At 70.7% G+C, this 56128-nt stretch carries 55 protein-coding genes (1 of these 55 cut by a window edge); 17 read left to right on the top strand and 38 right to left on the bottom strand.

What is annotated here, in order from left to right:
• Positions 1 to 892, top strand: the 3' portion of a protein-coding gene (locus tag P3T29_RS26385) for an alpha/beta hydrolase (RefSeq protein ID WP_280719134.1). Its footprint begins 638 nt before the window's first position; 892 of the gene's 1530 nt are visible here — the last part of the coding sequence; its start codon lies beyond the left edge, outside the window; the stop codon is at positions 890 to 892.
• Positions 893 to 916: 24 nt separating this feature from the next.
• Here the strand turns inward: P3T29_RS26385 and P3T29_RS26380 are convergent, their stop codons facing one another.
• The 6 genes from P3T29_RS26380 to P3T29_RS26355 form a co-directional block, all read right to left on the bottom strand.
• Positions 917 to 1414 carry a DUF3180 domain-containing protein gene (locus P3T29_RS26380; RefSeq protein WP_280719133.1) on the bottom strand — a complete coding sequence of 166 codons (498 nt, stop codon included), beginning with the start codon at positions 1412 to 1414 and terminating at the stop codon, positions 917 to 919.
• A 197-nt stretch (positions 1415 to 1611) separates the two neighbouring features.
• A complete protein-coding gene (folK, locus tag P3T29_RS26375) occupies positions 1612 to 2211 on the bottom strand; it encodes a 2-amino-4-hydroxy-6-hydroxymethyldihydropteridine diphosphokinase (RefSeq protein WP_280719132.1) in 600 nt (199 codons plus the stop codon).
• 49 nt (positions 2212 to 2260) lie between these two features.
• Positions 2261 to 2620, bottom strand: a complete 360-nt coding sequence (folB, locus tag P3T29_RS26370) for a dihydroneopterin aldolase (protein ID WP_280719155.1) — start codon at positions 2618 to 2620, stop codon at positions 2261 to 2263.
• Between the two features lie 225 nt (positions 2621 to 2845).
• Positions 2846 to 3346 (bottom strand): nuclear transport factor 2 family protein, encoded by a 501-nt coding sequence (locus tag P3T29_RS26365; RefSeq protein WP_280719131.1) that lies wholly within the window; start codon positions 3344 to 3346, stop codon positions 2846 to 2848.
• 28 nt (positions 3347 to 3374) lie between these two features.
• Entirely contained in the window at positions 3375 to 4229 is an 855-nt protein-coding gene (gene folP / locus P3T29_RS26360) for a dihydropteroate synthase (protein WP_280719130.1), read from the bottom strand.
• Positions 4230 to 4374: 145 nt separating this feature from the next.
• Positions 4375 to 6237, bottom strand: coding sequence for a phosphatidylglycerol lysyltransferase domain-containing protein (locus tag P3T29_RS26355; protein WP_280719129.1), 1863 nt, complete (start codon positions 6235 to 6237; stop codon positions 4375 to 4377).
• A 458-nt stretch (positions 6238 to 6695) separates the two neighbouring features.
• Between P3T29_RS26355 and P3T29_RS26350 the strand changes: the two genes are divergently transcribed.
• Positions 6696 to 7877: an alpha/beta hydrolase-fold protein gene (locus tag P3T29_RS26350; RefSeq protein WP_280719128.1), complete on the top strand. Its 1182-nt coding sequence runs from the start codon at positions 6696 to 6698 to the stop codon at positions 7875 to 7877.
• Between the two features lie 142 nt (positions 7878 to 8019).
• On the opposite strand, the gene folE is transcribed toward P3T29_RS26350, so the two are convergent.
• The 6 genes from folE to dacB form a co-directional block, all read right to left on the bottom strand.
• The gene (folE, locus tag P3T29_RS26345) at positions 8020 to 8625 is read right to left on the bottom strand and encodes a GTP cyclohydrolase I FolE (protein WP_280719127.1); all 606 of its coding nucleotides are present in this window, start codon (positions 8623 to 8625) and stop codon (positions 8020 to 8022) included.
• Positions 8626 to 8748: 123 nt separating this feature from the next.
• Positions 8749 to 10803 carry an ATP-dependent zinc metalloprotease FtsH gene (gene ftsH / locus P3T29_RS26340; RefSeq protein ID WP_280719126.1) on the bottom strand — a complete coding sequence of 685 codons (2055 nt, stop codon included), beginning with the start codon at positions 10801 to 10803 and terminating at the stop codon, positions 8749 to 8751.
• Between the two features lie 233 nt (positions 10804 to 11036).
• On the bottom strand, positions 11037 to 11591 hold the full coding sequence (hpt, locus tag P3T29_RS26335; RefSeq protein WP_280719125.1) for a hypoxanthine phosphoribosyltransferase: 555 nt from the start codon (positions 11589 to 11591) through the stop codon (positions 11037 to 11039).
• 67 nt (positions 11592 to 11658) lie between these two features.
• Positions 11659 to 12813: a tRNA lysidine(34) synthetase TilS gene (gene tilS, locus P3T29_RS26330; protein WP_280719124.1), complete on the bottom strand. Its 1155-nt coding sequence runs from the start codon at positions 12811 to 12813 to the stop codon at positions 11659 to 11661.
• A gap of 265 nt (positions 12814 to 13078) precedes the next feature.
• Entirely contained in the window at positions 13079 to 14266 is a 1188-nt protein-coding gene (locus tag P3T29_RS26325) for a zinc-dependent metalloprotease (protein ID WP_280719123.1), read from the bottom strand.
• Positions 14267 to 14371: 105 nt separating this feature from the next.
• Positions 14372 to 15793, bottom strand: a complete 1422-nt coding sequence (dacB, locus tag P3T29_RS26320; protein WP_280719122.1) for a D-alanyl-D-alanine carboxypeptidase/D-alanyl-D-alanine-endopeptidase — start codon at positions 15791 to 15793, stop codon at positions 14372 to 14374.
• 120 nt (positions 15794 to 15913) lie between these two features.
• Between dacB and P3T29_RS26315 the strand changes: the two genes are divergently transcribed.
• Positions 15914 to 16402, top strand: a complete 489-nt coding sequence (locus P3T29_RS26315) for an inorganic diphosphatase (protein WP_280719121.1) — start codon at positions 15914 to 15916, stop codon at positions 16400 to 16402.
• Between the two features lie 131 nt (positions 16403 to 16533).
• Here the strand turns inward: P3T29_RS26315 and P3T29_RS26310 are convergent, their stop codons facing one another.
• From P3T29_RS26310 to P3T29_RS26300, 3 genes are all read right to left on the bottom strand, one after another.
• Positions 16534 to 16749 (bottom strand): dodecin, encoded by a 216-nt coding sequence (locus P3T29_RS26310; RefSeq protein ID WP_280719120.1) that lies wholly within the window; start codon positions 16747 to 16749, stop codon positions 16534 to 16536.
• A 158-nt stretch (positions 16750 to 16907) separates the two neighbouring features.
• Positions 16908 to 17867, bottom strand: coding sequence for an asparaginase (locus tag P3T29_RS26305; protein ID WP_280719119.1), 960 nt, complete (start codon positions 17865 to 17867; stop codon positions 16908 to 16910).
• 66 nt (positions 17868 to 17933) lie between these two features.
• Positions 17934 to 18512, bottom strand: coding sequence for an ABC transporter substrate-binding protein (locus tag P3T29_RS26300; protein ID WP_280719118.1), 579 nt, complete (start codon positions 18510 to 18512; stop codon positions 17934 to 17936).
• Positions 18513 to 18973: 461 nt separating this feature from the next.
• Between P3T29_RS26300 and dtd the strand changes: the two genes are divergently transcribed.
• Entirely contained in the window at positions 18974 to 19414 is a 441-nt protein-coding gene (dtd, locus tag P3T29_RS26295) for a D-aminoacyl-tRNA deacylase (protein ID WP_280719117.1), read from the top strand.
• A 112-nt stretch (positions 19415 to 19526) separates the two neighbouring features.
• Here dtd and P3T29_RS26290 read toward each other — a convergent pair whose 3' ends face one another.
• The 3 genes from P3T29_RS26290 to P3T29_RS26280 all read right to left on the bottom strand — a co-directional run bounded on the left by P3T29_RS26290 (position 19527) and on the right by P3T29_RS26280 (position 21744).
• On the bottom strand, positions 19527 to 20498 hold the full coding sequence (locus P3T29_RS26290; protein WP_280719116.1) for a folate-binding protein: 972 nt from the start codon (positions 20496 to 20498) through the stop codon (positions 19527 to 19529).
• A 61-nt stretch (positions 20499 to 20559) separates the two neighbouring features.
• Entirely contained in the window at positions 20560 to 21039 is a 480-nt protein-coding gene (locus P3T29_RS26285) for a transcriptional repressor (RefSeq protein WP_280719115.1), read from the bottom strand.
• Between the two features lie 120 nt (positions 21040 to 21159).
• A complete protein-coding gene (locus tag P3T29_RS26280; protein ID WP_280719114.1) occupies positions 21160 to 21744 on the bottom strand; it encodes an FABP family protein in 585 nt (194 codons plus the stop codon).
• Positions 21745 to 22083: 339 nt separating this feature from the next.
• Here P3T29_RS26280 and P3T29_RS26275 point away from each other — a divergent pair, with 339 nt between their 5' ends.
• Positions 22084 to 22446, top strand: coding sequence for a DsrE family protein (locus P3T29_RS26275; protein WP_280719113.1), 363 nt, complete (start codon positions 22084 to 22086; stop codon positions 22444 to 22446).
• 10 nt (positions 22447 to 22456) lie between these two features.
• Here the strand turns inward: P3T29_RS26275 and P3T29_RS26270 are convergent, their stop codons facing one another.
• From P3T29_RS26270 to P3T29_RS26245, 6 genes are all read right to left on the bottom strand, one after another.
• Positions 22457 to 22729: a DUF3099 domain-containing protein gene (locus tag P3T29_RS26270; protein WP_280719112.1), complete on the bottom strand. Its 273-nt coding sequence runs from the start codon at positions 22727 to 22729 to the stop codon at positions 22457 to 22459.
• 75 nt (positions 22730 to 22804) lie between these two features.
• Positions 22805 to 23098: a DUF1416 domain-containing protein gene (locus P3T29_RS26265; RefSeq protein WP_280719111.1), complete on the bottom strand. Its 294-nt coding sequence runs from the start codon at positions 23096 to 23098 to the stop codon at positions 22805 to 22807.
• Between the two features lie 43 nt (positions 23099 to 23141).
• A complete protein-coding gene (locus P3T29_RS26260; protein ID WP_280719110.1) occupies positions 23142 to 23975 on the bottom strand; it encodes a sulfurtransferase in 834 nt (277 codons plus the stop codon).
• A gap of 600 nt (positions 23976 to 24575) precedes the next feature.
• Positions 24576 to 25247 carry a DUF2993 domain-containing protein gene (locus P3T29_RS26255; RefSeq protein WP_280719109.1) on the bottom strand — a complete coding sequence of 224 codons (672 nt, stop codon included), beginning with the start codon at positions 25245 to 25247 and terminating at the stop codon, positions 24576 to 24578.
• A gap of 103 nt (positions 25248 to 25350) precedes the next feature.
• The gene (locus P3T29_RS26250; protein ID WP_280719108.1) at positions 25351 to 26193 is read right to left on the bottom strand and encodes a hypothetical protein; all 843 of its coding nucleotides are present in this window, start codon (positions 26191 to 26193) and stop codon (positions 25351 to 25353) included.
• Between the two features lies 1 nt (position 26194).
• Positions 26195 to 26452, bottom strand: a complete 258-nt coding sequence (locus P3T29_RS26245) for a MoaD/ThiS family protein (protein WP_280719154.1) — start codon at positions 26450 to 26452, stop codon at positions 26195 to 26197.
• A gap of 793 nt (positions 26453 to 27245) precedes the next feature.
• On the opposite strand from P3T29_RS26245, the gene P3T29_RS26240 reads away from it, so the two are divergent.
• From P3T29_RS26240 to P3T29_RS26215, 6 genes are all read left to right on the top strand, one after another.
• Positions 27246 to 27977 carry a response regulator transcription factor gene (locus P3T29_RS26240; RefSeq protein ID WP_280719107.1) on the top strand — a complete coding sequence of 244 codons (732 nt, stop codon included), beginning with the start codon at positions 27246 to 27248 and terminating at the stop codon, positions 27975 to 27977.
• A gap of 161 nt (positions 27978 to 28138) precedes the next feature.
• Positions 28139 to 29191, top strand: coding sequence for a LacI family DNA-binding transcriptional regulator (locus tag P3T29_RS26235; protein ID WP_280719106.1), 1053 nt, complete (start codon positions 28139 to 28141; stop codon positions 29189 to 29191).
• 110 nt (positions 29192 to 29301) lie between these two features.
• Complete coding sequence (locus P3T29_RS26230; RefSeq protein ID WP_280719105.1) at positions 29302 to 30453, top strand: trypsin-like peptidase domain-containing protein; 1152 nt, start codon at positions 29302 to 29304, stop codon at positions 30451 to 30453.
• 136 nt (positions 30454 to 30589) lie between these two features.
• Positions 30590 to 31360 (top strand): response regulator transcription factor, encoded by a 771-nt coding sequence (locus P3T29_RS26225; RefSeq protein WP_280719104.1) that lies wholly within the window; start codon positions 30590 to 30592, stop codon positions 31358 to 31360.
• 59 nt (positions 31361 to 31419) lie between these two features.
• Positions 31420 to 32850 carry a HAMP domain-containing sensor histidine kinase gene (locus P3T29_RS26220; RefSeq protein ID WP_280719103.1) on the top strand — a complete coding sequence of 477 codons (1431 nt, stop codon included), beginning with the start codon at positions 31420 to 31422 and terminating at the stop codon, positions 32848 to 32850.
• A 124-nt stretch (positions 32851 to 32974) separates the two neighbouring features.
• Complete coding sequence (locus tag P3T29_RS26215) at positions 32975 to 34039, top strand: PDDEXK nuclease domain-containing protein (RefSeq protein WP_280719102.1); 1065 nt, start codon at positions 32975 to 32977, stop codon at positions 34037 to 34039.
• Between the two features lie 121 nt (positions 34040 to 34160).
• Here the strand turns inward: P3T29_RS26215 and P3T29_RS26210 are convergent, their stop codons facing one another.
• From P3T29_RS26210 to P3T29_RS26190, 5 genes are all read right to left on the bottom strand, one after another.
• On the bottom strand, positions 34161 to 35510 hold the full coding sequence (locus P3T29_RS26210; RefSeq protein WP_280719101.1) for an ATP-binding protein: 1350 nt from the start codon (positions 35508 to 35510) through the stop codon (positions 34161 to 34163).
• 21 nt (positions 35511 to 35531) lie between these two features.
• On the bottom strand, positions 35532 to 37106 hold the full coding sequence (locus tag P3T29_RS26205) for an SCO6880 family protein (protein ID WP_280719100.1): 1575 nt from the start codon (positions 37104 to 37106) through the stop codon (positions 35532 to 35534).
• Positions 37107 to 37113: 7 nt separating this feature from the next.
• The gene (locus tag P3T29_RS26200; protein ID WP_280719099.1) at positions 37114 to 38349 is read right to left on the bottom strand and encodes a hypothetical protein; all 1236 of its coding nucleotides are present in this window, start codon (positions 38347 to 38349) and stop codon (positions 37114 to 37116) included.
• A 19-nt stretch (positions 38350 to 38368) separates the two neighbouring features.
• A complete protein-coding gene (locus P3T29_RS26195; RefSeq protein ID WP_280719098.1) occupies positions 38369 to 39199 on the bottom strand; it encodes a hypothetical protein in 831 nt (276 codons plus the stop codon).
• Between the two features lie 135 nt (positions 39200 to 39334).
• Positions 39335 to 39685, bottom strand: coding sequence for a hypothetical protein (locus tag P3T29_RS26190; protein WP_280719097.1), 351 nt, complete (start codon positions 39683 to 39685; stop codon positions 39335 to 39337).
• A 249-nt stretch (positions 39686 to 39934) separates the two neighbouring features.
• On the opposite strand from P3T29_RS26190, the gene P3T29_RS26185 reads away from it, so the two are divergent.
• Entirely contained in the window at positions 39935 to 40996 is a 1062-nt protein-coding gene (locus P3T29_RS26185; RefSeq protein WP_280719096.1) for a bifunctional lytic transglycosylase/C40 family peptidase, read from the top strand.
• 265 nt (positions 40997 to 41261) lie between these two features.
• Positions 41262 to 41984, top strand: a complete 723-nt coding sequence (locus tag P3T29_RS26180) for a phosphatase PAP2 family protein (RefSeq protein WP_280719095.1) — start codon at positions 41262 to 41264, stop codon at positions 41982 to 41984.
• Positions 41985 to 42005: 21 nt separating this feature from the next.
• Here the strand turns inward: P3T29_RS26180 and P3T29_RS26175 are convergent, their stop codons facing one another.
• Positions 42006 to 42191 carry a hypothetical protein gene (locus P3T29_RS26175; protein ID WP_280719153.1) on the bottom strand — a complete coding sequence of 62 codons (186 nt, stop codon included), beginning with the start codon at positions 42189 to 42191 and terminating at the stop codon, positions 42006 to 42008.
• 209 nt (positions 42192 to 42400) lie between these two features.
• Between P3T29_RS26175 and P3T29_RS26170 the strand changes: the two genes are divergently transcribed.
• From P3T29_RS26170 to P3T29_RS26155, 4 genes are all read left to right on the top strand, one after another.
• Complete coding sequence (locus P3T29_RS26170) at positions 42401 to 43303, top strand: hypothetical protein (RefSeq protein ID WP_280719094.1); 903 nt, start codon at positions 42401 to 42403, stop codon at positions 43301 to 43303.
• A gap of 198 nt (positions 43304 to 43501) precedes the next feature.
• On the top strand, positions 43502 to 43750 hold the full coding sequence (locus P3T29_RS26165; protein WP_280719093.1) for a hypothetical protein: 249 nt from the start codon (positions 43502 to 43504) through the stop codon (positions 43748 to 43750).
• A gap of 256 nt (positions 43751 to 44006) precedes the next feature.
• On the top strand, positions 44007 to 44627 hold the full coding sequence (locus tag P3T29_RS26160; protein WP_280719092.1) for a DUF47 family protein: 621 nt from the start codon (positions 44007 to 44009) through the stop codon (positions 44625 to 44627).
• 5 nt (positions 44628 to 44632) lie between these two features.
• Complete coding sequence (locus tag P3T29_RS26155) at positions 44633 to 45628, top strand: inorganic phosphate transporter (RefSeq protein ID WP_280719091.1); 996 nt, start codon at positions 44633 to 44635, stop codon at positions 45626 to 45628.
• Between the two features lie 228 nt (positions 45629 to 45856).
• Here the strand turns inward: P3T29_RS26155 and pstB are convergent, their stop codons facing one another.
• The 8 genes from pstB to mshD form a co-directional block, all read right to left on the bottom strand.
• Entirely contained in the window at positions 45857 to 46633 is a 777-nt protein-coding gene (gene pstB, locus P3T29_RS26150) for a phosphate ABC transporter ATP-binding protein PstB (RefSeq protein ID WP_280719090.1), read from the bottom strand.
• A 70-nt stretch (positions 46634 to 46703) separates the two neighbouring features.
• The gene (gene pstA / locus P3T29_RS26145; RefSeq protein ID WP_280719089.1) at positions 46704 to 47780 is read right to left on the bottom strand and encodes a phosphate ABC transporter permease PstA; all 1077 of its coding nucleotides are present in this window, start codon (positions 47778 to 47780) and stop codon (positions 46704 to 46706) included.
• Entirely contained in the window at positions 47777 to 48760 is a 984-nt protein-coding gene (gene pstC / locus P3T29_RS26140) for a phosphate ABC transporter permease subunit PstC (RefSeq protein WP_280719088.1), read from the bottom strand. The genes pstA and pstC overlap by 4 nt, the downstream gene beginning before the upstream one ends.
• Positions 48761 to 48953: 193 nt before the next feature.
• Positions 48954 to 50084 carry a phosphate ABC transporter substrate-binding protein PstS gene (gene pstS / locus P3T29_RS26135; RefSeq protein WP_280719087.1) on the bottom strand — a complete coding sequence of 377 codons (1131 nt, stop codon included), beginning with the start codon at positions 50082 to 50084 and terminating at the stop codon, positions 48954 to 48956.
• Between the two features lie 374 nt (positions 50085 to 50458).
• Entirely contained in the window at positions 50459 to 50866 is a 408-nt protein-coding gene (locus P3T29_RS26130) for an NUDIX hydrolase (protein ID WP_280719152.1), read from the bottom strand.
• Between the two features lie 140 nt (positions 50867 to 51006).
• Positions 51007 to 52137, bottom strand: a complete 1131-nt coding sequence (locus P3T29_RS26125) for a CHAD domain-containing protein (RefSeq protein ID WP_280719086.1) — start codon at positions 52135 to 52137, stop codon at positions 51007 to 51009.
• Between the two features lie 168 nt (positions 52138 to 52305).
• Positions 52306 to 54519 (bottom strand): RNA degradosome polyphosphate kinase, encoded by a 2214-nt coding sequence (locus tag P3T29_RS26120; RefSeq protein ID WP_280719085.1) that lies wholly within the window; start codon positions 54517 to 54519, stop codon positions 52306 to 52308.
• A 252-nt stretch (positions 54520 to 54771) separates the two neighbouring features.
• Positions 54772 to 55836, bottom strand: coding sequence for a mycothiol synthase (mshD, locus tag P3T29_RS26115; protein WP_280719084.1), 1065 nt, complete (start codon positions 55834 to 55836; stop codon positions 54772 to 54774).
• Positions 55837 to 56128: the final 292 nt, after the last annotated feature.

Here is a 56128-nt window from a genome sequence, read left to right as displayed (position 1 = left end):
GCAGCTCCTCGACGGGCTGCGCGCGATCCGCCGACGGCTGGCGGCCGGGCCCGCCACCGGGCCCGGCCGGATCCTGCTGCTCGGGCTGAGCGACCAGGGCCGGGGCCGGGCAGTGCTCTGCTTCGGCGACCCGGACCGCGCGGACCACGTCGCGGCGTACGTACCGGGCTTCGGGACGAAGCTGGCCGCCGCCGCCGGTGGTGACGCCGACCGGGCGCAGCGGGTGCGCGAGGCGGCCCTCGGGTACGGCCAGGGGCGGGACGTGGCCGCGCTGGTCTGGCTCGGCTACGACCCGCCGCCCAACGAGGGGCTCGACCCGCGCACCCTGGCCGTCGCGGGCGACGGGCGCGCCCGGGACGGCTCGGCCGCGTACGGGAGCTTCCTGGCCGGGCTGCGCGCCGCCCGCACCGGACCGCCCGCGCATGTCACGGCGTTGGGGCACAGCTACGGGTCACTGCTGGTGGGCCTGGCGGCGCAGCGGCCGGGCGGTCTGGCGGCCGACGAAGTGGTGCTGGTCGGCAGCCCCGGGACGGGTGCGCGGCGGGCCGACCAGTTCGGCCTGGGCCCGGAGCACGTCTACGTGGGTGCGGCCGACTGCGACCCGGTCAGCCGGCTGCCCGGAGGCGGGACGGTGGCAGGCGGGATGCTGGCCGGGGGCCTGCCGGGCGTCGCGCTGCGGGAGGTGCTGGACCCGCCGGACGAACTCTGGTTCGGCCGCGACCCGGCCGGCAGCTCCTTCGGCGCCCGCCGGTTCCAGGTCACCCCCGGCACGGTGCGGGACGCCTTCGCCAGCCACTCGGCGTACTTCGACGGTTCGTCGGAGTCACTGGCCAACATCGCCCGGGTGGTGGCGGGCCGGGGCGACGAGGTCACCGGCGCACCGGGGCGCTGAGCGGCTACCTCAAGGGGGAGCCGCTCAGCGCGCGGAGGTCGCCGAGCCGGTCGGGCGGGGCGGGTCGTCGTGGTCCTCGGGGAGCTTGCAGACGTGCTGCAACCAGAGGGCGGCGGCGATCACCCCGGCCCCCGTCAGCACCGCGAACCCGGCGGTGATGGCCTGGGACTTGCGGGACTCGATGTCGAGCAGGCCGAGCAGGTGGACGCCGGCCCCGCCGTAGATGCCCGTCACCACCGCCGCCACCAGCGCGCTGGCCTGGGCCAGCACCACGGCCCGGGCGGCACCGAGCGGGTCGACCCCCTTGGCGCCCGGCTGGCGCTCCCGGACGGCCTTCAGCCGGGACCGCAGCGAGATCGCCGTGGCCAGCAGGACCACCGCGACCACCGCGAGCACGATGGGGGCGGCCCCGGGCACCCCGGGCAGCTGGCCCAGGGAGTCCCACAACTTGGCACCGGCCCAGGAGAACACCCCGGCCACGGCGGCGATACCCAGGAGCAGGCGGAGGCGGAGCGGCTTCACTGGGACAGGGTCCTTCCCGACGGGACACGACGGCTGGCGGCCCCCGGCCGTGGCACGGTCACCGGGGTTCGGTGCCGGGGCCGGGGAACAGATCTGACGGACAGCCACTGGGCGGCCGTGCAGGCCACCGTACCGGCCGCGTCCCTCCGATCACCTACTCGTACGGCCGACGACCGGTGGGAAGTTCCCGGACGCTCCTACTCCGGCAGCCGCAGCTGGATGTCCTCGCGTCGCCGGACGCTCTGCTCGGCATCGGCACCGAGGCCCTTCAGCAGGTCGGTGACCCGGCCGAGGCCCGGCAGCTCACCGTCCGGGTCGGCGTCCGCCCAGGGGGCGAGCACGAAGGCGCGCTCGTGTGCGCGGGGGTGCGGGAGCAGCAGCACGGGGTCGTCGCTGGTGACGCCCTCGTACGCGAGGATGTCGACGTCCAGGGTGCGGGCGCCCCAGCGGACGGTGCGGACCCGGCCGAAGGCGTCCTCGATGGCGTTGGCGCGCTCCAGCAGCGAGCTGGGCGGCAGGGTGGTGCGCAGGAGGACGACGGCGTTGTAGTAGTTCGGCTGCTCGGCGGGGCCGCCCAGGGCCTCCGTCTCGAAGACGGCGGAGACGGCGGTGATCCGGAGGCCGGGGGTGTCCTCGAGCGCGTCCACGGCGCCCTGCAGGGTCTCCAGGCGGTTGCCCAGGTTGCTGCCGAGGGCGATCACGGCGGTGCGCGGGTTGTGCAGGGTGGAGTCGGCGCAGTCGACTCGGCGCTCCAGGTCGAACGTGGTCGGCGAGGCGGTCGGGTCGCTGGTGCTCATCGGTATCCCTCTACGGCAGGAGCGGTGGGACGGGGACGGTTCACGCTCGTCATGCGCGGCCCCGGTGGATGGTGATGGTGACGTCGTCGAAAGGGACGGTGATCGGGGCGTCCGGCTTGTGCACCGTGACCTCGACCTCCTCCACTGCTTCGTGCTTCAGGCACTGGTCGGCGATCCGCTGGGCGAGGGTCTCGATCAGGTCGACCGGCTCGCCGGAGATGATCGCGGTGACCTCCTCGGCCACGATGCCGTAGTGCGCCGTGCGGGTGAGGTCGTCGCCGGAGGCAGCGGGACGGGTGTCCAGGTACAGCACCAGGTCGACCACGAAGGTCTGGCCCTCGACGCGCTCGCGTTCGAAGACGCCGTGATGGCCCCGGGCACGCAGGCCCCGCAGGGTGACGCGGTCCAGCAACTCACTTCTCCCACCTGGACGGGCCCCGCGCATGGCGGGGCGGTGGCGGGCCTCGTTGCCCGCCGGGTCGAATCTACCTGCGGGAACGGACGGACCCCGACCGTCCTACCCGGCATCGCACCACACCACGCACGCCGAACCGGCGATTGACGTGAACGTTGGGTGTCGGTCCACGGAACGGCCGTGCGGCAACTGGGCCGACCGGCGGACGGTGGCCGGAGGTCAGTCCTCTTCCTCGTCATCCCCGCTGGTCAGGACGGGTGAACCGTGGTGCGACCAGAGCCGCCAGCCGTCGGCGGTGCGCCGGAAGAGGTTGGTCGAGACGACCTTTCCGCCGACCAGCGGGCCGAGTTCGCCCTCCTCCTCGGCCTCTCCACCGGAGAGAATGTTCTCCGTGCAGGTGACAAGGGCCACATCGCCCTGCACCTCGACCTCGATATCGGTCAGGAAGAACTGGATGTACTCCGTGTTCATCATGATCAACATGTATGAGCGGGTGACCTGGGCCCGCCCGCGCAGCACCGGCCAGCCGGGGTGCACACAGACCACGCCGTGCTTGTCGTCAGCGTCGGCGGCACCCAGCCAGATCGACTCGACCGCCTCCAGGTCACCGTTCTCCAACGCCTCGTAGAGAGTCTGGTTCGCCGCCAGCACGGCCTCCCGGTCCAGCTCCGGATCGGTCGCCGCCCGGTCGCTGCCACTCACCCTGCCGTCACCCGCCATGCTTCCTCCTAGGCCGTAAGCCAAGCCGCTACCCCCTCCGCGCCGCCCGCTGCCAGGCGGCGACCACTCGTACGGCGTCGGCCGTGCCGGCCACGTCGTGGACCCGGACCGCCCAGGCGCCCGCCTGGGCCGAGAGCACCGAGACGGCCGCCGTCGCGTCGTCGCGCTGCCGGGCCGGCCGGAGCTCCCCGGTTTCCGGGTTGGCGAGCAGCGTACCCAGGAACCGCTTGCGCGAAGCGGCGACCAGCACCGGGCGACCCAGCGCAATGAGCTCGTCCAGGCCGCTCAGCAGGGCCCAGTTGTGCTCGGTGGTCTTGGCGAAGCCGAGGCCCGGATCGAGGATCAGCTGTTCCTCCTCGACCCCGGCGGCGAGCAGCTGCGCCACCCGCTCGCCGAGTTCGGCGGCGACCTCGGCGACCACGTCGTCGTAGACGGCGAGGCTGTCCATGTCGGCGGACTGGCCGCGCCAGTGCATCACCACGAAGGGCACTCCGGTGGCGGCGACCACCCCGGCCATCGCCGGGTCGGCCAGGCCGCCGGAGACGTCGTTGATCAGGCGCGCTCCGGCGGCGACGGCCTGCTCGGCGACGCTCGCCCGCATGGTGTCGATGCTGACCAGGACCCCGGCGGCGGCCAGCTCGCGGACCACCGGGATCACCCGGCGCAGCTCCTCGGCCTCGGTGACCCGCTGGGCACCGGGCCGAGTGGACTCGCCGCCGACGTCGACCAGGTCGGCGCCCTTGGCCGTCAGGTCGACCCCGTGCGCGACGGCGGCGGCCGGATCGAGCCAGAGGCCGCCGTCGGAGAAGGAGTCGGGGGTCACGTTGACCACGCCCATGACCGCGCAGCGGTCGAGGCGGGGGAGGCCGGGAAGGTTGCTCATGTGGCCATTATCGAGCTGCGGGGCGCGCGGGAACGGGTGACGGCTGACAGATTTCAAAATCTGTCAGCCGTCATCTGTCATCAGCTGTCCGTCAGCTGCCATCCGCCCGCGACCAACCGTCAGCTGACCGCGCGAAGCGCAGCAGTCACGCCGCCTCGGTCACCGCACCAACCTTGGCCGGCTCCGGCATCAGCCCCTGCCGCTGCCGCTTGCGGCCGAACTTCGGCATCCCCAGCGTGATGAACGCCTCCGCCTGCATCACGGCGAACCCGATCCGGGGCAGGTCCCGGGTCTGCGGGTACACCAGGAAGCGCGGCTCCCACTCCGGCTGGAACTTCGCGTTGAACTTGTACAGCGACTCGATCTGGAACCAGCGCGAGGAGAACACCAGCAGCCCACGCCAAGCGCGCAGCACCGGCCCCGCACCGATCCGCTCACCACGCGCCAGCGCGGAGCGGAACATCGCGAAGTTCAGCGACACCCGGTTGACGCCCAGCGCCGGCACGGCCTGCAGCGCCGCCACGATGAGCAGCTCGTTCAGCCCCGGGTCGGCGGCCCGGTCACGCCGCATCAGCTCCAGCGAGATGCCGTCCGCGCCCCACGGCACGAAGTGCAGCACGGCCTTCAGATCGTCACCCGTCGCGAACCCGGGCTCGCCCTCCTCGGGCGCCTTGTGCGCGGTGACCACGACGCAGTTGTCGTCACCCGGGTCGCCGAACCGACCCAGCGCCATCGAGAAGCCGCGCTCGGTGTCCGTACCCCGCCAGCGGGCGGCGGCGTCGGCGACCCGGCGCTTCTCCTCCATGGTCAGCTCACTGACCCGGCGGACCTGGCAGGAGTACCCGTTGCGCTCGATCCGCTTCACCATCTGCCGGACGTTGCGCATGGCACGCCCGGAGAGCGAGAAGGTCGAGGTGTCGACGATCGCCTCGTCACCGAGCTCCAGCGCGTCGAGCCCCGCCTCGCGGGTCCAGACCTCGCCGCCGACCTCACTGCAGCCGACCACCGCCGGCACCCAGGCGTGCTCACGGGCCTCCGCCATGAAGAGCTTGATCGCCCCGGGCCAGGCCTCGACGTCGCCGACCGGGTCACCGGAGGCGAGCATCACGCCGGAGATCACCCGGTAGGAGATCGCCGCCTTGCCGGTCGGCGAGAACAGCACACTCTTGTCCCGCCGCAGCGCGAAGTACCCGAGCGAGTCACGCGCCCCGTGCCGCTCCAGCAGCCCGCGGACCTTGGTCTCGTCCTCCGCCGTCAGCTCCGGCTCCGGCTTCTCGGGCCGCAGCGCGAGGTATGCGGAGGTCACCGCGGTCAGCAGGCCGAGCGAGGCGAGCGAGTAGTAGACGAGGTCGCCGACCAGGTCGCCGACCCGGTTGTTGTGGTAGTGGATCGGCCCCTCGATGGCGAACAGGCCGAGTACGACGTGCTGCAGCCGGTCGATGAAGGTCGGGTGCCCCACCTCGGAGCTCGGGTGGACGCTGACGATCAGCAGACCGAGCAGCACGCTGAGGGTGCCCAGGCCCACCAGGCTGCCCGCCGCACGCCAGCGGGTGCGCGGGTCGGCCTTGGCGTAGAACTCGCGGCGGTGCACCACGATGACGGCGAACAGCGCGAGCGAGACCAGCGCGGGACCCACCTGGTGCCAGCGCAGGATGTGCAGCGCCGAGCCGACCGGCAGCAGGACGCAGACCGCCCGCCAGGCCCGCTGCTTGCGCCGGCGCAGGGCGTGCGCGAGCAGCACCAGCATGATGCCGACCATCAGGGTGCCGGCCGCCGCCAGCGAGGTGGTGCCTCCCGGCAGCTGTCCCGTCCAGCTGCGCATCTTGGCGTGACGCAGCTTGGGGAAGATCGCGCTGGCGATGTCCAGCAGTCCGATCAGCAGACAGGCGTACCCCACCGCACCGGGAAGCCAGGCGCGGGGAACGGCGGCAGCTTGGTTACGGAGCGTCTGCAACCCTCGGCGGCGGGGCTGCTCGGGCGACGACTCAACGGACACGGGAACGCTCATGGAAGCTCAGCGTAGAGGCTGTCGCGGGACGTCCTGTCACTCCGAGGGAGGAGATGAGATGGACCTTCATGGCTATTCCTTCGTCTGGCAATCCACTCGTCAGACAAGGCTCCGCAGAAGGTTGATACCCCTCGGACCTGATCGACGGCGGAGCCTGGGGACAGGTGGCGCCGCACGGACGGCACGCCCAGCGGGACGGCTGAACGGCTGACCGGCAGCGGGTGGTCAGTGGCGGCCCAATGCGACACGCGGCGCTACGGGACAGCAGCGCACGCGTTACACACGGTGGACGCCGCATTCTAGAGCCTTGGTTGCGCCCTCCGCAGCGGGCGGGACCCGACCGGGTGCCGATCGGGCGGCGCGACGGACGCACGACCGGCCCAGCCCCGCTGGCCGTCCACCCCGCTCCCGCACACGATGAATCCTGGCCCCACAGCTGCCCAAGGGAGGGCGACAGCATGGAATTGACCAGCCGGACGCTGGTGTACTCGCTGATCGCGCTGGCCGGCCTAGGTCTGGTCGCCACGCTCTGGCTCTGGCCGAAGCTGGCCCGGCAGCATCCGCTGGTGATGCTCTGTCGGATCGCGCTCCTGATGGTCGTTCAACTCTCCGTGGTGGGCGTGCTCGGCCTCGCGCTGAACAACTCCTACGGTTTCTACACATCCTGGAACGACCTGCTCCGCCCCGGCGGCACCCCGCTCTCACTGGTGGGTTCGGAGCACCCGAAGGGCGCGGCCCCCAAGTCCGGGGCACTGATCCAGCCGACCTCAGAGGGCGGCCTGGAGACGATCAAGGATCTGCCGCAGGGCAGGCCGGAGGAGGTCGGGCGGGTCGACTCGGTCCGCGTCACGGGCACCGAGTCCGGCCTCTCCGACCAGGTCTTCGTCTACCTGCCCCCCGAGTACTTCATCCCCCGGTACGCCCGGGAGCGCTTCCCCGTCCTGCTCACCCTGGCGGGCTACCCCGGCCCGTCACTGCACCTGGTGGAGGGCCTGCGGGTGCCGCAGACCGCCTGGGACCTGGAGCGGACCGGCAAGATGGCCCCCACCGTGATCGTGATGGCCCGGCCGACCGTGGCACCGCCGCGCAACACCGAGTGCGTGGACGTGCCGGGCGGCCCGCACGCCGAGACCTGGTTCGCCAAGGACCTGCCCGCCGCCCTGCGGTCGACGTACCGGGTCAGCCGGGCGGCGGCCTCCTGGGGCGTACTGGGGTACTCCACCGGCGGCAGCTGCGCGCTGCGGCTGTCGATGCGCAACCCCGGCGTCTACCCCCAGGCCGCCGCGATGCACGCGGACTACACCGTGCCCAACGACCGCTGGACGGACGGCGACCTGTTCCGGGGCGACCAGACCGCCGCACTCAACAGCGACCTCAACTGGCGGCTGCGCAACCTGCCCGCGCCGAAGGTCTCACTGCTGGTGGTGAGCACCAGGACGGAGGAGGACTACGCGGCCACCCAGCAGTTCCTGGCCACCGCCCAGCAGGTCGCCGACGCCCACCCGGAGTTCCGGGCCGACTCGCTCTTCCTGGACGACGGCGGCCACAGCTTCGAGACCTGGCAGCGCGAGCTGCCCGCCGCCCTGGAGTGGATGAGCGACCACCTCAAGCCCCCACAGGACCGCGAACCGCGCCAATAGGCACCCGATCAGCCACCGCAGGAGGCGTGGGGCCCTGCTTGATCAACTGCGTGCGCGAAACCGGAAGGGCACAGGTCGTCGCCTTCCGACCTCGCGCAGTTCCCCGCGCCTCCTGTGCTGCCCTACCCGCAGGCGGAGCCGTTCAGCGGCCGATGATCAGGCTCATCGCCTCGGCCCGGGTCGCCGGGTCGCGGAGCTGGCCCCGGACGGCCGAGGTGATGGTCTTGGAGCCGGGCTTGCGGATGCCGCGCATCGACATGCACATGTGCTCGCACTCGATCACCACGATGGCGCCGCGCGGCTCCAGGATGCGCATCAGCGAGTCGGCGACCTGGCTGGTCAGCCGCTCCTGCACCTGCGGGCGGCGGGCGTAGACGTCGACCAGGCGGGCCAGCTTGGACAGCCCGGTGATCTTGCCGCTGGTGGACGGGATGTACCCGACGTGGGCGACGCCCCGGAAGGGCACCAGGTGGTGTTCGCAGGTGGAGTACACCTCGATGTCCTTGACCAGCACCATCTCGTCGTGGCCGATGTCGAAGGTGGTGGTCAGCACGTCCTCCGGCTCCTGCCAGAGTCCGGCGAATATCTCCTTGTAGGCACGCGCGACCCGGGCGGGCGTCTCCAGCAGGCCCTCGCGGTCGGGGTCCTCGCCGACCGCGATCAGCAGCTCGCGGATGGCGTTCTCGGCCCGCTTCTGGTCGAACGTCCCGATGTCGGATTCGCCGTCGAGAGTCACCGGGTCGATCATGCGTGCCTCGCTTGGGTGTCAGGGTTAGGGCTGAGCAGCACGGATGCCGCGCCTCCAGGGTACAAACCCTGGTGACGCGGCATCCATTCCGTACCGGTACCGGCCGGAGCCGGTGTCCGTCGATCAGCTCCCGGAGGCGTTGTCTCCCGTGACGGGGGGCAGCTTCAGGATGTCCACCGTGGCAGTGTCCGTCGGGGCGGCGGCGCCGTTGGTGAGCGCCAGCTCCTTCGGGGACTGCACGGGCGGACGGGTGGACGGCGTACGACGGGACGAGCCCGTCCAGGCCGGCCGGGCCGGGCGCCGGACGATGGTCGAGAAGATCTCGGCGATCTGCTCCTTGTTGAGCGTCTCCTTCTCGAGAAGCTCGAGGACCAGGTTGTCGAGCACGTCGCGGTTCTCGACCAGGATCTCCCAGGCCTCGTTGTGCGCGTTCTCGATGAGCTTCTTGACCTCTTCGTCGACCAGCCCGGCGACCTCTTCCGAGTAGTCGCGCTGGTGGCCCATCTCACGGCCCAGGAACGGCTCGGACTCGCTCGAACCGAACTTGATCGCGCCGAGGCGCTCGCTCATGCCGTACTGCGTCACCATGGCCCGCGCCGTGGCGGTGGCCTTCTCGATGTCGTTCGAGGCGCCGGTGGTCGGGTCGTGGAAGACCAGCTCCTCCGCCGCGCGCCCGCCCAGCATGTACGCCAGCTGGTCGAGCATCTCGTTCCGGGTGGTCGAGTACTTGTCCTCGTCGGGGAGGACCATGGTGTAACCCAGGGCCCGGCCACGGGACAGGATGGTGATCTTGTGCACCGGGTCGGCGTTCGGAGAAGCCGCCGCGACCAGGGCGTGTCCGCCCTCGTGGTACGCGGTGATCTTCTTCTCCTTCTCCGACATGATCCGGGTCCGCTTCTGCGGTCCGGCCACGACGCGGTCGATCGCCTCGTCCAGCGTGATGTTGTCGACCAGCTTCTTGTCGGAGCGGGCCGTCAGCAGCGCGGCCTCGTTGAGGACGTTCGCCAGGTCCGCACCGGTGAAGCCGGGGGTGCGCTTGGCGACGGCCCGGAGGTCGACGTCCGGCGTGACCGGCTTGCCCTTGGCATGCACCTTGAGGATGTCGTGACGGCCCTGGAGGTCCGGCCGGTCGACCGCGATCTGCCGGTCGAAGCGGCCCGGGCGCAGCAGCGCCGGGTCCAGGATGTCGGGACGGTTGGTCGCCGCGATCAGGATCACGCCGCCCTTGACGTCGAAGCCGTCCATCTCGACCAGCAGCTGGTTGAGAGTCTGCTCGCGCTCGTCGTGGCCGCCGCCGAGACCCGCACCACGGTGCCGGCCGACGGCGTCGATCTCGTCGACGAAGACGATCGCCGGGGCGTTCGCCTTGGCCTGCTCGAACAGGTCACGGACTCGCGAGGCGCCGACACCGACGAACATCTCGACGAAGTCGGAACCGGAGATCGAGTAGAACGGCACGCCGGCCTCGCCCGCGACGGCACGCGCCAGCAGGGTCTTGCCGGTGCCGGGCGGGCCGTAGAGCAGCACACCCTTGGGGATCTTGGCGCCGACGGCCTGGAACTTGGCCGGCTCCTGCAGGAACTCCTTGATCTCGTGGAGTTCCTCGACCGCCTCGTCCGCACCCGCGACATCCGCGAACGTGGTCTTCGGGGTGTCCTTGGTGAGCAGCTTGGCCTTGGACTTGCCGAACTGCATGACCCGGGAGCCGCCACCCTGCATCTGGTTCATCAGGAAGAGGAAGACCAGAACGATGATGACGATCGGCAGCATCGAGAGCAGCAGGCCGACGAAGGTCGACTGCTTCTCGGGGCTGATGGTGTAGCCCTCGGGCAGCTGGTTCGGACTGGTGCCGTTGACCTCCGCCTGGAGGGTCGCGGCGACATCCTTGCCCTGGGACCCGATGTACGAGGCCTGGAACTTGGTGCCGGAGGGCGCCTTGGCGGAGCCGGAGGAGGGCAGCTGGGCGCCCTCCTTCAGCTGGATCTTGATGGTCTGTGAGTCACCCGTGGTGATCTGCGCCGACTTGACCTGGTTGGCATTGATCGCGGCGACGACCTGCCCCGTGTCGACCGTCTTGTAGCCATTGGAGTCCGAAACGACCTGCATCAGCACAATGACGGCGAGGACGGCCAGCACGATCCACATGATCGGCGCGCGGAAGTATCGCTTGACGTCCATCCATGCGGGGCGTTGCCGCCCCGTCCCTCCTGCCACTCAACGGCGCCGTTCGACTGTGGGGCCGTCGGCGCATCCGGATGTGCTCATGAGAAGAGCGGTTAATGGGACCGTACCGCAGTCGCTCCCCCTGACGGCGGGAGCGCGACGGCACGACGTATTTTCCTACCCCCGCTCAACGGGCGGGAAGAGCGCACTGTTCCCGCCCGTCGCCCGAACGGTCCGTGACGGGCTTCTCAGCCGCCGTAGACGTGGGGCGCGAGGGTGCCGATGAAGGGCAGGTTGCGGAGCTTCTCGGCGTAGTCGAGGCCGTAACCGACCACGAACTCGTTCGGGATGTCGAAGCCGACGTACTTGACGTCGATCTCGACCTTGGCGGCATCGGGCTTGCGCAGCAGGGTGCAGACCTCGAGGGAGGCCGGGCCGCGCGAGCCCAGGTTGCCGAGCAGCCAGGAGAGGGTGAGGCCGGAGTCGATGATGTCCTCGACGATCAGCACGTCGCGGCCGGCGATGTCGGTGTCCAGGTCCTTGAGAATCCGGACCACGCCGGAGGACTTGGTGCCCATCCCGTACGAGGAGACCGCCATCCAGTCCATCGTGACCTGGGAGTGCAGAGCACGGGCGAGGTCGGCCATGACCATCACGGCGCCCTTGAGCACACCGACGATCAGCAGATCGCGCCCGGCGTAGTCCTGGTCGATCCGCTCGGCCAGCTCCAGGAGCTTGGCGTCGATCTCGTCCTTGCTGATGAGCACCTTCGCCAGGTCGGCGCCCATGTCCTTGTCGTCCACCGGGGATACGTCCTCAAACGTTCGGGGTTCCTGTTTCGGCGGCGGCCCTGCGACCGGCGGTTACCCGCTAGTCGCTCTGACGCCGAAACACCAGCGTGCCACACCTTCGGGTGGCTTCCACTCCCCCGGGTAGGTGCAGGGGCCCCTGACCGCGCCAGCCGGTGACCAGCTGATCGACCGTCTCCAGGTGCCGGGCGAACAGGTCGCCCGCCGGGCAGCCCGCCCGCAGCGCGGCCCGGCGGAAGACCCGGCGGCGTACGGCGGAGGGCAGCTCGGCGAGTTTGGCGACGTCCAGCGAGCCCTCGCCCGTCCGGAGGTCGCGCTCGGCGAGGGCGGCCCACTGGTCCAGGGCGTCCGCGTCGTCCCGGAACAACCGGGCGGTACGGGCGAGCGCCTCGACCACGCCGGCGCCGAGGTGCTTCTCCAGGACCGGGAGCACCTCGTGGCGGACCCGGGAACGGGTGTACGCCGGGTCGCTGTTGTGCGGGTCGTCCCAGATCGGGATGGACTGGGCGGAGCAGGCCCGGCGGGTGGCGGAGCGGTCCAGCTCCAGCAGCGGGCGGCGGTAGCGGCCCTTCTGCGCTGGCATGCCGGCCAGCGAACGGGAGCCGGAGCCCCGGGCCAGGCCGAGCAGCACCGTCTCAGCCTGGTCGTCCCGGGTGTGCCCGAGCAGGACGGCGATCGCGCGGTGGCGCTCGGCGGCCTCGTCCAGCGCCGCGTAGCGGGCCTCCCGGGCGGCGTTCTCGGGGCCGCCCTGGTGGCCGACCCGGACGGGGATCGCCTCCACCGGGTCGAGCCCGAGCTCGCGCAGCCGCTCGACGACCTGCTGGGCGCGGGCGGCGGAGCCCTCCTGCAGCCCGTGGTCGATCGTCACGGCGCCGACCCGGAGCCCGAGCTTGGGGGCCTCGAACGCGGTCGCGGTGGCCAGCGCCATCGAGTCGGCGCCGCCGCTGACCGCGACCAGCACCAGCGGCGAGCCGGGCGCGGCCGGCGTCCGGGGCAGCCCGGAGGGGTGTCTGCGGGCGTTGCCGATCAGCGTGGTGGCCTGGGCCGGCGCACCGGCCGCGCCGACGACGGCACCGGCGGGAACGGGCTCGGCGGACGGACGGCTGCGGGGGGCGCGGACCGGAGCGCCGAAGGTGGAACCGGCCTCGACCGCGAGGTCGGTGAGCGTGCGGCGTACGGCGAGACGTATCGCCGCGACAGCGGGGTGTGGGCCCACGGGGAAGCACTCCTTGGCGGAGGGAGGGAGCGGGGACGTACGGGGTGGTCGGTGAGACCGGACGGGCGTGACGGCTTGTCAGCTATCTGTCACCAGGTGCTCACAGATGGTCGCAGAATCCGGGCTTCGGCTACACCACCCGCGCCCTCGGTACGACCACCGTCCCACGTACGGGTGAATGGAGAAACGTTCATTCGCCCTCCAGATGTACGGCTGAGCCACTCCCCCCGGCGCACGGGCACCCCCCGCGCCCCGCTGCGTACGGTCAGCCGATGACCCGGGCGACCCAGGAGGCGGGGTTGTGGATCTCGTCCTTGGTGGGGAGGGTGTTCGGGGAGGTCCAGACGCGGTTGAACTCGGTCATGCCGACGCGGTCCACCACGTTGCGGACGAAGACCGCGCCGTCCTGGTACTGGCGCAGCTTGGCGTCCATGCCGAGCAGCCGGCGGAGCACCAGGTCGAGGCGGCTCGCCCCCTGGGCCCGGCGCTGCTGGAACTTCTCCCGGATCTCCGCGACGCTCGGCACCACCGCCGGGCCGACGCCGTCCATCACCACGTCCGCGTGGCCTTCGAGCAGCGACATCACAGCGGTGATCCGGCCCAGGATCTCCCGCTGGACGGGCGACTGCACGACCTCCAGGAGAGTCCCGGCCCCAGGCCCGTCGGCACGGCCGCCGAGCCCGGGGAAGCCCCCTCCGATCGCCTCCCGGACCCGCTCCAGCAGGGCACCCGCGTCGACGTCGGTCTCGGTCAGGAAGGACTGCACCTCCGACTGGATGTGGTCGCGCAGCCACGGCACGGCGGTGAACTGGGTGCGGTGGGTCTCCTCGTGCAGACAGACCCAGAGCCGGAAGTCGTGCGGCTCGACGTCGAGTTCGCGCTCCACCTGGACGATGTTCGGCGCGACCAGCAGCAGCCGGCCCGGGCCGGGCTGCCCGGGGCCGCGCCTGGGGCGGTCGAACAGACCCGCCGGGCTGTCCGGGGTGTCCGGGGAGCCGGGCAGGGCGGGCAGCGGGTCGGCGGGGGCGAAGGTCTCGTACTGGCCGAGCACCTTGGTGGAGAGGAAGGCCAGCACCGCGCCGAGTTCGACGCCGGTCGCCTTCTCCCCCAGCGAGCCGAGGACGGCCGAGCCGGGGCTGTCGGAGCGACGTGAGGCCAGTTTGTCCACCAACGGCTGGACGATGGTGCGGAATCCCGCGACGTTCGCCCGTACCCAGCCCGGCCGGTCCACCACCAGGACCGGGGTCGCGGCGGCCGCCAGCAGGCTGGCGGAACGCATCCCGGTGAACTCGCGGACGTGCTCCTCCGCCGCCAGCGCGTGTCTGCGCAGTTCGGAGACCACCTCGCGGGCCTGGTCCCGTGTCACCTCGGGGCCCGGCCGGGCCAACCGGGTCGCCGTCGCGACCGCGAGATTCCAGTCGACCATGTCAGCACCGCCGCTCGCGCTCGTCATGCCCTCACCGTACGTGCTGGGGCGCGCCGGGGGGAGACGCGCGCGCGGCCGGTGACCGGTCCGGCCGGTCCTACCCTGCTCGCCGGTCCTGTCCGGCCCGCTGGCCTACCTGCAGCCGCAGGCCGCGATCCGCGCCACGATCCGGTCCACCGCCGACCTGGCGTCCACCACGCCCGCCGTGGTCCTGGTCATCAGCGCGAAGACCAGCACCCGGCCGTCCGCGTCCACCACGGTGCCCGCCAGCGTGTTGACGCCGCTGAGGCTGCCGGTCTTCGCCCGGACCAGGCCCGCCGCGCTCTGCGCCCCCGAGGTGGCGCCGAACCTGTTGGCCAGCGTCCCCGTGAACCCGGCGATCGGCATCCCCGTCAACACCGGGCGCAGCTCGGGGTGTTGCGGGGAGCCCGCGAGCGCGAGCACCTTCGCGAGGACCAGCGGCGGGATCAGGTCGCCGGTGTGCAGGCCGCTGCCGTCGTACAGGACGACGCCGTTCATCGGCACGCCGAGCCTGCTCAGGGTGTCCGTCACGGCCTTGACCGCGCCGTCGAAACTGGCGGGCTGGTGGTCGGCGATGGCCGCCTGACGAGCCACCGCCTCCGCGAGGGTGTTGTCCGAGTTGGTGAGCAGCCGGTCGATCAGCCGGCCCATGGTCGGGGACCGCACCTGGCCGAGCACCTTCGCACCGGGCCCGGCCGTGCCCGCCGTGGGCTTGGCCTGGACGGTGATGCCCTGCGCCTGGAGCAGCGCCGCGAAGACGTCGGCCGCCTGGCCCGCCGGGTCGAAGACGCGGGCCGGGGCCTCCTCCTGGCTCCTCGGGTCGATCCTGCCCTCGTCCACCATCAGCGGCGTGACGGCCGCGATGTTGGTCGAGTCGTTCTGCGGGTGCAGGACCGGGCCGGAGTACAGCGAGGTGTCGAAGTTCAGCTTGACCGAGGGGGTGCCGGCCGCCTTCAGTGCGGTCGCGGTCTGCCGGGCCAGGTCGGCCATCGAGGCGGGCGCGGTGTCCTGGTCGACCGGCAGACCGGCGATCCGGTACTGGTCGAGCGGGAGGCCCGTGAGCGTCGGGTCGCCGCCGCCGACCAGGGTGATCTCGCCGGCGCCCGGCCCCTGCACCACCCTGGTGGTGATCCTGCTATCCGCCGGGATCAGCGCGAGCGCCGCGACCGTGGTCAGCAGCTTGTTGGTGGAAGCCGGGGTGGCGGGCGTGTTCTCACCCGAGCCGAACAGCAGTTGCCCGGTGACACCGTCCGCCACGGCGAGGTTCAGGGTGCCGAGCGACCTGTCCTGGAGGACGGCGGCGAGGTCGCGCTGCAGCCCCTGAGTGGTCGGCGGACCACCCGTACCGGCGACCGTGGCCACCAGCACCGGACCGTCCGTCGCGACCGCCCGGCGCGGGTCGGCGGGCGCGGGCAGCGGGCCGGGTGACGCCTTGCCGGAACTGTGGCTCGTTCCCGGCACCGGCTGGGCCAGCGCCCGGCCCGGATCCAGCAGCAGACCACCGGCCGTGAGCGCCACTCCGAGGACTCCCACGGCCGCCACCGCGCGACCACGCCCCACCCCAGTACCTTGCCGCACCGACCAGCCCCTTTCCTGAGCACACCCTGCCGTAGGAGACACTTGGATTCTGTCAGTACTACCTTGGAGGAACCGTTGGAGTTCGACGTCCTGATCGAGATCCCGAAGGGTTCGCGGAACAAGTACGAGGTCGACCATGAGTCCGGTCGCCTTCGCCTCGACCGGATGCTCTTCACGTCGACCCGCTACCCGGCGGACTACGGCTACGTCGAGGGCACCCTCGCCGACGACGGCGACCCGCTCGACGCGCTGGTAATCCTGGAGGAGCCGACCTTCCCCGGTTGCCTGATCAAGTGCCGCGCGATCGGCATGTTCAAGATGACCGACGAGGCCGGCGGCGACGACAAGCTGCTCTGCGTCCCCGCGACCGACCCGCGCTGGGAGCACCTGCAGGACATCCAGCACGTGTCGGAGTTCGACCGCCTGGAGATCCAGCACTTCTTCGAGGTCTACAAGGACCTGGAGCCCGGCAAGTCCGTCGAGGGCGCCGACTGGGTCGGCCGCGCCGAGGCCGAGGCGGAGATCACCGCTTCGATCAAGCGTCTGGCGGACTCCGGCCACTGAGCCTGAGTACGGCGAAGGGCCGGTGCGAGCACTCTGCTCGCACCGGCCCTTCTCGGTATCCGCTCGTATCCGCTCGTATCCGCTCGGTATCCGCCGACAGGCTCCGCCAGGGAACGGGCGGAGCCGGCCGCTCAGTCCTCGTCGTCGAGCCGGAAGCCGACCTTCAGCCCCACCTGGAAGTGCTCGATCCGCCCGTCCGCGATGTGCCCGCGCACCTGGACCACCTCGAACCAGTCCAGGTTTCGCAGGGTCCGGGCGGCCCGGTCGACTCCGTTTCGGATCGCGGCGTCGACTCCCTCGTGCGAGGAGCCGACGATCTCGGTCACGCGGTAGATGTGGTCGGTCATGGCTGTCTCCCTGAGTGGCGGCACGGCCCCCCGGTCCACCGTGCCGCACCCGGCCGGGCCCCGCACCCTGGACGGGCCGTCAGAAGTCCACCCTTAAGAGCGCACCGCCGCCCGGGGCCGACCGCCGCCGGGGTCTGCCCCCGTGGCCGCTCCGCGCGTCAGAACGCCGCGCGTACCGCTCCGACCACGGCGCCGCCGCCGTGCAGCGGCTCGGTGCCGATCCGGTCGATCGTGCCGTCCGGGGTCTCGACGCCGATTCGGCGCAGGGCCTCGGCCAGCACCGGTCCACGGGCCCGCTCGGCGCCGTCGTCGATCTTGAAGGCGAACGCCCGGCCATCCGGCAGCGCCACCACCTGGACGGCCTCGGCGCCCATCTTGGAGAGCGAGCCGGGCACCGCCCGCATCAGCCAGGTGTCGGCGCGGCGGCTGCCCGCGACGTACTCGGGGTGGGCCCGCATGGCGTCGGCCACCCGGCGCTGGGGGGTGCCGGGTTCGGCGGCGAGCAGCGAGCGGAAGCCCCGGGCCAGCCCGGTGAGCGAGACGGCCAGCAGCGGGGCGCCGCAGCCGTCCGTACCGACCTCCGTGACGGTCTCCCCGGTGGCCTCCTCGAGGGCCTCCCGGGCCAGCACCTGGATCGGGTGCGCCGGGTCGAGGTAGGTCGCGGTGTCCCAGCCGTTGGCGACACAGGCGGCGAGCCAGCCAGCGTGCTTGCCGGAGCAGTCCATCATGATCGGCCGGCGCTGCCCGCCGCCGCTGAGCAGGGCCTCTGCCTCGACCAGGTCGAGCGGCAGGTCGGGCGGCGTCTGCAGGGCGTCCTCGGTGAGCCCGGCCGAGGCCAGGATCTGCCGTACAGCGTCCCGGTGGAACGGTTCTGCGGAGTGGCTGGAGGCCGCGAGCGCGAGCAGCTCGCCCTCGATCGCGAGGCCCGCCCGCAGGGTGGCCACGGCCTGGAACGGCTTGGCACAGGAACGCGGGAAGAGCGGGGCGGCCGGGGTCCCGAGTGCGAACTCGACCGAACCGTCGGCGGCGAGCTGCACCAGCGAACCACGGTGGTGGCCCTCGACGAAGCCGGAGCGTATGACTTCGGCGAGAACGGGCAGAGCGGAGGACTGCGGCATCGGAATGCTCCACGGTGAGGGTGGCCGGGTGGGGGTCCGCACGGCCCGCACCGCCCGCCTGCGGGTTCAGCCGCCGGTGAGCAGGTCGTCGACCCGCGCTTCCCCTTCACGGTACCTGCGGGTGATTTCCGCGCTGCAGTCGTCCGCCGTCCGTTGCAGCACCTGCCGTCGGCCGGAGACCTCCCGCTCGTGGAGGGCGAGCCGCTCGACCGCGTCCAGCAGCTCGGCCGTCGGGTGCGCGCCGAGGTCGGCGAGCTGGACGTCGCCCATCAGCACGTCGGCCTCGCGCTGGTACCGCTCGCCGCGCGGCGGCCCGAGCGTGAGGTGCCGGGCGGGCCGCCGGACCAGGGACGGCGCGTCGGCGAGGATGGCCGGCAGCCGGTCGAGCAGCTCCCCGGACCGCTCCGGGAGTTCGACCGAGGACGCCGCCACCGAGGCGAGCCGCACCCGACGCCGGTCCAGCTCGGCCCGCAGGATGTCCATCCGTCCCTGCAACAACCGCCGCAGGTACGAGAGATCGGCCTCCTGTTCGTGCGCGTCGCGGCGGAGCAGTCTCAGCTGCTCCAGGCCGAGCCCGGCGAACCCGTGCGGCTGATCAGACTGCTCATGGGCCGTGCTGTCCTGGGCCGTGCTGCTCGCGTCCATCAACCAACCACCTGCCACTGTCCTGGTCACGCTGTCCGATGCCCCCGCCCCACGGCGCCCGTCGCACCGTGCGTTGTCCCCGTCGGGCTACCGCCCGCCCGGGCCTTTCCCCGCGCCCGTCCTGCGCCTGTCGGTCCGTTGCCGGTCCCGGTCTGCTGCACGTCGGAACGCCCCCGTTGGTTCCCCCGGAAGACCGGTACCACCCACCCGAGCGACCCCGACCGAAACTGTTGTTCGATCTGGTCGAGCGCGCCATGCCGACGCGCCATACCTCCGTACCGCCCACAGCGTGCCACCCCGGCCGGTGCGGCGCACCGCTCGTGCACCCGAACGGCCCCCTGGCGAAGGGGGGTGGCTGATACGACAGCGGCAATCCCCTGGCAGCGCCACCGCGCCAGGGGCGCGCACCGCACCACCCCGGCGCGCGCGGATGGCTTGCGCGCCTCCGGCAGAATGGCCGCATGCGAGCAGTGGTGCAGCGGGTGGCCGAGGCCAGGGTGACGGTGGACGGCGAGACCGTCGGATCGATCGAGGGGCCGGGGCTCTGCGCCCTGGTGGGCGTGACCCACGAGGACACCCCCGCCAAGGCCGCCCAACTGGCCCGGAAACTCTGGACACTGCGACTCTTCGACGGCGGCGAGGGCGGGATCGAGCAGTCCTGCTCGGACCTCGGCGCACCGCTGCTGGTGATCAGTCAGTTCACCCTGTACGGCGACGCCCGCAAGGGGCGCCGCCCGACCTGGAACGCCGCCGCACCCGGCCCGGTCGCCGAGCCGCTGGTCGACGCGGTGGTGGCCGAACTCCGGGCGCTCGGCGCCAAGGTGGAGACGGGCAGGTTCGGCGCGGACATGAAGGTGGCGCTGGTGAACGACGGACCGTTCACGGTGCAGCTGGAGGTCTGAGCGAAACCACAGCAGGGCGTGGGGAGCTGTGGGCGCAACCGTGCACCTTCGTTGTGCCTCGGTCGCGCAGTTCCCCGCGCCCCTGTTGTGGTTGCCCCTGTTGTGGTTGCCGCTACTGGGGAACGATGACGTCCTGCGAGGCCGGCACCGTACCGGCCAGCAGGATCGCGTCCAGCGGGACGTTCCGCTTGACGATCGCCAGCGCGACCGGGCCCAACTCGAAGTGGCGGGCCGAGGAGGTCACGAAGCCGAGCGCCCGGCCGTCCGGGTCGGCGGCGAGCCGCACCTCGGTGCCGTGCGGGGGCAGCACCTCCTCGGTGCCGTCCAGGTGCAGGAAGACCAGGCGGCGCGGCGGCTTCCCCAGGTTGTGGACGCGCGCGACGGTCTCCTGCCCCCGGTAGCAGCCCTTCTGCAGGTGCACGGCGGTGCTCAGCCAGTCCACCTCGTGCGGGATGGTGCGGTGGTCGGTCTCGAAGCCCAGGCGCGGCCGGTGCCCCTCGACCCGGAGTGCCTCGTACGCCCAGATCCCGGCGGCCGGGCCGTACCCCTCGGCGAGCTTCGCCAGCTCGGCGCGGGGCAGGAACAGGTCACGGCCGTACGGGAGTTCGCGAACGGCGGCGGCGCCCTCGGCGGAGGCGGCGGACCCGGCGGGCAGGTACACCACGGCGTAGTCGGCGGTCGCGTCGGCGACCTCCACCCGGTACATGAACTTCATGCTCTCCAGGTACGCGAGCAGCGCCTGCCGGGTGCCCGGTTCGACGTGCGCCCAGGTCGTCGTGCCGTCGTCCACCAGGTAGAGGGCGTGCTCGACGTGCCCGTTCGGGGAGAGGATGAGCGCATCGGTTGCCTGCTGCGGCGGGAGCGCGCTCACGTGCTGGGTGAGCAGCAGGTGCAGCCAGCTCAGCCGGTCCGGGCCGGTCACCGTCAGCACGCCTCGGTGCGAGAGATCCACGAAGCCACGGCCCTCGGCCAGTTCGCGCTGTTCGCGGAAGATGTCGCCGTAGTGCGCGGCCACACCCTCGTCGGCGCCCTCGGCGGCCACGGCACCGGGCAGGGACAGGAGCGGGCTCTTCGTACCGGTCATACCGGTCAGCTTACGGCTACCGGTCGGGCTGCTCCGCGCAGTGGTTGCCAAGACCGGCCCCCTACCGGCGGACGGTCTCCGCCCGCGCGTCCGTCAGTTTGGCGCTGCAGTCGGCGCAGCGGCCGAAGATGGCGAAGTGCTTGAGGTCGGTGTCGAAGCCGTGCTGCTCGCGCAGGCTCTCGATCAGCGGCGCGGCGATCGCGGTGTCGGTCTCGGTGACCTGGTCGCAGTCCCGGCAGACCAGGTGCAGATGGGTGTGCCGGCCCGCCAGGTGGTACGTGGGGGCGCCGTGGCCCAGGTGCGCGTGCGAGACCAGCCCGAGCTCCTCCAGCAGCTCCAGCGTCCGGTACACGGTGGAGATGTTGACCCCGCTCGCGGTCAGCCTGACCTGTCCGAGGATCTCGTCCGGGGTCGCGTGGTCGAGGACGTCGACGGCCTCCAGCACCAGCTGGCGCTGAGGCGTGAGGCGGTACCCACGCTCGCGCAGGTCCACCTTCCAGTCGGAGCCCTGGAGGTCGGTGGAGGTGCCGGTCTTCGCCACAGTGCAGTCCCTGCCCGGATCGAGGTCGTGAGAACAAGTGTAGGGACCGGTCGGCCGACCGGTCCCTACCTTGACGTGCACAGAGTTCGGACGTTCAGCGAACCCGAACGTTCACGAGGCTCAGCGGAAGAACGCGATGCCGTCGTCCGGCAGGTCCGCGATGTCCTGGATCAGCTTCGCCTGGTTGAGCACCTTCTTCAGCTGCCCCGACATGTACGGGCGCAGCGGGACCTCCGGAGCGGCCTTCTCGCCGACCCAGAGCAGCTCCTCGTTGACCATGCCGTAGAGGCGCTTGCCGCCGGTGTACGCGGCCGAGCCCTCGATCCGGGCGACCGCGTCGGTGGCGACGTCGATCTGCGGCTTGCCGTCGTGCAGCTTGCCGTACCAGATCTCGACGGTGCCGTCGTCACGGACGGACGAGATCTCGATCTCGCGCTCGCCGGTGGCGCCGTGCTGGTTGCTGGTCACCCGCCAGAAGGAGTGCTCGTTCTCCAGCGGACGGACCTTCTCGCCCTCGTTGTCCAGCACCCAGGTACGGGAGCGGAACTCCAGGAAGGGCCGGCCGTCGTGCCGGAAGATGATCTCCTGGCCGAAGTTGCACTTCTCGGAGCCGGGGAAGTCGTAGACGCCCGCGCCCTCCCAGGTACCCAGGAGGAAGGCGAGCGGGACGACGTCCTTGTGGAGGTCTGAGGGAATCTCGATCATGGTCCTGGTCACTGTCGTCGGTGGGGGGCTTGCGTCAACCGTACGGCAGGCTGGGTCAGCGCTGGCCCTGGTACAGCTTCATCACGGAGAAGACGGCGAACCAGGTGATCAGCACGGCCATGAGGGCCAGCAGACCGTCGAAGAACCATTCCAGGGTGGTCACGGGGCACTCCCAGTTGCGGCGGTAGGCGGGGTGAAGGCGGGTGGTACGACGCCGCTGAGTCTATCCGTCGGCTACCGGGTGTCGCAGTGGGCGGTCCCGGTGAGCCCCGACACGTCGCGCCGGCCCGTCCGGGGCCGGTCCGGTGACCGGTCCAGGGCCCGGTCTAGGGTGGCGGCATGTCGAAGAAGCTGGTCATCAAGGTCACGGCCGGAGCGGACGCGCCGGAGCGCTGCTCGCAGGCGTTCACGGTGGCGGCGGTCGCCGTCGCCAGCGGGGTCGAGGTGTCGCTCTGGCTGACGGGCGAGGCGTCGTGGTTCGCGCTCCCCGGGCGGGCGGCCGAGTTCGAACTCCCGCACGCGGCCCCGCTGCCCGACCTGCTGGACTCGATCCTGGCCGTCGGGACGGTGACCCTGTGCACGCAGTGCGCGACGCGGCGCGGCATCGTCCAGGAGGACACCGTCGAGGGTGTCCGGATCGCGGGCGCGCAGGTCTTCGTCAGCGAGATCATGGCCGACGGGGTGCAGGCACTCGTCTACTGACCACCGCCGCTCACGGGCCCGGTTCGTGGTCCGGGTGGTCACGGTCGTGGCCGGGGTCGTCCCAGCCCGGGTTGTCCCAGCGGGGGTCGTTCCACCAGTCGTCGTCCGGGTCCCGCTTGTTGGCGAAGACCGCCGCGAGCGGGGGGATGACCATGGCGAAGACGCACATCCCGATCGCCGCCGGTACCGAGACGAAGCGCACGACGCCCCACGCCAGGACGAACGTGCCGATGCAGCAGCCCATCATGACGAAGTAGCGGACATGCCTCTGGTGTGCCTGCACAGCTCCACGGTACGGCCGAAGGCCCCTGCCGCAGCAGGGGCCTTCGAGACGATTCGCGGGCGGTCGTCGGAATACTCAGACCGCGATCGCGACCTCGGTCGGGCTGCCGCCCTGGGAGGCGACCACCTGACGGTCGACGGTCGCGCCGGGCACCAGGGCCCGCAGCGTCCACTTGCCCGGGCGGGCGAAGAAACGGAACTGTCCGGTCGCCGAGGTCGGGACCTCGGCGGTGAACTCGCCGCTCTCGTCGAGCAGTCGGACGTAACCGTTGACCGGCTCCCCGTCCCGGGTCACCGACCCCTGAATGACAGTCTCCTTCGCCACGTCAATACCTTCCAGATCCGGGCCGCCGGCCTTTGCACCGCACATGTCTGTGTCTCCCTCTTCGACTTACGACTTACGGAGCCGGGGCTCAGTTACCGAGCTCGATCGGCACGCCGACGAGGCTGCCGTACTCGGTCCAGGAACCGTCGTAGTTCTTGACGTTCGGCTGGTCGAGCAGCTCGTGCAGCACCAGCCAGGTGAGCGCGGAGCGCTCGCCGATGCGGCAGTAGGCGATGGTGTCCTTCGACAGGTCGACGCCCTCCGCCTGGTACAGCTCGCGCAGCTCGTCGTCGCTCTTGAAGGTGCCGTCGTCGTTGGCGTTCTTCGCCCACGGGATGTTGCGGGCGGACGGGACGTGGCCCGGACGCTGCGACTGCTCCTGCGGGAGGTGGGCCGGGGCGAGCAGCTTGCCCGAGAACTCGTCGGGCGAGCGGACGTCGATCAGGTTCAGCTTGCCGATCGCGGCCAGGACGTCGTCCCGGTAGGCGCGGATCGAGGTGTCCACGGCCTTGGCCCGGTACTCGGTGGCGGCGCGCTCGGGGACGGCGGCGACCAGCTCGCGGGAGTCGAGCTCCCACTTCTTGCGGCCACCGTCGAGCAGGCGGACGTTGCTGTGGCCGTACAGCTTGAAGTACCAGTACGCGTAGCTGGCGAACCAGTTGTTGTTGCCGCCGTACAGCACGACGGTGTCGTCGTTGCCGATGCCCTTACGGCTGAGCAGCGCCTCGAAACCGGCCTGGTCGACGAAGTCGCGGCGGACCGGGTCCTGGAGGTCCTGCTTCCAGTCGATCCGGACGGCGTTGCGGATGTGGTTCTTCTCGTACGCGGTGGTGTCCTCGTCGACCTCGACGACGACAACCTTCGGGTCGTCCAGGTGTGCCTGGACCCAGTCGGCGTCTACCAGGACGTCAGCGCGGCTCATGGTGATGTTCTCCATCCGGGGGCGGTTGGCGGAAGAGGCTGTTCGGGTGCTCGACTCACGTGCTCGGCGTCCGTCACGTCCGAACTTCTGTCCGAATGTCGAGACAGGACGGTTGTGCGGGTGGCACCGTGCGGTTGATCGGGGGGTGCCGGGTGTGTCGGTGACCTGCGGCGCAAGCGTGCCAGGTCAGACCACGGGCAAGGGGTGGGGCGGGCCGGAAATGCCGGTCAGAACCGCCCTGTCAGCGCATTCGACACAGGCAGGCGGACACGCGGCACAGGTCTACCGCCCGCCGCTTCGTGAGATCCGCCTGTCGCTTCATGTCGACGATGCTAGGGACATGTGCCGCCGCCTGTCATCACCGTATCGAATATCGAGACAGATTTATCCGAATGGCGAGATTTACCAGAGTCCGGCGGTGCGGTGCCCGGAATCGGGGCCTGCAGCAGCCCCCGTGCGGCGGAACGGGACCGCTCCGCGAGACGCTGGTGGACGGTGCGTCTCGCGGAGCGGGATGGCCGGCTGCGACCGATGGACCCGAATGGGCTGAATGGGCCGAGTGGGCCGAGTGGGCCGAATGGGGCAGCCGAGGCGGCCGGATCAGCCGATCAGCTTGAGGTTGGTGCCCTGGAAGGCGAGCAGCAGCCCGTCCTGCTGCGGGGTCGCGGCGGCCAGGCTCAGCCCGGCCGGCAGGTCGGTCAGGGTGAAGCTGCGCGGGCCGAGCGCCGCGTTCGCCTGGCCGCTCAACAGGGAACCCATACCGGCGAGTTGGAAGCCGTCCGCCGTGATGGTGTTACCGCTGCTGTGCACGTTGCCCTGCCCGACCTCGACCCCCGCCACCGAGGCCCGCACCTTCCCCGGCCCGCCGTACGAGAGATCGACCCGTTCGGCGCCCTGGATCAGCTTGGCGACGTCCGGGTACGAGATCAGACCACTGCCCGTGCCACTGCGGACCGTCGCGCTGCGGTAGTCGCTGCCGACCTCGACCCCCGACAGCCGGGCGGTGAACGAGCGCAGCGCCGCCTGCTGCCGGCCGTCGCTCACCGTGACACCGTCACCCGAGAGGCGTACTGAGTCGAACGTGCCCGCCAGCGCCTGGGTGAGGAACGGGAAGCCGTCGATCGAGACGGTCGGCTTGCTGCTGAGCCGACCACTGCTGACCAGCTGCCCGGCCGCCTCGTCCTGGACGACACCGACCGCGACCCGGTCCGCCCCGACCAGCAGCCCGGCGAGCACCGCCAGACCGATCGTCATCTTCAGCAAGCCGCGCATCCGGTCCCCTTTGTGTGATCCCGTACGTCCGGACGTACGACGTACGACGCCGAGCGGTGGTTCCGGGCCGCTCCTTAGGGTCGCCCCCTCGGACCGCCCGGTCTCAGCCCGCGAGCAGGCGCGTGGTGATCCACACCAGCGGTGCCGCGAACGCGAGCGGCAGGGCGACCCCCGCCGTCAGGTGGACGAACCGGGACGGGAAGTCGTACGAGGCCACTCGGCGCCCGACCAGCGCGCCGACCCCGGCGGCCACCGCCACCGCCACGGGCACACCCGCGCCCAGCGCCGCAGCGCCCACGAGCAGCAGCGCCCCGGCCCCGGCCACCGGGCCAGGGAGGCGCAGCGCGTGCGCGAGCGCGGCCACCAGCACCGTCGCCGCGACCGCCACCACGGCGGCCAGGGCGTGCCCGCTCAGCAGCAGCACCGAGCAGAGCCCCGCCACCGCAGCGCCCGAGCCGAGCACCGTCAGGGCGTAGAACCGCTCCGAAGGGTCGGACGGGCGGAAGGTCTGCAGGACGAGCACAAGCAGCAGCGCCACGCCGAGCGCACCCAGCACCCCGGCCGCCCCGGCGCCGGCCAACACCGCCGCGTCGGCGGCGAAGCCGGCCAGCGCGGCCAGCGCGATGCCCTGCCGGGCCGGCCACATCCCGTTCAGCCGGAACCACCCGGCGGCGGTGAGCGCCTGCAGCACCGCGACCGTGACGGCCTGCGGCCCCGGCCCCACGGCCGCCCCCGCCGCCAGCAGCCCGGCCAGGGCCACGGTGAGCAGCGCGGGCAGCAGCCCCGGCTCGATCACCGGCGATCCGGTGCGGCCCACCAGTCCGGCGGCGGAAACGGGAGCGGGAACGGGAACGGGAGCACTGGTTGCGGGAGCGGTGGTCGCGGGAGCAGTGGTCGCGGGAACGGTGGTCGCAGGAACGGTGGTCGCGGGATTCGGAAGTGTCATCTCACCCGCCCGCGAACGGCGGCAGCACTTCGACCGAGCCGCCGTCGCTGAGCCGCACCGTGGCGTGGTCCCGGCCGCCGACCGGGTCGCTGTCCACCAGGTACGAGCAGTGGTCGAGTATCTGCAGCAGGCGCGGACGGTCCGCGTGGAGGGCGCGCACGGCCTGAAGTGCTTCAGCCAGTGTCGCCGCCCGGTACGGCTCCTCCCCGACGCCCGAGGCGGCCTTGGCGGCCGCCCAGTAGCGGACCACGCCGCTCACGGCGTGAGCCGTCGGCGCACTCTCCGTCACTCTCCCGGCTGAATTCTGCTCGGTGCCGGCATTCGCGGTCGCAACCATGGCAACCCTCCTCGTCGTCCTCGCCCGGTGCGGTGGCCTGGCCCTGTCTGCCGGTCACCCACACAAAAAGGTGTACACGTACCGTGCGGCCGGTGCGGCTCCCATGATGGACCGGGCGGACCCGGGGGCGGCAACCTCCCTGGTCGGCGGGGCGGTGCCCCGTTACCGGTCGGCGGGGCGGTGCCCCGTTACCCGGAGAACGCCCCGGACGTGTCAGGGGTCACGCCGCAGGCGGCCCGACCTGACGAAGCGGCGCCCTGCGCCCCTCCCACAGCGGGGAGTGGTCGGCTATTCTCGTGCCGTAAGGGATCCGGGCAGAGTCGCCCCCGGGTCCTTTTGCGCTTTCAGGACGCCAGCACGGACGCCCTCGCGTACCGGTCCCCCACCCGGACCGGCAGGCGAGGCCCGCCCCGGCGAAGCGGCACAACGAAGTGCGCGCGGTCAGCAGGGAGCGGCATGCCGGCGCCGGGTCACCACCCGGCGCGGAAGCAGACCGGAAGGTTCGCGGATGAGCAGATCGGTATCGGAGCAGCACGAGCATCAGGGGTTGCGGGACTCCTGGCACGCGCCCCGTACTGCGCTGCGCACCGGCGCATCCGCCGGATCTCACCCTGCGGACACGTCTCCCCCACCCCCCACGGGGTTTGCGCCTGCCGGTTGTGGCGGCAGCCGTACCCCCGTGACCGCGACGACCCGGAAAGGGGACTAACCGGGTATGAGTTCTCTCCTCCTGCTCACCAACGCACTGCAGCCCTCCGCTGAGGTGCTGCCCGCCCTGGGCCTGCTGCTGCACACCGTCCGAGTGGCGCCCGCCGAGGGTTCGGCCCTGGTCGACACCCCCAGCGCCGACGTCATACTGGTCGACGGCCGGCGCGACCTGCCGCAGATCCGGAGCCTCTGCCAGCTGCTGCGTTCGACCGGCATCGGCTGCCCGCTGATCCTGGTGGTCACCGAGGGCGGCCTCGCCGCCGTCACCGCCGAGTGGGGCATCGACGACGTCCTGCTCGACACGGCGGGCCCGGCCGAGGTCGAGGCGCGGCTGCGGCTGGCCATGGGCCGGATGCACGTGGTCGCGGACGACAGTCCGATGGAGATCCGGGGCGGCGACCTCACGGTCGACGAGGCCACCTACTCCGCCAAGCTCAAGGGCCGGGTGCTCGACCTCACCTTCAAGGAGTTCGAGCTGATCAAGTACCTGGCGCAGCACCCCGGCCGGGTCTTCACCCGGGCGCAGCTGCTCCAGGAGGTCTGGGGCTACGACTACTTCGGCGGCACCCGGACGGTCGACGTGCACGTCCGGCGGCTGCGCGCCAAGCTCGGGGTCGAGCACGAGCAGCTGATCGGCACCGTCCGCAACGTCGGGTACCGGTTCGTGGTGCCGGAGAAGGCCGACAAGGGCGAGCGCCCCGGCCTGGAGCAGCGGTCCACGGTCGCCAACGAGGTCTGACGGGAGCCGGGCTCGGCACAGGGGTCGCCGACGCCCGGCTTGTCCGCCAATATCCGGTATTGCGGTGTCCGGTCCGGCCATGTCCGATACCGTCCACGGGTAGTCGGCGGGATGTCACAGGTCACAGTCCCACTCGGGAGCGACCCGCGTAGACTCCCTCCGTGGCCAAGGTGACGCGCGATGATGTAGCCCGACTGGCTGGGACCTCGACTGCGGTCGTCAGCTACGTCATCAACAACGGGCCGCGCCCGGTCGCGCCCGCGACCAAGGAGAAGGTCCTCGCGGCGATCGAGGAACTCGGCTACCGGCCGAACTCCGTCGCCCAGGCGATGGCCTCCCGCCGGACCAACCTGATCGGCATGGTCGTCCCGGACGCCCGGCAGCCGTTCTTCGCCGAGATGGCACACGCGGTGGAACGCGCCGCCTCCGACCGGGGCAAGCTGGTCCTGATCGGCAACTCCGACTACGTCGACGACCGCGAGATGCACTACGTCCGCGCCTTCCTCGGCATGCGGGTCTCCGGACTGATCCTGGTCAGCCAGGGCGCCCCCCAGCAGGCGGCGAAGGAGTTCGCCGCCATAGAGGGGGCGAAGGTCGTCCTGCTGCACCGCCGGCCCGAGGCGATCGACGACGTCTCCGTGGTGACGGACGACGTCGGCGGCGCCGAACTGGCCGTCCGGCACCTGCTCGAGGTGCACGGGTACCCGTACGTGGTCTGCCTCGGCGGCCCGGTGGACACCCCCGTGCCCGGCGACCCGGTGATCGACCACGTCGAGGGCTGGCAGCGCGCGATGGACGCGCACAACCTGCCGACCGGGAAGTACCTCGTCGACGCCCCCTTCCACCGCTACGGCGCGTACCAGGTCGCGGTGGACCTGCTCAGCTCCCCCGACCGTCCGCGCGCCATCTTCTGCTCCACCGACGACCAGGCGATCGGCGTCCTGCGGGCCGCCCGCGAGGTCGGCCTGCGCGTCCCGGAGGACCTCGCGGTGGCGGGCTTCGACGACGTACCCGAGGCCGCGCTCGCCGACCCGCCGCTGACCACCGTCGCCTCGGACCGGGACGCGATGGCCCGGGCCGCCGTGGATCTGGTGCTGGACGACTCACTGATGGTCCCGGGATCGGACACCGAGCGGGTGCGGAAATTCCCATCGCGCCTGGTCGTACGACGTTCCTGCGGCTGCGGCGGGAGCGCTGGGGTTGACGGGAAGTAAGGCCCGGCGGTCCCTCCGCTGACCAGGCTTTATGAGAAGTCAACGGGCTTCTCGGCTCCTTCTGACCCACCTCTCATCGGGCCTTAATGATCCGGGCGGACCTTGGACCCATGAGCGACCAGCACCGCACCTCCGATGAGCAGGCCACACCCGGTTCGCACGGCTACGCGGGCTGGCAGCCGCCGCAGCCGCCCCGGCTGGACGGGACGTCGTACCAGTCGGCGCCCGAGTCCCCGTACTCCTACCCGGCGCCGGCGGAACCGCCGACCCAGGGCGGCTTCGACGGGTCCGAGCCGCCCAACCCGCCCGAGGCGGGCAGCACCGCTCCGCAGGGCGGGCACGCCCGGCGCGGACTGCTGAAGGGCCGGCTGGCCCTGGTCGCCGCCGTGGCCACCATCGCCGCCCTGCTCGGCGGCGTCACCGGCGGAGTGATCGCCGAGCGGCGCGACGCCTCCGCGAGCAGCAGCGCGGCCACCATCGTCAGCCCGGTCTCGATCAACTCCAACGGGACCGCCAACATCTCCGCCATCGCCGCCGCCGTCTCGCCGAGCGTCGTCCAGATCGTCGTGAAGACCAGCACCGGCACCTCGACCGGCACCGGCGTGATCCTGACCCCGGGCGGCCAGATCCTGACCAACTTCCACGTGATCTCCGGCGCCGTCAACGGCGACGGCCAGATGACCGTCACCTTCAAGGACGGTTCCACGGTGAGCGGTTCGGTGACCGGTACCGACAAGGCACTGGACGTCGCCGTGGTCACCGCCGCCGGCGTCAGCGGCCTCACCCCGGCCACGCTCGGCAACTCCGCCGGCGTCGCGGTCGGCGACCAGGTGGTGGCGATCGGCAACCCCGAGGGCCTCACCGGCACCGTCACCTCGGGCATCATCAGCGCCGAGAACCGCCAGGTCAGCGTGCAGGTCGACGAGGGCTCCACCCGGAGCAACGGCGGCTTCGGCTTCCCGAACCTGCCGGGCCTGAACGGCCTGCCCGGGCGCTCCTCCGGCTCGTCCTCCGGCTCCTCGGCGGACACCGCCACCTACAAGGCCTTCCAGACCGACGCCGCGCTCAACCCCGGCAACTCCGGCGGCCCGCTGATCAACGCCAACGGCCAGGTGATCGGCCTCAACTCCGCGATGTACTCGTCCAGCAACTCCAACTCGACGGCGGACACCAGCGCGGGCAGCGTCGGCCTCGGCTTCGCCATCCCGATCAACGACATCAAGCAGGTTCTGCCCAAGCTCCAGGCCGGCCAGAACCTCTAGCCGGCACCCGCGTCCGTCGTCCGGACGGTCCCTCCCGGGGCCGTCCGGACGACGGACAATGGCAACAACTCAACCGGCCGTACCGCACCGCACCGCACCTCACCGCAGCTCATGGACTCAGAAAGGGCCCGCGCCCATGACTCCCCCCGCCGACGACCGCACCCCCGCCGAGGGCCCGGGCGCCCCCGCCCGACTTCTGGTGGTCGACGACGAGCCCGCGCTGCGGGACGCCCTCGAGAGCAGCCTCGCGTTCGAGGGCTACGAGGTCATCACCGCCACCGACGGGTACGAGGCCCTGGACGCCGTCGAACGCGAACGCCCCGACCTGGTCCTGCTCGACATCATGATGCCCCGGATGGACGGCCTCACCACCGTCCGCCGGATGCGCTCACGCGGCGACACCGCGCCCGTCCTGATGCTCACCGCCCGCGACGCCGTCGGTGACCGCGTCACCGGCCTGGACGTCGGCGCGGACGACTACCTCGCCAAGCCCTTCGAACTCGACGAGCTGCTCGCCCGCGTCCGCGCCCTGCTCCGCCGCAACGCCATCGCCGCGGAGGCCGCCCGCGCAGCCGTCGAGGAGGACGACAGCGAGGTCCTCGCCTTCGCCGATCTCCGGATGAACACTGCGACCCGCGAGGTGACCCGCGAGGGCAAGCCGATCGAGCTGACCCGGACGGAGTTCATGCTGCTGGAGATGTTCCTGTCGCACCCCCGGCAGGTCCTGACCCGCGAACAGATCCTCAAGGCGGTCTGGGGCTTCGACTTCGAACCGTCCTCCAACTCGCTGGACGTGTACGTGATGTACCTCCGCCGCAAGACCGAACAGGGCGGCATGCCCCGCCTGATCCAGACCGTCCGTGGCGTCGGCTACGCGCTCCGGGCCGCGACCGGCGCGTCGGCGTGAAGCCCTGGCACCGACTGACGGGCTGGTTCCGCGGGCGCTCCCTCCGGAGCCGCCTCGCCATGCTCACCGCCGCGGCGGTCGCGGTGGCGATCGCGCTGTCGGCGCTGGCGTGCTGGTTCGTTGTCGAGCGCCAGGTCTACCAGCAGGTCAAGACGGGCCTGGCCGCAGTTCCGGCTCCCGCGCAGCTCCAGCTTGCAGACGGCAGACCGATTCCGACGTTCCCCTTCTGCAATACCAGTCCAGCAGCTGTCCAAACTGCCGTGGCCAGTACCCGACCGGGCCATCGCGGACCGGACGGCGGTCTCCACCGAGGCGACCAGTCCAGCTCCGAGGGCATCTTCGGCCCCTCCAGGGTGTGTCTCCCGTGGGGGGCTACCAAGGGCATCAACACCGTCTCGTCCGACCTGGATGCACTCAGCACCGGCAGCACGAAGATCACTTACCGAAGTGGCAGCTTCGTCGACGGCACGCCGGCCACAGTACGAGTAGCCCTCACAAGTGATCCTCTGACCGGGGAGCCCTATGTCCTGCTGACCGCCGCACCGTTGTCGTACGCCCAGGACTCCCTTCGAACGCTCGCCCTGATCCTGCTCGGCGTTGCCGCCCTAGGCGTGGTCGGAGCCGGTGTCACCGGGCGGATAGTGGCCCGGTCAGCACTCAAGCCCGTGGACGACCTCACGGACGTGGTCGAGCACATCGCCCGTACCGAGGAGGTCGGCTCGACCATCCCCGTGCACGGGAACGACGAGATCGCCCGGCTCGCCGCCTCGTTCAACTCGATGAGCACCGCGCTCGCCAACTCCCGTGACCGCCAGACCAGGCTGATCGCCGACGCCGGGCACGAGCTGCGGACACCCCTCACCTCACTCCGTACCAACGTCGACCTGATGATCCGCAGCGACGACACCGGCCGCCCGCTGCCGCCGGCCACCCGCACCAAGCTGCTCGGCAACATGAAGGCCCAGATGCAGGAACTCACCCTCCTCATCGGCGACTTGCTCCAGCTCTCCCGCCCGGACTCCCCCAAGCCCGGCCAGAACCGCACCGTCGTCGCCCTGCACGAGATCGCCGACCGCGCGGTCGAACGGGCCCGGCTGCGCGGCCCGGGCCTGGTCTTCGACCTCGACATCAACCCCTGGTACGTGCACGGCGACGGCGCCGCCCTCGAACGCGCCGTGATCAACCTGCTCGACAACGCCGTCAAGTACAGCCCGCCCGGCGGATCCATCCAAGTAGCCCTCCAGCAGGGCGTACTGACCGTCCGCGACCATGGCCCGGGCATCCCGACGGACGAACTCCAGTACGTCTTCGACCGCTTCTGGCGCTCCCCATCCTCCCGCCAACTCCCGGGCTCCGGCCTCGGCCTGTCGATCGTCGCCCAGACGATCCGCGACACCGAGGGCGAGGTCTCCCTCGGCCCCGCCACCGACGGCGGCCCGGGCGCCCTGGCAACCGTCCGCCTCCCCGGCCAGGCCGACGTCCCGCAGTAACGCGAGGTGGGGGCGCCCTGACGGCCGTGTCCGCCCGGCGGCGCCCCCTCGCGCTTCTCCGTTCGAGTGAACAGAACCGTTTCTCCAGGTCAGATGGCTCAGCAGCACTGCAAGGCTCCGCGCTATGAGCAACGAGATCACCACCAAGGCCGGACTTCCCTCCCAGGCGACGGCCGGCGACCTGCCGCCGGGCTACAACGACCTGCTCGGGGACATCAAGGACGAGATCCGCACCACCCAGATCCGCGTCAAGCGGATCGTCAACACGGAGATGGTCTGCCACTACTGGCGGATCGGCCGGCTCATCCTCGACAGGCAGGAGGAGGAGGGCTGGGGAACCAAGGTCATCCGCCGGCTCTCGGTGGACCTGCAGACCACTTTCCCCGGCCAGCGCGGACTGTCCCCGCGGTCCCTCCGGTACATGCAGCACCTGGCCAAGAGCTGGCCCGAGGCAATTGGGCAACAAGCTGTTGCCCAATTGCCCTGGGGTCACATCACCGTTCTCCTGGACACCCTCGACGACCGTCTGACCAGGGACTTCTACGCCGCCCAGGCCGTGCAGCACGGCTGGTCGCGGGCCTTCCTGAGCAACATGGTGTCCAGCCAACTCCACCTCCGGCAGGGGATGGCTCTCACCAATTTCGACACGACCGTCCCCGAAGGTTCCGACCTGCTTCGCGAGATCACGCGCGATCCGTACCTGCTCGAGTTCACCCGGGTCGGCGCCGACCACGCCGAACGGGATCTGGAGGACGCCCTGGTCGACCACGTGGTCAGGTTCCTCCAGGAGCTCGGAGTGGGTTTCGCATTCGTCGGCCGGCAGTACCCGCTCGTGGTCGGCGATCAGGAGTTCCGGATGGACCTGCTCTTCTACCACCTGCGCCTGCACCGGTACGTGGTGATCGAGCTCAAAACCGTCCCTGCCCAGCCGGCCCACCTCGGCCAACTGAGCTTCTACACCGCCGTGGTGGACGACAAGGTCCGCGACCCCTCCCGGGACGACGCCACGCTCGGCATCCTGATCGCCGCCGACCGGAACAGCGAGGTCGTCCAGTACGCGCTGCGCGGCAGCACCCAGCCGATGGCGGTGAGCACCTACGCGACCCTGCCGCCCGAGATGCGGGCTCTGCTGCCGACCGATGCCGACCTGGCCCGGGTCACACACGAGGTGTTGAGGTCCCGGGAGTAGGAGCAGCCCAGGTGCCGACTGCCGGGCAGGCCAACATGCCGGACAACCGCTACGTCGAGGGCGGGCACCCAACCGGGTGTCCGCCCTCAATCACGTCCCGTCCTCAACCGTGCCAGGTACGTCAGACCCCCGGTTCGGCCGCCAACTGGGCTTCGGCGCGGTGGCGTTCGAAGACAGCGTCCTCGGTCATCGCGCGGTCGGTGTAGACCAGCGGGCGTTCGGCCTCGGTGATGATGTGCTTGACGACCTGGACGTTGCCGTTGACGTCCCAGACGGCGATGCCCGGGGAGAGGGTGGGGATGATCTCGACTGCCCAGCGGGGGAGGCCGAGAACGCGGCCGGTGGCTCTGGCCTCCTCCGCCTTCTGCATGTAGATGGTGCGGGTGGAGGCCATCTTGAGGATGGCGGAGGCCTCCTTGGCAGCGGCGCCGTCGACCACGTCGGAGAGGTGGTGGACCACTGCGACGAACGAGAGACCCAGGCGGCGGCCGAACTTCAGGAGCCGCTGGAAGAGTTGGGCTACGAACGGGCTGTTGATGATGTGCCAGGCCTCCTCGACCAGGAAGATGCGCTTCTTCCGGTCGGGACGGATCCAGGTGTGCTCCAGCCAGACCCCGACGATCGCCATCAGGATCGGCATCGCGATCGAGTTGCGGTCGATGTGCGAGAGGTCGAAGACGATCAGCGGGGCATCCAGGTCGATGCCGTCGGTGGTGGAGCCGTCGAACATGCCGCGCAGGTCGCCGTCGACCAGCCGGTCGAGCACCAACGCGACGTCCAGGCCCCAGGACTGGACGTCGTCCACGGCGACGCCGAGCGACTCGACGGAGGAGAGCTCGGGGCTGCGCAGCGTGTTGATGATGTCGTCGAGTACGGGCTGACGGTCCGTCACCGAAGCGATCACATGAGCGTGCGCGGCCTTCAACGCAAAACCCGCTCGCTCCTCCAGCCCCCGCCCCATCGCGACCTCGATGATGGTCCGCAGCAGCGACAGCTGGCCGGTGGTGGTGATCGCGGGGTCGAGCGGGTTGAGCTTGACGCCGCCGTCGCGGGCGGCCATCGGGTCGAGCCGGATGGACTTTATCCCCAGCGCGTTGGCGATCAGGTTCCACTCGCCGACGCCGTCCTCGCCCTGTGCGTCGAGCACCACGACCTGTCGGTCGCGGAACCGCAACTGCCGTAGCACGTAGGTCTTTTCGAGCGCCGACTTGCCGTTGCCGGATTCACCCAGCACCAGCCAGTGCGGGGCCGGCAGCTGCTGCCCGTACAACTGGAAGGGGTCGTAGACGTACCCCTTGCCGCTGTACACCTCGCGGCCGATGATCACGCCGGAGTCACCCAACCCCGGTGCGGCGGTTGGGAGGTAGACCGCCTGGGCCTGGCCGGTGGAGGTGCGGACGGGCAGCCGGGTGGTCTCCACCTTGCCGAACATCAGGCTGGTGAACGAGTCGGTGAGGTTGCCGATGGCCATGGCGGAGTCCTCCGGGAGAGGTCAGCGGCGGATGCCGGTGGCGAACGGGAGGGTGTTGACGAAGGCCCGGTGGTGCTCGCGGTCGCACCACTCCAGCTTGAGGTAACTCTTGCCCGCCGAGGCGCGGATGGTGCGCTTGTCGCGCGCCAGCGCCTCGGGGTTGCGGGAGGAGACGGTGATGTAGCCGACCAGGTTGACCCCGGCGGCGCCGGAGGCGAGGTCGTCGCCGCGCTGGTCGACCCGGCCGGTGTGGGCCAGGTCGCGCGGGTCGATCGTCCGGTTCATCTTGGCGGACCGGCTGGTCTCGGCGTCGTCGTTGGTCTTCTCGGTGAGCATCCGCTCGATCGCGACGTCGGTGGGCTCCAGGTCCATCGTGACGGCGACCGTACGGATCACGTCCGGAGTGTGGACCAGCAGCGGGGCAAGGAAGTTGACGCCGACCGGGGTCAGCGGCCACTCCTTGATCCAGGCAGTGGCGTGGCACCACGGCTCGCGCGTCACCGACTCGCGGGTCTTGGCCGTCAGGAACTGCGGGTGGGTGGCATCGAGTTCGGCCGGCCAGGCGTTCCGCTTGGACATCGCCTGGAGGTGGTCGATCGGGTGGTCCGGGTCGTACATCGAGTGCAGCAGCGAGGAGAGCCGGGCGTGGCCCAGCGGCTGCCGGACCCGGATGTCGGCCTCCGCCAACCGGGCGCAGATGTCGGTGAGTTCGCGGGCCATCACGGCGGCGAGGCCCTCGTCGTCCCTGGTCCGGGCGCTACCAGCCGTCCGGCCCATCGCGTGCGCCTCGGCGGCCAGGTCGCGGTTGTAGTGCATGCAGGCGACCAGGTAGGCGCGGTGCTGCTCGGAGGAGGTGGACACCATCGACTGGAGCTGGTCGTAACTGTCCTTGAGCCAGCCGGGCGCCTCGTCGTCGCCGCGCCGCTCGACGTCCTTGGCGTGCGCGTCCGGGTCGGCGGGCAGGGTGCGGGCCAGGATCTGCAGCCTGGTCACGAAGCCGTCGCCGTTGGCGACGTGCTTGAGCAGCGTGCCGAAGCGGTCGACCAGCGCCTCCTGGTCCTCGGAGTCGCGCAGGCCGACGCCGGGCCCCTCGATCTCGATCGCGGCGGTGACCGTCCGGCGCTCCAGGTGCATCAGCACCCCGACCTCGTCCGGGCCGAACGGCGCGGAGAGCCAGCGCAGCCGTCCGACGCCGGGCGGCGGGCCGACCTCGACCTCGCGCCCGTCCAGCCTGGTGCCGGCGTCGATCACCTCGGACTTCCAGAGTGCCCGCCCGCTGCGCACGGTGCGCCGGTACGTCCGGTTGATCTCCACCCAGCGGTAGAAGGTCCGGCGGCGGTACGGCACGTACACCGCCATGATGGCGAGCAGCGGCAGCCCGACCAGCCCGGCGATCCGCAGCGGCAGGATCGGCATCAGCAGGCCCCAGAGCATGCCGAGGAACGCGCCGAAGATGATCAGCACGATCTCGCCGGACTCACGGTTGCGGCCGATCGGCGCGTTCGGCCGGGACTTACCGATCAGATAGGTGCGGCGCTGGTGCACGTACGGCTGGGCGTACTGGGCACCGTAGCGGCTGAGCGGTTCACTGCTCACTTACCCGTCACCCTCCCTTCCCTGGATTGCTGGTCACTGGCGGGGCCTGCGGCGGAGGGACGGGAGTGCGGGTGGCGTGCGCGGCGATACCCGGGGCGACCGAGCCGCCGCCCGCGCCCCCACCGGAGCCCGAGGCGTTCGCGGTCTCCGCGCCGCCGCGCGAGCCGTGTGCGCTGATGCCCTGCTTCACCAGGTTGGCCGGCCCGTTGATCATCGCCGATCCTGCCGAGACGGCGCTCGCCCGCGCCGACCGCATGTGCAGCAGTTCGTCGCCGAAGCCGGGCACGAAGCGGTAGACCGAGGCGCTGGCGAAGATCGAGAGGAACAGGATGGCCAGCCCGGACAGGACCGTGGAGAAGTCGTTGCTCGCCCCGGCACCGGTGGCGACCGCCCCGGCGAGGCCGAGGATGATCACGATGATCGGTTTGGCCAGGTCGACCGCGATCATCACCCCGGCCCAGCGGCGGACGTGCTTCCAGAGCTGCTTGTCGACCAGCCCGGCGTACACGGCGGTGCCGAGCAGCGCGCCGACGTAGAGCATCGCGGCGCGGATCAGCAGCTCGAGCCAGAGCACGGCGGCGGCCAGCACCGCGACCAGCGAGATGATGATCAGGATCAGCGGGCCGCCGCCGATGGTGCCCTTCTCCAGGGTGTCCGCGAAGCCGCCGAGGTAGGTCCCGGTGTCGGACTTGGTGCCGGCCGCGATGGCCGTGGTGAGGCCGTCGGTGACGCTGACCACGGTGTAGAGGATCAGCGGGGTGAAGGCGGAGGCGACGACCGTCAGCCAGAGGAAGCCGACCGCCTCGGAGATCGCGGTGGTCAGCGGCGCGCCACGGACGGCCCGCTTGGTGACGGCCAGCAGCCAGAGCACCAGGGTGATCACGGTGGAACCGGCGAAGACCACGGCGTACTGCTGGAGGAAGGCGGCGTTGGTGAAGTCCACCTGGGTGGTGCCGTCGATCGCGCCGGAGAGCTGGCGGACCAGCCAGGCCGCGCCCTGCGCGCAGTCCTTGGCGAGCGCGCCGAGCGGGTCGGTCACGCTGGCGACCGTGCCGTTGCCGGGGATGACGGTCGCGCCGGCCGGGGCCTGCGCGCACGCCTTGTCGGCCGACGGGATCGGCAGGTTGATCTTGCAGCTCGGGCTCGCACCCGGGGTCGGATCGGCGAATACCTGACGGGCCGTCAGCAGCACCGTCAGCTGGAACACCGTCAACGCCCCGCCGAGCGCGGAGGCTCTACGCAAGAATGCTCGGTACCTGCCGTCAGCGGGCATAGCGGAAGCCTCCGAAGTCCTGGACGGCGCGGGTGATCTCGTCGGCGGTGGCGGCCTGCTGGTCGCCGGGTACGGGGGCCGGGCCCGACTGCTGGGCGAAGTCGGTGAGCTTCCAGTCGCTGCCCGTCCAGCGCAGGGTGACGGTGAGGGTGTACCAGTTCTCCGCGACGGGCTGGGTGGAGTGGTCACCCGCCAGCCCGACCAGGCCGGTGCACCAGACGTCCACCTTGGTGGCAGTGTCGGCGGAGTTGGTGGTCCTGGTGCCGACCGGGACGGTACGGCTGACGAAGGTCAGGCCCTTGGGCGCCTTGCCCTGGGCGTCCAGCCCGAACTTGGCGGCGGTGTCGGCGCTGAACGCCTGGTCCAGCCGGGCCTGCAGGGCGGGCGCGACGGTCGGGTCGGTGACGGTGGCGACGATGGCGTGCCGGGCGTCGGCCCGGAACATGTCGGCCGAGCCGATCGCAACGGCGTAGTTGGCGGCCGCCGACTGGGCGCCCTGGTCGGTGTGCGGGTAGCCGGTGCCGATGCCGTTGCTGGTCGTGGAGACGGGCTCCTGGCCGCTCGGCGCGGTGGCGCCGGCAGCGGGGGGCGCGGAGGACCCGGCGGGCCCGTTGACTCCGGCCTGGTCGGCCGAGGGGGTGGCCGGGTTCGGCTTGCCCCGGTTGGCGATCGAGATCGCCAACACCAGCAGGGTCACCACCACCAGAACCGTCAGCAGCGTGCGCAGCGGGCGGGACTGACGCCCGCTCGACTGGTAGACGGACTGCTCGCCGACCGGCAGCCGCGTACGGGTGTGCGGCTGGTCGTCGGACACCGGCACGGCGGCCCTCCTGGTGCGAGGGAGCCCAGGCGGGCCCCGAGGTCGGGTGCGCACCCGTACGGATACGCGACAGCCCCAGCGGGACGGCCTGGCCGTACCGCTGGGATGACTAGCTGTGGGATGACTATCTGATCGTCAGATGGCCATGCCGTAGACAATGGTGAACAGGGTTCCGAGCGAACCGATGATGAACACGCCGGTCAGCCCGGCGATGATCAGCCCCTTGCCCTGTTCGGCGCTGAAGGTGTCCCGCATCGCGGTGGCGCCGATCCGCTGCTTGGCGGCGCCCCAGACCGCGATCGCGAGGCAACCGAGGATGGCTACGGCCATGACGACCTCCACCATCGTCCGAGCCGAGGAGCCCAGACTCGAGAACGGCCCCCAGTCCGGGGCGATCCCACCGATGATGGTGTCGATATTGGGTTTTGTGGGTGGGGTTGCGGCCAAGTGGCCGATCAGCTTGCTGTCCACGCTGCTCAAGTTCATTTCCATCTCACCGCCCGATCACGCAAATTCAAGGCCCCCCAGCACGGTTTCGCGAAGGGCCGGGACCTATTCTTGGCCAGATCTGATGTCGACTTGGCCACTTCTCGCGTATTGCTCGTGCGGTGTGGGACACGTACGACAGGATGTCCACCGTACGAAGGATACCGCTCACTCTTAGTATCAGCGATGATTGCTTTGAGCAACGCCTTCCAGAACGCTGACAACTGACGCCACGTCGGGATGGTGCTGATGGTACTCCGGAGGGCAGGCGCTGCCGCCGTCGCTGCAGGGGTGGCAGCCGTCGCTTTCACCGGCCTGCTCGGGGTCGGCACCTTCGCCGCGAGCGGCAGTTCCCCGGCCTCGGCCAACAATCTGGCCCTCTCCAGCGGGACGGTCCCCGCCCAGTACCAACCGTTGATCCAGAAATGGGGCACCCTCTGCCCCGACATCTCCCCGCCGATGCTCGCCGCCCAGCTGTACCAGGAAAGCGGCTTCGACCCGTCAGCCCGCAGCCCCGCCCAGGCCTACGGCATGGCGCAGTTCCTGACGGGCACCTGGGCTACGTACGGCGTCCGGGCCAGCGGCGACGGCAAGCAGCCCGACATCTGGGACCCTTCGGACGCCATCGCCTCCGCCGCCACCTACGACTGCGCGCTCGCCAAGGACGTCTCGGCCGTGCCCGGCGACAAGCAGGCCAACCTGCTGGCCGCCTACAACTCCGGGCCGTACGCGGTGATAAAGGCCGGCGGGATCCCCGCCTACACGGAGACGCAGGGCTACGTCCGCAACATCCAGTCGCTGGCCCGCAGCTTCACCGCCCCGACCACCTCCGTCGCACTCTCCCAGCAGTCCGCCGGCGCGATCTACTTCGCCCAGAACGTCCTCGGCACGCCGTACCTGTGGGGCGGCACGGGCACGTCCTCGGACGACGGCCGCTTCGACTGCTCGGGGCTCACCCAGGCCGCGTTCGCCAGCGTCGGCATCACGCTGCCCCGCGTCGCCAACGACCAGTGGTACGCCGGGCAGCACCCCTCGCGTGACCAGCTCCGCCCAGGCGACCTGGTCTTCTTCGCCAACGACCTGACCGACCCGCGCTCCATCCACCACGTCGGCATCTACGTCGGCGGCGGGTACATGATCGACGCCCCTCACACCGGCGCGGTGATCCGCTACGACACGATCGATCAGACGGGGTACATCGGCGCCACCCGGGTCACCTCCGACGGCGCACAGTCCCTGCCGGTACGCGGCGCGGACGGCACCATCACCACCTCCGGGACGGTCCCGGGTCAACCCGCCGCAAAGAGCTGACGGCTGCGGGTTCCGGTGGGGTGGCGAGGCGTGGCGGCAGTGTGCGAGTGGCGTGGACAGTCAGTCAAGTTTCGATAACAGCGAGTTTCTATGGAACCCTGTGTCCCGCAGGTGACGTTGTGTCCGGTGGTGCACGACGCGATGCAGGTCGTCATACGACTCATCGCGCGCAGGCACCGCTGACTTACTGAACCCACTGGCTTGACCACTGACCAATAACGATGAACCGCCGTTCGAACAGAGCGGACCAACAGGGAGGTGCGGCGTGTCGACGCTGCTTGCCGACACGTCCGGCCTGGATCTCAGCGTGCTCCGGGCCGTCAACGACCTGGCCAAGTCCTCCCCCGGCTGGCTGGACACCACGGTCTCGCTGATCGGCGAGTACGGCATCCTGCTCGGCCTGGCGGCCCTCTGCGCCGTCGGGTGGCTGCAGGCGCGCCGCAGCCCGGGCGGCCCCGTCGCCGTGGCCGCAGTGCTCTGGGCACCCCTCGCGGCCGCCGTCTGCGAGCTGGCCAACCTGCCGATCTCCTCGATCGTCGACCGGCCGCGCCCCTTCGTGGACCACCCCGGCCTGGACGTCCTGATCAGCGGCAAGGCCGGCACGCTGTCGTTCGTCAGCGACCACTCCGCCATGTCGATGGCCATCGCGATCGGCCTGTACCTGGCCAACCGGCGGCTCGGCCTGATCGCCGGTGTGCTCGCGCTGATGCAGGGCTTCTGCCGGATGTTCATGGGCGTCCACTACCCGACCGACGTCATCGGCGGCTACGCGCTGGCCGCCGCCGTGGTGCTGCTGCTCGCCCCGATCGCGATGGCCGTACTGGTACCGCTCTGCCACTCGCTGGCCCGGACGAAGTTCGGCCCGCTGCTGGTGGCCGCCACCCCGCAGACCACCGGCGGCCGCCGACGCGGCGCCGAACAGGGCCGCCGCCGACGCGGCACGGCCCGCCCCGACGAGCCCGCCCAGGACTCGGACCTCGCCGCCTGAGAGCCTCCGCGGGTAGGGGGGTCAGCCCTCCGGCACGTCCTGCCCCTCCTGGGCCAGGTGCTCGCTGGCGTCCCGCCGGGAGCGGTCGCGCGATCTGCGCCCGGGGGCGAACCAGCCGCAGCTGCAGGTAGCGAAGCAGAAGGAACCGCGCTCCTCGATCGTCACACGGTGAACGGACTCGGGGGCTGCGCCGGTGCGGACCGGCAGCTCGCTGTGCACGTGCGCCACCGTAGCCCGGTTCTCCCCCGGCGCACGACTAACTCCGCACGCCGGTCCCCGCGTAACCGTCCCCACCCCAACTCGTTTGAGGATCAAGCGCTCTGCCCACCCGGGGTGGTGGCTTGCCGGGCACAGGGCCCGAGGGGGTTGTCTCGATCGTGAAGAATCCGAAGAAGCCGGCGCAGCCGATGCCGCTCATGACACCGACGACGCCGGTGACGCCGGGCCTGAGCCGTCCGCTCGCGCCGCTGCCACGGGCCGCCCGTACCGCCACCGCCGTGGCCCTGCTGGCCGCCGCCCTCACCGCCTGCGGCGGCAGCGGCGCGAGCCGGCCGCAGAGCGTCTCGGCCGACCAGCTCTCGGCTGATCCGCTGACGGCCGTGCGCAACGCCGCCGACATCACCGGACGGACCGGATCGATCCACGCCAGCACTCAGCTGACCACCGAGGCCGGTGACAAGAAGGCCGCGTTCAGCGGCACCGGCGGGTACGACTACGTGAAGCGGATCGGCAAGCTGGAGGTCGACATCCCGCCGGGGGCGGCTACCACCGGCAAGATCACCGAGGTGGTCCTGCCCGGCATCGTCTACCTGCAGAACAGCGCGGCCAAGATCCCCGAGGGCAAGTGGGTCAAGCTGGACGTCCGTCAACTGCCCGACGGCAACCTGGTGAGCAGCGGCGCCACCGACCCGGCGAGCGCGACCGGCGCACTGCGCGGGGTGCAGAAGGCGGAGCTGGTCGCCAGCGAGTCGGCCGACGGTCTGGAGCTCAAGCACTACAAGGGCACCCTCGACCTGGCCAAGGCCGCCGACGCGACCGGTGGGCGCGGCGCGGACGGACTGCGGATGGCCGCCCAGACCTTCACCGTCAAGGAGATCCCGTACGAGGTCTGGCTCGACCAACAGGGCCGGGTGCACAAGGTGGTGGAGAACTTCGGCTTCGCCGGGGTGGCCGGCTCCAAGGACCCCAAGGACCAGGTCAAGGTGGTGTCGACGGTCACCCTCGCCGACTTCGGCAAGCCGGTCGACGCGGTCGAACCGACCGCCGACGAGCTGTACACGCTGCCGTCCTCGGCCCCGGCCACGGCGCCCGCCAAGTAGCCCGGCCGGGACCGCACCGGACCGACCGGCCACCGCGCCCGCCCCGGCTCCCGACCTGCCCCCAGCCGCAGCCGAAATAGTTCCTGCGGCGGCAGAGATGACCCGTCCGTGCCATGGGTCGCGGAGCGCCTGCTGCCTACGCTGGACCTGGGGGCCACTGCCCCGTTGCCGGGCACGGTCGGAGGGGGTGGTTGGCAGATGGTCGCATCCTCGGAAGCCCGCAGGGGCGCCCACGACCAGGCAGCGCTCGACGAGATCGAGCTGGCGGGCGAGCTGATGATCGCTGCGACCGCCAGCCCCGAGGAGCGGCTGGCCCCCGAGCGGATCGACCAGGTGCTGCTCGAGCACGGCCAGGACGATGACGCGCGTGACGCCGGTGAGGATGCGGGGAGCAGCGCGGAGACCGTCCCGGGGGACGCCCCGGGGACCGACGTCGGATCAGTCTGACCCGGTCTCAACCGCCCCCGACTGTTACCCCGTACGAGCGGCAGCGGTCGTAACCTGGGCACAGGGCGGGCCCAATCCGGCGGAGGTTCCGTCAGACTGAGGGCTTGCTCTGCACGCTGCCGTGCAGGCCCGGTTCATCGGTCTGCCCACCGTCCGGAAGGGGAACATCCGGTTCTACGGCGTCACCCCGTTTGCGTGGTTCGGGCGGAGTGCGCCTAGCATCGTTCAGTCCCTACCCCGCACATCGGAGATTTCCGTGCGTTTTAGCCTGACCCCGAAGGAGACGAGCTTCTACGACATGTTCGCCGCAGCCGCGGAGAACCTCGTCGTCGGATCGAAGCTCCTGCTGGAACTGCTGGGTTCAGACGTGTCCGGCCGCGCGGAGATCGTCGAGCGCATGCGCGCCGCCGAGCACGCTGGCGACGACACCACCCATGCGGTGTTCCACCAGCTGAACTCCTCCTTCATCACGCCCTTCGACCGCGAGGACATCTACAACCTCGCCTCGTCGCTGGACGACATCATGGACTTCATGGAGGAGGCGGTCGACCTGGTCGTGCTGTACGACATCCAGACCCTCCCCAAGGGCGTCGAGCAGCAGATCGAGGTGCTGGCCCGCGCCGCCGAGCTGACGGCCGAGGCGATGCCGAACCTGCGCAGCATGTCGAACCTCACCGAGTACTGGATCGAGATCAACCGGCTGGAGAACCAGGCGGACCAGATCCACCGCAAGCTGCTCGCCCACCTCTTCAGCGGCCAGTACGAGGCCATCGAGGTGCTGAAGCTCAAGCAGGTCGTGGACGTGCTCGAAGAGGCGGCCGACGCGTTCGAGCACGTCGCCAACACGGTGGAGACCATCGCCGTCAAGGAGTCCTGACCAGCGTGGACATGGCAGCACTCATCGCCGTCCTCGGTGTGGCGTTCTTCTTCACCTACACCAACGGCTTCCACGACTCGGCGAACGCCATCGCCACCTCGGTCTCCACCCGGGCACTGACCCCGAAGGCCGCGCTCGCGATGGCCGCCGTGATGAACCTGGCCGGTGCCTTCCTCGGCAGCGGCGTGGCGAGCACGGTGTCCAAGGGCCTGATCGACACGCCGCACGGCAGCCAGGGCATGGCGATCCTGTTCGGCGCGCTGGTCGGTGCGATCGTCTGGAACCTGGTCACCTGGTACTACGGCCTCCCGTCCTCCTCCTCGCACGCGCTCTTCGGCGGCCTGGTCGGAGCGGCCCTGGCCGGCGGCACCGGAGTGATCTGGCACGGCGTCATCGACAAGATCATCATCCCGATGTTCCTGTCGCCGGTCGTCGGCCTGGTGGTCGGCTACCTGGTGATGCTGGCCATCCTGTGGATCTTCCGCCGCGCCAACCCGCACAAGGCCAAGCGCAACTTCCGGGTCGCCCAGACCGCGTCGGCCGCCGCCATGGCCCTCGCGCACGGTCTGCAGGACGCCCAGAAGACCATGGGCATCGTCGTGATGGCCCTCACCATCTCGGGCCACCAGCACGGCAACGGCATCCCGATCTGGGTGAAGGTCTCCTGCGCGACCATGCTCTCGCTGGGCACCTACGCGGGTGGCTGGCGGATCATGCGGACGCTCGGCCGCAAGATCATCGAGCTGGACCCGCCGCAGGGCTTCGCTGCGGAGAGCACCGCCGCGACGGTCATGTACATCAGCTCGTACGTCTTCAAGGCCCCGATCTCCACCACCCACGTGATCACCTCCGCGATCATGGGTGTGGGCGCCACCAAGCGGGTCCGCGCGGTCCGCTGGGGCGTGGCCAAGAACATCGTCCTCGGCTGGTTCATCACCATGCCGGCTGCGGCGCTGGTCGCAGCGGCGATCTACTGGATCACCGACCTGATCTTCCTGTAGGCGTCACTGTTCACGCTTGGAGCAACCCGAACAGGGGCACGGGGAACTGCGCGCGCAACCGTCCACGTACGTCGCGCCCTGGTCGCACAGGTCCCCGCGCCCCCGAAGGTCCCAAAGAGCTGTCCGCAGGACAAATGGCAGGGCCCGCCCCCACGTCTCGGGGGCGGGCCCTTCTCATACTCCGCGGCGGCACCGCCATGCAGCGCCACGGAGTAGCACCGGGGGTGTTTAGCCGAAGCGGCCCGAGATGTAGTCCTCGGTGGCCTGCACGGACGGGTTGGAGAAGATCCGCTGGGTGTCGTCCAGCTCGACCAGCTTGCCGGGCTGGCCGACGCCGGCCAGGTTGAAGAAGGCGGTACGGTCGCTGACGCGGGCCGCCTGCTGCATGTTGTGCGTCACGATCACGATGGTGAACTGCGACTTCAGCTCGCCGATCAGGTCCTCGATGGCGAGGGTGGAGATCGGGTCGAGGGCCGAGCAGGGCTCGTCCATCAGCAGCACCTGGGGCTCGACCGCGATGGCGCGGGCGATGCAGAGCCGCTGCTGCTGACCACCGGAGAGGCCGGCGCCCGGCTTGTTCAGCCGGTCCTTGACCTCGTTCCAGAGGTTGGCGCCCTTGAGCGACTTCTCGACCACGCCCTCCAGCACGGACTTCTTCTTCACACCGGCCAGCCGCAGCCCGGCCGCGACGTTGTCGAAGATCGACATGGTCGGGAAGGGGTTCGGGCGCTGGAAGACCATGCCGACGGTGCGGCGGACGGCGACCGGGTCGACGGCGGAGCCGTACAGGTTCTCGTCGTCCAGCATCACCTTGCCCTCGACCCGGGCGCCGGGGATCACCTCGTGCATCCGGTTCAGGGTGCGCAGGAAGGTGGACTTGCCGCAGCCGGACGGGCCGATGAAGGCCGTGACCGAGCGGGGTTCGACGGTCATCGAGATGTCCTCGATGGCCTTGGTGGAGCCGTAGTAGGCAGACAGTCCGCTGACGTCGATGCGCTTTGCCATGATCCTTCGTCTTCTCTCGCCCGCGGCGGAGCCGCTGATGAATACTTCGGTCGTACGTCAGTCGGTGTCGTCAGTGTCCGGCCTTGGGCGAGCGCCAGCGTGCGATGCCCCGGGCGATGAGGTTGAGCCCCATCACGAAGGCGATCAGCACCAGCGCCGCACCCCAGGCACGGGCGTAGCCGAAGGAGTTGTTGACCGAGGCGTACTGCTGCCAGATGAAGAGCGGCAGGGACTGCTGCGGGCCGTTGAACGGGTCGGTGTTGATCGCGTCGGCGCCGAAGACCAGCATCAGCACCGGGGCGGTCTCACCGGCGATACGTGCCACCGCGAGCATCACGCCGGTGGTGATGCCACCGATCGCGGTCGGCAGGACGATCCGCAGGATGGTCTTCCACTTCGGCACGCCGAGGGCGTACGAGGCTTCCCGCAACTCGTTCGGGACGAGCTTGAGCATCTCCTCGGTCGAGCGTACGACAACCGGCATCATCAGGATGGCGAGCGCGAGGCTGCCGGAGAAGCCGGAGAAGGCGAAGCCGAGGAGGATGTTCCAGACCGAGAGGACGAACAGACCGGCGACGATCGACGGGATACCCGTCATCACGTCGACGAAGAAGGTGACGACCTTCGCCAGTCGGCCCCGGCCGTACTCGACCAGGTAGACGGCGGTCATCAGACCGACCGGGGCGGCCATCGCGGTGGCCAGGCCGACCTGCTCCAGCGTGCCGATCAGCGCGTGGTAGATACCGCCGCCGGGGCCGGATTGGATCACGTTGCGCATCGAGTGCGAGAGGAAGTTGCCGTCCACGACGCCGGCGCCCTGCTGGACCGTGTAGACCGTCAGCGAGATCAGCGGGACGACCGCGATGACGAAGGCGACCCAGACCAGCGAAGTGGCGAACCGGTCCTTGGCCTGGCGGCGGCCCTCGACCCAGGCTGAGAGGCCGTAGCTGATCGCCAGGAACAGCAGGCCGGCGATCAGACCCCACTGGATGTGGCTGGCGAGTCCGGCGCCCGCGCCGATCGCGCAACCGAGCGCCACGGAGAGGACGGCGACTCCGGCCGGAGCCCACTTGGGCAGCCGGGCGGTGGTCAGGTTCTGGCGCAGCTGCGGCACGATCGGCGCGTCAGCAGTGGTCACGGCGCTCATGCGTTGGCCCCCGAGTACTCCTTGCGACGCGCGATGATCAGTCGGGCGGCGCCGTTCACCAGCAAGGTGATCACGAACAGGACGAGGCCGGAGGCCATCAGGGCGTCCCGGCCGAACGGCATCGCCTCGCCGAACTTCAGCGCGATGTTCTGGGCGAAGGTGCCGCCGCCCAGGTCGAGCACGTGCAGCGAGAGGACGCTGCTGGTCGAGAGCACGGTGGCGACGGCGATGGTCTCACCGAGCGCGCGGCCCAGACCGAGCATCGAGGCCGAGATGATGCCGGGCCGTCCGAACGGCAGGACAGCGGTACGGATCATCTCCCAGCGGGTCGCGCCGAGAGCGAGAGCCGCCTCCTCGTGCGCCCGAGGGACCTGGCGGAACACCTCGCGGGTGACTGCGGTGATGATCGGCAGAATCATGATCGCCAGCAGGACACCGACCGTGAACAGGTTGCGCGGGGTGACACCCAGCTGCGTCTGCTTGAAGACGAAGGTCCAGCCGAGGTACTGGTCCATCCAGGCGGTCAGTCCGGCCATGTGCGGAACCAGGAAGAGCGCCCCCCACAGGCCGTACACGATGCTGGGGACGGCTGCCAGCAGGTCCACCAGGTAGGCGAACGGCTGGGCGATCCGGCGCGGCGCGTAGTGCGAGATGAAGAGCGCGATGCCGATGGCGACCGGGACGGCGATCGCCATCGCGATGACCGCGCTGACGACGGTGCCGAACGCCAGGACGGCGATACCGAAGACGGGCTTGGCCGCGTCCGGGGTCCACTCGAAGGTGGTGAGGAAGTTGGCCTGGTCCTTGCTGATGGCGAGCCAGGACCGGTAGGCCAGGAACCCCGCGATGGCGGCCATGATGACCAGCAGCAGGATGCCCGAGCCCCGGGAGAGGTTGAAGAAGATGCTGTCGCCGCGCCGACTGTCGGATCGGCTGCGGCGGACCCTGCCTTCGGACTCGGCAGGCGGGGATGAAGTCATGGTGGTCTACTCCGGTCTGGTGGCGCTGCCCTGCAGGAGGGCGGCACCATGGCGGCGGTGCCCCGGACTTGTGCTCGGAATGGCCCCGGCAGAGCGGCCCCGCCCCCCTTCGGGGGCCGCTCTGCCGGTCGTTCAGTTGGTCCTGCGGTTCAAGCGGTACTGCGGTTCAGCGTGTGGTGCGTGTGGAGCGGGATCAGGCGAGGGTCGGGATGACGGCCTGCACCTTGGAGGCGAGCTCCTTGGGGAGCGGGACGTAGCCCTTGTCGCCGATGGCCTGCTGGCCGGCGTCGCTGATCGTGTAGGTCAGGAAGGACTTCAGGGTGTCCAGCGTCGCGGGGTTGTTGCCCTTGTCGCAGACGATCTCGTACGTGACCAGGACGATCGGGTAGGCACCCTCGGCCTTGGTCGCGTAGTCCAGGCTGAGCGACAGGTCGCTGCCGGTGCCGACGATCTTCGCGTTGGCGAAGGTGGTCGCGGCGTTGGCGGCGGTGGCGTCGACCGGCTTGGTGGCGCCGGTGGCGATCGAGGCGCTGGTCAGGTTGTTGATCTGGGCGTAGGAGAGCTCGACGTAGCCGATCGAGTTCTTGACCTGCTTGATCTGCGCGGAGACACCGGCGCTCAGCGAAGCGGACTGGCCGCCCGTGCCCGCCCAGGTCTTGCTCGGGGCGTGGGTCCAGTTGCCGCCGCCGGCCTTGGAGAGGTAGGTGGTGAAGTTCTGGGTGGTGCCCGAGTCGTCAGAGCGGTGGATCGCCTGGATGGGCGCCGACGGGAGGGTGACGCCCGGGTTCAGGGCGGCGATGGCCGGGTCGTTCCAGGTGGTGATCTTCGAGTCGAAGATCTTCGCGATGGTCGGACCGTCCAGGACGAGGTTCTTCACACCGTCCACGTTGAAGACGACCGAGACCAGACCGGCGACCATCGGCAGGTCGATGCCCTGGCCGGTCTTGCAGACCGCCTTGGACGCGTCGACCTCGGTGGGCTTCAGCGCCGAGTCGGAACCGGCGAATGCGACCTTGCCCTGGTTGAACTGCTGGACACCGGCACCCGAGCCGCCGCCACCGTAGGTGATCGTGGTGCTGGAGCAGGCGCTGCCGTAGGCGGCCTTCCAGACGTCGATCGCGTTGCCCTGCGCGGTGGAGCCCGAGGCGAGCAGCTGGCCGCCCTTGCCACAGGCGATCGCGGCGGAGGCGGACCCGGCGGAGCTGCCCGAGGGCGTCGGGGCGGGGTTGTTGTCGGAGCCGCAGGCAGCGAGCGACAGCGAGCTGACGAGCGCCATGGCACCGATTGCGAGGGCCTTGGTGCGGCCGTTCCGCTGGAGCTTCACAGGGTGTCCCTTTCTGTGGCACAACCCGCGCACGGCCCGGGCCGGAAGTGGCTCGGTAGCGCAGGTCTTGCTGTGGTCCGGGGCCTGTGCGGCCCGCCGGTAACCCCGAAGTTAGGCGGGGTAAGTGACACGTCAGCCGGTCGCAAATGAACGGAGGGTGAACCTCGGACGGATGGCAGGAAACTACCCTCGGTAGTAACGGTTGCGTCACAGGCAGGGCGCGGCAAGGTCACTCGGAACCGGGCCGCAACCCGACCTGGCAATAGGTCGGTCAAGTGACAACCCCGTCAGGCGACCAGATCGGCCGGCCCGCCGACCAGGTGACAGGTGACAAGTGACAGGTGAGCCGGCCGGATAACAGGTCATGTGGCCAGTCAGCCGGAAACCCGGTCGGGCAGCAACTCCAGGAGCGCGTCCACCAGCTCCCGGTCCCGCTCATGGGTCAGCAGAGCGCGGGCCTTCTTCGGCGAGAGCCACTCCAGCCGGTCCACCTCACGGTTGGGGATGAAGCAGCCGCCGGTCGGCACCGCCGCCCAGTAGCGGACCTCCTTCGGCCGCCCCTGCGCCAGGTAGTGCTGGGCGGGCAGCTCCTCCCCCAGTACGCAGCTGAACCCGGTCTCCTCCCGGACCTCGCGCAGCGCGGCTTCCTGCCAGCCCTCGCCCGGGTCGAGCTTGCCCTTGGGCAGGCTCCAGTCGTCGTACTTGGGACGGTGGATCAACGCCAGCCGGGGCTTCTTCCGCCCCACCCCGCGCTTCTTCGGCGGCCCGGGCACCCAGAGCACCGCCCCCGCCGCCAGGACGGTCTGCCCGCGCCGGATCGCCTTGGACACCTTCGGCCCCTTCGACCTCTTCGACCGGTTGCCGACGCCCTTCGTACCGAGCTTCGGACCGCGCTTCGTACCGTTCGAGCGCTGCGGTGCGCTCAGGCGGTTGCCCATTCATGCCATCCGTGGTGCGGGAGGTTCGGCCACTGGCGGCCGAAGGCGTACCGTGCCGCCTCCACCTCAAGTCGCTGATCAGCATGCACCACACCGAGTACGTAGGCCGTCGCCGGGGTGATCCGGGGCGTCCGCGCCGCCGTGGCGACGGTCACGGCCGCGTCGGCGGCCTCCTGGTGCCGGTCGAGCGTCCGGTCCAGCAGGTCCAGTTCCTCCGACGGCGCGCCGCAGACCTCCAGCGCGTACCGGGCCCGCTTGACCAGGATCCGTACCCGGTGCCACGGGGCGTCGTCCGCCGCCACCACGGTGTCGGCGTCGACCCCCTGGGCCCGGGCGGCGGGCCGGACGGGGCTCTCGGGTCCCCGGGCCGACGGCAGCAAGGGCTGCGGGGCCTGCGGCGCGCCGAGCCGGTGCAGGCCCTCCCCGCCGTACGGGGTCGCGGCCCGCAGCAGCGGCAGCTGGTGGGCCCCGGCGGTGAGCGCGGTGAGCGCGGCGGCGGCCTGCGGCAGCAGGACCTCACCGTCCTGGGCGACGGCCGACGGGAGCAGCGGGACATCACTGGCCAGCAGCGTCATCCGGTCGGCCAACGCGTGCAGCCGGGCCGACCGCAGCTCCTGCAGCAGAGCGGTGTGCGCCCGGGTGCGCGCCAGCGTGAGCTGGCGTTCCAGCAGCGCGCGGGCCTTCGGCGCGCCGGTGTGCCCGGCCAGCATGCCGGGCCCGGCGGGGTCGGTCTCACTCAGCGAGTCCAGCGCCGCCAGCAGCCGGACCGACCGCCGCAGGTACGCGGGCTCCTGCGCGAGCAGGTCGAGCAGCCAGCGCAGCTCCGTCCGGGTCTCCTCGGCCCACCCGCAGTCGAAGGCCGCCGCGAAGGTGTGCAGGGCCCCGCCGATCCGCCGGACGCACCGCAGCAGCTCCGCCGTGCCAGCCGCACCGGACCCGGCCGCCACCGAACGCTCGCCCGGTCTCGAACCTGCCTCCCCCACCGCCTGCGGCAGGGCGCGCAGGAACGCGCCCGCCTGGGCGGTGAGGTGACCGGAGAGGACCTCCCCGACGGTACCCGCGCTGGTGGCGCCGGCGCTGGCCGCTGTCCGAGCCGTCATCGGCACATCGGTCATGACTGGAAATCCTCGTCCCCCGAGGGCCGTCCCCCGGGAGCCGTTTCCCGGGGCTGATGGCCGACTACTGGTGGGTGGTGTACAGCGGGTCTGGTTCAGCTGGGTGGTGCTCGGCCGGTCCTGCTCGGCCGGTCCTGCTCAGCGGGATGGCACTCCGCGGGATGGCGCTCAGCGTGGGGTGACGGAGCTGCGCCGGCGTAGCCGGGAGGCGATGAGCAGTTCCTGCACATCGCGCAGCCGTCTGCCGTCGGCGTCCTGGGAGTGCCTGGTCCAGCTGCCGTCGGCGCCCAGGTGCCAGGACTCGGTCTCGTCCGACATGCCGAGATCGATCAGGTCGGTGAGTTCGGTGCGGTGGCCCGGGTCACTGACCCGGACGAGGGCCTCGATCCGGCGGTCCAGGTTGCGGTGCATCATGTCCGCGCTGCCGAACCAGACTTCGGGTTCGCCGCCGTTGCCGAAGACGAAGATCCGCGAGTGCTCCAGGAAGCGCCCCAGCACGCTGCGCACCCGGATGTTCTCGCTCAGCCCCGGCACGCCGGGCCGGATCGCGCAGATGCCGCGCACCCACACGTCGACCGGCACGCCCGCCTGGGAGGCCCGGTAGAGCGCGTCGATCAGCTGCTCGTCCACGATCGAGTTGAGCTTGAGCTTCACGAACGCGGGCCGGCCCGCCCGGTGGTGCGCGATCTCGCCGTGGATCCGGCTGACCAAGCCGTCCCGCAGGCCGCGCGGGGCGGTCAGCAGGCGCCGGTAGGACTCGCGGCGCGAGTAGCCGGAGAGCCGGTTGAACAGGTCCGACAGGTCGGCCCCGACCTGCGGGTCCGCCGTCAGCAACCCGATGTCCTCGTAGAGCCGGGCCGTCTTCGGGTGGTAGTTGCCGGTACCCACGTGCGCGTACCGGCGCAGGGTGTCGCCCTCCTGACGGACCACCAGCGAGAGCTTGGAGTGCGTCTTCAGCCCGACCAGCCCGTAGACGACGTGGCAGCCCGCCTCCTCCAGCTTGCGGGCCCACTTGATGTTGGCCTGCTCGTCGAAGCGCGCCTTGATCTCGACCAGCACCAGCACCTGCTTGCCGGACTCGGCCGCGTCGATCAGCGCGTCCACGATCGGCGAGTCACCGGAGGTCCGGTACAGCGTCTGCTTGATCGCCAGCACGTCCGGGTCCGACGCGGCCTGCTCCAGGAAGGCCAGCACGGAGGTGGAGAAACTGTCGTACGGGTGGTGCAGCAGCACGTCCCGCTCACGCATCGCAGCGAAGATGTCCGGCTGCGAGGCCGACTCGACGTCGGTCAGCCCGCGCGCGGTGCCCGCCACGAACTTGGCGTACTTCAGCTCCGGCCGGTCCAGCCCGGCGATGCCGAACAGCCCGGTCAGGTCCAGCGGGCCGGGCAGCGGGAAGACCTCCGCCTCGGTGATGTTCAACTCCCGGATCAGCAGGTCCAGGATGTACGGGTCGATCGACTCCTCGACCTCCAGGCGCACCGGCGGGCCGAAGCGCCGCCGCATCAGCTCCTTCTCCAGCGCCTTGAGGATGTTCTCGGTGTCGTCCTCCTCCACCTCCAGATCCTCGTTACGAGTGACCCGGAAGGCGTGATGGGCCAGCACCTCCATGCCCGGGAACAGCTCCTCCAGGTGCGCCCCCATCACGTCCTCCAGCGGGACGTACCGCTGTGGCGACGCCTCCAGGAAGCGGGCCAGCGACTGCGGGACCTTCACGCGCGCGAAGTGCTTGTGCCCGGAGACGGGGTTGCGGACCACCACGGCCAGGTTGAGGCTCAGGCCCGAGATGTAGGGGAAGGGGTGCGCCGGGTCTACCGCGAGCGGGGTCAGCACAGGAAAGATCTTCTGCCGGAAGAGGGTGTGCAGGCGTGCCTGCTCCTTCTCCGACAACTCGGACCAGCGGACCAGCTCGATCCCCTCGGTGGCGAGATCGAGCAGCACCTCGTGCTGGAAGGCCGCCGCGTGCCGGGCCATCAGCTCGCGCGAACGGGTCCATATCTGGTCCAGCACCTCGCGCGGCTGCAGCCCGGACGCGGAACGCTGGGCAACACCCGTCGCGATCCGGCGCTTCAGGCCGGCGACCCGGACCATGAAGAACTCGTCCAGGTTGCTCGCGAAGATGGCGAGGAACTTGGTCCGTTCGAGCAGCGGGATCTGCGGGTCCTCCGCCAGCTCCAACACCCGCTCGTTGAAGGCGAGCCAGCTGCGCTCCCGGTCGAGGAAGCGCCCGTCGGGCAGCTCCGAACCGGGGTCCTGATCGGCGTCGGTACCGGCCGTACCGGCCATGGAGACCGTGGCGAGCTCGTCGCGGGTCAGCGCGGGCGGTACCGCTGCCGACAGCCGGTTCGGCGCGGGCAGCGGGGCGGGGCGGGGGATGCTCATGGGTTCCAGCTCCTCCAGCAGGACGATGTCCGGACGGTGCTCACCGCTCGCTCGGCGCGCGCCGCTTCCGGCCTGCGCACCGGCCGCGCTGGGGCTTGGCGCTACGGACGTCATCCTGTGATCTTCGCGGCGGCAATTTAATCCACGGTAAACACCGCATGGCCAGGAGGAAAGCTGAGGCGGTCACCCCCGTGGTCGGACCTACTGCTCCGCCGCCTGCTCAGCTGTCTGCTCGGCTGTCTGCTCAGCCGTTCACTCGGCTGTCTGCTCGGCCGTTCGGTGTCCCGAGACGCGGTACATCAGATCCACCTCGTGGATGGTGAAGCCCAACCGTTCGTACACCCGTACAGCGGCCGAATTGTCGGCGTCCACGTAGAGGAGGACCGTCTCCAGCTTGCGCTCCTCGGCCAGGTGCCGCAGGCCGATCGCCGTCAGCGCCCGGCCGAGCCCGTTGCCCTGCTCCGCCGGGTCGACCCCGACGACGTACACCTCGCCGAGACCCTCCGGGTGCACCTTCGTCCAGTGGAACCCGACGATCCGCTCATCCCTGATTGCCAGGAAGAAACCCGCCGGATCGAACCACGGCTCGGCCAGCCGGTCGGCGAGGTCCTGCTCCGTCCAGGCCCCCTGCTCCGGGTGGTGGGCGAAGGCGAGCGCGTTCAACCTGAGCCACTCGGCCCCGTCGCGCCCGGGACGGAACGTGCGGACGGTGACGCCCTCCGGCAGCACCGGTTGCTCGGTCGTGTCGGCTGCCCCGACCGTGCGGCGCATCTGCCGCAGCTCGCGCACCAGCTCGGCGCCGTAGGCGTCGGCGAGGTGGCGGGCGGCCGGGTGGCCGCCGTGGGCCCAGAACTCGACGGCGAAGTCGAGGTCGTCGGCGTCATTGCTGTCATTGCTGTCATTGCCTTGCTTGGCGGCCGAGGCTTCGGCGAGCACTGCGTGGACGAGCAGTCGGCCGAAGCCGGCGCCCCGGTGGCCGGGCGCGACCGCCAGCTCGGCTGTCCCCGCCCTGCCCGCTGCCGGAACCTCCAGCTGCGCGTACCCGACGTCCTCATGCCCACCCCCCGCCGGGGTGACGACCGACTGCAGCAGATGGACGACCCCCGCCCGGGGCAGCGGCGCCTTCAGCCGGAGTCGTCCCTGCTCCGACACCGCCTGCCGACCGTCCTCGACGGCTGCGGCCCCCAGGATCTCGGCGGCCGCACGGGACTCGCCCTCCGACAGGACGGGGGAGGCGATCACCAGACTGTCCACCTGCCCCAGGCTGACCGAACGGGATCGACGGGGCTGGGGGCTCGGGCTGGCGTTAGCAGTCATGTCTCGACCTTACGTCGCGTCAGGTCGGGCTGTGAGGCGCTTGCGCCGCACAACTTGAGCCGCACAGCCGGTCCGGGCATACGCCGGCTGCGACCGGAGTGACGTGAACAGCCGACGGCATTCGGTCAGCATTCGGCCGGCCCAAGCGGGTCCATCCGGAATGAATTGGTCCGGATATGCAAATGACCCCCCATCCATTCCCGGATGAGGGGTCATTTGTGAATGATTGTTCGGCGGCGTCCTACTCTCCCACAGGGTCCCCCCTGCAGTACCATCGGCGCTACGAGGCTTA

The sequence above is a fragment of the Kitasatospora sp. MAP5-34 genome, from assembly GCF_029894335.1.
Classification (GTDB): domain Bacteria; phylum Actinomycetota; class Actinomycetes; order Streptomycetales; family Streptomycetaceae; genus Kitasatospora.
The sequence above is the reverse complement of the archived record's forward strand: the minus strand, read 5'-3'. Positions and strand labels throughout refer to the sequence as shown.

What these genes read in the sequence shown, in the direction of transcription:
- folK (WP_280719132.1), bottom strand. Translation starts at nt 2,211, where the DNA reads ATGAGCACCAGCGACCCGACCGCCTCGCCGACCACGTTCGACCTGGAG.
- P3T29_RS26365 (WP_280719131.1), bottom strand. Translation starts at nt 3,346, where the DNA reads ATGGCGGGTGACGGCAGGGTGAGTGGCAGCGACCGGGCGGCGACCGAT.
- folP (WP_280719130.1), bottom strand. Translation starts at nt 4,229, where the DNA reads ATGAGCAACCTTCCCGGCCTCCCCCGCCTCGACCGCTGCGCGGTCATG.
- P3T29_RS26355 (WP_280719129.1), bottom strand. Translation starts at nt 6,237, where the DNA reads ATGAGCGTTCCCGTGTCCGTTGAGTCGTCGCCCGAGCAGCCCCGCCGC.
- P3T29_RS26350 (WP_280719128.1), top strand. Translation starts at nt 6,696, where the DNA reads ATGGAATTGACCAGCCGGACGCTGGTGTACTCGCTGATCGCGCTGGCC.
- folE (WP_280719127.1), bottom strand. Translation starts at nt 8,625, where the DNA reads ATGATCGACCCGGTGACTCTCGACGGCGAATCCGACATCGGGACGTTC.
- ftsH (WP_280719126.1), bottom strand. Translation starts at nt 10,803, where the DNA reads ATGGACGTCAAGCGATACTTCCGCGCGCCGATCATGTGGATCGTGCTG.
- P3T29_RS26325 (WP_280719123.1), bottom strand. Translation starts at nt 14,266, where the DNA reads ATGACGAGCGCGAGCGGCGGTGCTGACATGGTCGACTGGAATCTCGCG.
- P3T29_RS26310 (WP_280719120.1), bottom strand. Translation starts at nt 16,749, where the DNA reads ATGACCGACCACATCTACCGCGTGACCGAGATCGTCGGCTCCTCGCAC.
- P3T29_RS26305 (WP_280719119.1), bottom strand. Translation starts at nt 17,867, where the DNA reads ATGCCGCAGTCCTCCGCTCTGCCCGTTCTCGCCGAAGTCATACGCTCC.
- P3T29_RS26300 (WP_280719118.1), bottom strand. Translation starts at nt 18,512, where the DNA reads ATGGACGCGAGCAGCACGGCCCAGGACAGCACGGCCCATGAGCAGTCT.
- dtd (WP_280719117.1), top strand. Translation starts at nt 18,974, where the DNA reads ATGCGAGCAGTGGTGCAGCGGGTGGCCGAGGCCAGGGTGACGGTGGAC.
- P3T29_RS26290 (WP_280719116.1), bottom strand. Translation starts at nt 20,498, where the DNA reads ATGACCGGTACGAAGAGCCCGCTCCTGTCCCTGCCCGGTGCCGTGGCC.
- P3T29_RS26280 (WP_280719114.1), bottom strand. Translation starts at nt 21,744, where the DNA reads ATGATCGAGATTCCCTCAGACCTCCACAAGGACGTCGTCCCGCTCGCC.
- P3T29_RS26275 (WP_280719113.1), top strand. Translation starts at nt 22,084, where the DNA reads ATGTCGAAGAAGCTGGTCATCAAGGTCACGGCCGGAGCGGACGCGCCG.
- P3T29_RS26265 (WP_280719111.1), bottom strand. Translation starts at nt 23,098, where the DNA reads ATGTGCGGTGCAAAGGCCGGCGGCCCGGATCTGGAAGGTATTGACGTG.
- P3T29_RS26260 (WP_280719110.1), bottom strand. Translation starts at nt 23,975, where the DNA reads ATGAGCCGCGCTGACGTCCTGGTAGACGCCGACTGGGTCCAGGCACAC.
- P3T29_RS26255 (WP_280719109.1), bottom strand. Translation starts at nt 25,247, where the DNA reads ATGCGCGGCTTGCTGAAGATGACGATCGGTCTGGCGGTGCTCGCCGGG.
- P3T29_RS26250 (WP_280719108.1), bottom strand. Translation starts at nt 26,193, where the DNA reads ATGACACTTCCGAATCCCGCGACCACCGTTCCTGCGACCACCGTTCCC.
- P3T29_RS26240 (WP_280719107.1), top strand. Translation starts at nt 27,246, where the DNA reads ATGAGTTCTCTCCTCCTGCTCACCAACGCACTGCAGCCCTCCGCTGAG.
- P3T29_RS26230 (WP_280719105.1), top strand. Translation starts at nt 29,302, where the DNA reads ATGAGCGACCAGCACCGCACCTCCGATGAGCAGGCCACACCCGGTTCG.
- P3T29_RS26225 (WP_280719104.1), top strand. Translation starts at nt 30,590, where the DNA reads ATGACTCCCCCCGCCGACGACCGCACCCCCGCCGAGGGCCCGGGCGCC.
- P3T29_RS26220 (WP_280719103.1), top strand. Translation starts at nt 31,420, where the DNA reads ATGCTCACCGCCGCGGCGGTCGCGGTGGCGATCGCGCTGTCGGCGCTG.
- P3T29_RS26215 (WP_280719102.1), top strand. Translation starts at nt 32,975, where the DNA reads ATGAGCAACGAGATCACCACCAAGGCCGGACTTCCCTCCCAGGCGACG.
- P3T29_RS26210 (WP_280719101.1), bottom strand. Translation starts at nt 35,510, where the DNA reads ATGGCCATCGGCAACCTCACCGACTCGTTCACCAGCCTGATGTTCGGC.
- P3T29_RS26190 (WP_280719097.1), bottom strand. Translation starts at nt 39,685, where the DNA reads ATGAACTTGAGCAGCGTGGACAGCAAGCTGATCGGCCACTTGGCCGCA.
- P3T29_RS26185 (WP_280719096.1), top strand. Translation starts at nt 39,935, where the DNA reads ATGGTACTCCGGAGGGCAGGCGCTGCCGCCGTCGCTGCAGGGGTGGCA.
- P3T29_RS26170 (WP_280719094.1), top strand. Translation starts at nt 42,401, where the DNA reads ATGACACCGACGACGCCGGTGACGCCGGGCCTGAGCCGTCCGCTCGCG.
- P3T29_RS26165 (WP_280719093.1), top strand. Translation starts at nt 43,502, where the DNA reads ATGGTCGCATCCTCGGAAGCCCGCAGGGGCGCCCACGACCAGGCAGCG.
- pstB (WP_280719090.1), bottom strand. Translation starts at nt 46,633, where the DNA reads ATGGCAAAGCGCATCGACGTCAGCGGACTGTCTGCCTACTACGGCTCC.
- pstA (WP_280719089.1), bottom strand. Translation starts at nt 47,780, where the DNA reads ATGAGCGCCGTGACCACTGCTGACGCGCCGATCGTGCCGCAGCTGCGC.
- pstC (WP_280719088.1), bottom strand. Translation starts at nt 48,760, where the DNA reads ATGACTTCATCCCCGCCTGCCGAGTCCGAAGGCAGGGTCCGCCGCAGC.
- P3T29_RS26125 (WP_280719086.1), bottom strand. Translation starts at nt 52,137, where the DNA reads ATGACCGATGTGCCGATGACGGCTCGGACAGCGGCCAGCGCCGGCGCC.
- P3T29_RS26120 (WP_280719085.1), bottom strand. Translation starts at nt 54,519, where the DNA reads ATGAGCATCCCCCGCCCCGCCCCGCTGCCCGCGCCGAACCGGCTGTCG.
- mshD (WP_280719084.1), bottom strand. Translation starts at nt 55,836, where the DNA reads ATGACTGCTAACGCCAGCCCGAGCCCCCAGCCCCGTCGATCCCGTTCG.